Here is a 57671-nt window from a genome sequence, read left to right as displayed (position 1 = left end):
TCGCGAGCGACGACGAGTTTGAGCGCGCCCTCGCGGAGGCCCAGTCGATTCCCGACGAGTATGCATCCAAGAGGGAGTCCGCCACGGCGTCGGGCGAGGGGCTCCTGGCCTACCTGCGCTTTGACGACGACGCCACCCTGCGCCTCCAGAGGCTGTGGAACTACGCCGGCCGCCGCGCGGACGAGGACACCCGCGTGAGCCGCTGCCAGGACCTCAACGCCCAGGTGACCTCGCTCCTCTCGCGCGTGGGGGCTGCCGCGGCGTGGTTTGAGCCCGCCGTCTGCGCCCTCGATGCCCAGACCCTGGAGGGCTGGTACCGCTCGACTCCCGGTCTTGAGCTCTACCGTCGCGCGCTCGACCGCATCCGTGCCCTCGCCCCGCACGTGCTGGGCGAGTCCGAGGAGGCACTCCTGGCCCAGGCGGGCGAGATGGCGGCGCAGCCGGGACTCGCCTTCACCATGCTCAACGACGCCGACCTCCGCTTCCCCGACGCAGTGGACGCCGGGGGAGAGGCGCATCCCGTGACGCACGGCAGCTTCGTCCCGCTGGAGCAGTCCCGCGACCGCGTGCTGCGCGAGAGCGCCTACCACAGCGTCTATGGCACCTACGGCAAGGTCCGCAACACCAGTGCCGCCCTGCTCGCCGCCCAGATGCGGCAGCTCGCGTTCTTCTCCCGTGCGCGCGGGTACAGCTCGTCGCTCGAGGCGTCCCTGGTCCCCACCGAGGTCCCGGTCGCCGTGTACCAGAGCCTCATTCAGTCGGTCCGCCGCAACGCGCCCGCCATGCACTCCTATATGGCGCTCAGGAAGCGCGCGCTGGGGGTGGACCACCTGCGCTACTGGGACGCGTACGTGCCCATCGTCCAGTCGCCCGACCGCCGCTACACCTTTGAGGAGGCATGCGACCTCATGCTCCGGGCGCTCGCCCCGCTGGGCGACGACTACCTCGCCACCGTCAGGCACGGCATCGCGTCGCGCTGGATCGACGTGTACGAGACGCCGGGCAAGGTGAGCGGAGCCTACTCCGCGGACGGCCACGGCATGGAGCCCCTGGTGCTTCTCAACTTCCAGGGCACGCTCGACGACGTGTTCACGCTGTGTCACGAGATGGGCCACGCCATGCAGACCTGGCTCAGCAACCATTCCCAGCCGGCGCGCTACGCGGAGTACCCCATGTTCGTGGCCGAGGTGGCGTCCACGACCAACGAGTGCCTCCTCACCCGCCACCTGCTCTCGCAGGCGGACGACCCCGCCGAGCGCGCGTTTATCATCAACCACTTCTGCGAGCAGTTTCGCGGCACCCTGTACCGCCAGACCCTCTTCGCCGAGTTCGAGCGCGACGCAAACCAGGCGTGCTCCAGGGGAGAGGGGATGGGCGCCGATGCCCTGAGCGAGCGCTACCGGCAGCTCTGCGACGCCTACTACGGTCCCGCCATCGAGTCGGACGACGAGATCGCGCTGGAGTGGTCGCGCATCCCGCACTTCTACTACGACTACTACGTTTACGTGTATGCCACGAGCTTTGCGGCCGCGGTGGCGCTCTCGCAGCGCATCCTGGGCGAGGGCCAGCCCGCGGTGGACGACTACCTGGCCTTCCTCTCGGGCGGCTGCTCCAAGCCGCCCATCGAGCTCCTGCGTGGGGCGGGGGTGAACATGGAGTCCGGCCAGGCCGTCGATGCCGCGCTGGCGCAGTTCGCCGAGCTGGTGGACGAGCTCTCGTCGCTGCTGTAGGCGACGGCAGGCGAGAGGGACCACCCTCCGGGGCTTGCGGGACGGTTCCGCCGCCCCGCGTCCCTCCGCGCTGCTATCCTGTGGCTGTTTCTGTTGGTTTCTAGGCGAGAGGTGCCTGCTCATGGCGGTTGCTGACAAAAGCGCTTTGGGGGAGGACCTCCCCGCGACCGACGGCTCCAGACCTCGCCCGGCGGGCGAGGTGCTCCTCTCGCCCGTGTCGGGCATGGCGATGCGCATGAGCGACGTGGACGACCCGGTGTTCTCGAGCGGGATGCTGGGCAAGGGCGCGGCCGTGGAGCCCAGCTCAGGCGTGGTATGCTCGCCGGCGGACGGCACGGTCTCGGTCGTGGCCCGCGCAAAGCACGCCCTCTGCATGACCACCAAGACGGGCTTGGATGTGCTCGTCCACGTGGGCATCGACTCGGTGGGGCTCGGCGGTGCGCCGTTTGACCTGCTCTGCGACGAGGGCCAGGTGGTCCGTGGGGGCCAGCCGCTCATGCGTACCGACCTCGACGCCATCCGCGGTGCCGGCGTTCCCGCCACGGTCATGGTGGTGGTGATGTCGACGGACGACACCTCAAAGGTCGAGGGACACCTCGGCCCCGTTGCGCAGGGCGAGGAGCTGCTGCGCGTGATCTAGCCGCGCCGCCATCTTGGTGCGCGACCCCATACGCTGCCAGGGGAGGGGAGCATGGACATCAACGGCATAGCGCGTCTCGCGGGCGTGTCGCGGGCGACCGTCTCGCGCTACCTCAACGACGGCTACGTGTCCGAGGAGAAGCGCCGGCTCATCAAGCAGGTCATCGACGAGACGGGCTACGTTCCCTCGCAGCAGGCCAAGACGCTCCGCACGGGGAAGACCAACCTGGTGGGCGTGGTCATCCCCAAGATCAACTCGCAGTCCGTCTCGCGCATGGTAGCCGGCCTCACGTCGGTGCTCAACGAGAGCAAGTACCAGATGCTGCTGGCCAACACCGACAATAACACGGGGCTAGAGGTGGAGTACCTCAAGCTGTTCGCGGAGCGCAACCGCGTGGACGGCATCGTGCTCATCGCCACGGTCATCACCCCCGCCCACCGCAAGGTGCTGGGCGAGACGCGCGTGCCCGTGGTGGTGCTGGGGCAGGAGCTCTCTGGCTGCACGAGCGTGTTCAACGACGACTACCACGCGCTTCTCGACGTCACCAACATCGTGCTGGAGCACGGCACCCACCCCGCCTTCATCGGCGTGCTGGAGGACGACGTCTCGGCGGGCCAGATGCGCCACCGAGGCTTCCTGGACGCCTGCCGCGACCACGGCATCGAGGTGCCCGAGCGTGCGCAGTGCGTGAGCGACTTCACCGTGGACGCGGGCTATCTTGCCGCCGAGCGGCTGCTCGAGGCCTACCCGGAGGCAGACGCCATGGTCTGCGCCTCTGACAACATCGCCTTTGGCGCCATGACCTGTCTTCGCGAGTACGGGCGGCGCATCCCCCAGGACGTCCAGGTCACCGGCGTGGGCGACACCGATCTGGCCCGCGTCATCACACCCACGCTCACCACGGTGCACCACCACTACAAGACCGCCGGCATGGAGGCGGCCAAGGTGCTGGTGGGCGCCATGGGCGAGCGTGACGACGTCGACCGTGAGGTCCGCATGAGCTACGGGGTGCTTCGCCGCAACTCCACGCTGTAATCGTTGCGATGCGCTGGGGGAGAGGAGCGCGGCCCCTCCCCCCAACTGCCGCTCATGGCAGATAAGCGACCGTCTGCCGCCACCCTGGGGGCGAACCCTCACAAGCTCCACAACCTGGAGTATCACTGAATTGTGAGAACGATTTCATACGAAATGCCAAAGGACGTTCGTGGAAGTCGTGGGTTTGGGGCGAGGACGCGATTCCGCATGGTGTGGGAACGGTCCCAGTCGAAGGGGAGTGGGCATGGCTCTTGACTACAAGCAAGCCGCGAAGGAGGCCCTCGAGGCCGTTGGCGGGCCCGGCAACATCGTGTCGGCGGCGCACTGTGCGACGCGTCTGCGTCTTGTGATCGCGGACGACTCAAAGGTCGACAAGAAGAAGCTCGAGGACGCCGTGGGCGCCAAGGGTAACTTCCAGGCTTCTGGCCAGCTGCAGATCATCTACGGCACGGGGACCGTCGACAAGGTGTTCGACGAGTTCGTGGCGCAGGCGGGCATCACCGGCGGCTCCAAGGCAGACGTCAAGCAGGCCGCCGCCGCCAAGGGCAACGGCTTCCAGCGCGCCATCAAGGTCCTCTCCGACGTCTTCGTCCCCATCATCCCCGCCATCGTGGCCTCCGGCATGCTCATGGGCATCATGAGCGCCCTGCAGTACATGGGCACCCCCGTGGCAGACGGCGGCGCCGGGTTCTTCGCGCTCGACACCTCCAACGTGTGGTGGCGCATCGCCTCGCTGATCAACGCATGCGCGCTGGGCAACCTGCAGATCCTGCTGGGCTTCTCCGCTGCGACGGTCTTTGGCGGCAACCCATACCTGGGCGCCTCCCTGGGAGCCCTGCTCATCAGCTCCGACTTCATTAACGCCTACAGCGCGTCTGACGCCATCGCCAAGGGCACCATGATCACGCTCGACGTCATCCCCGGCGTCTATAGCATCGACTGGATCGGCTACCAGGGCCACGTCATTCCCATCCTGGTGGGAGTCTGGATCCTGTGCTTCTTCGAGAAGCGCCTGCACAAGGTCGTGCCCGAGATGTTCGACCTGTTCCTGACCCCGCTGCTCTCCGTGTCGCTTGCCGCATACATCACCATCCTGTTCGTGGGTCCCGTCTTCGTGTGGCTCGAGAACAACATCCTCGGCCTGCTCATGTTCCTGCTCTCCGTGCCCCTTGGCATTGGCTACGTGATCATCGGCCTCATCTACTCGCCGTCGGTCGTCACGGGCCTGCACCAGATGTACACCGCCATCGACGTCTCGATGCTCGCGCAGTACGGCGTGACCTACTGGCTGCCCATCGCCAGCGCCGCCAACATCTCCCAGGGTGGCGCCTGCCTGGCCGTCGCGCTCAAGACCCGCTCCGAGAAGACCAAGTCGCTCGCCGTCCCGTCTGGCATCTCGTGCCTGCTCGGCATCACCGAGCCCGCGATCTTCGGCGTCAACCTGCCCAAGGTCAAGCCCTTCGTCTGCGGCATGATCGGCTCCGCGTGCGGCGCCCTGTGCTGCTATGTCTTCCACCTCGCAGCCAGCGGCACCGGCGTCACCGGCATCTTTGGCATCCTGCTCTGCATCACCCAGCCCCTGCAGTACGTGATCATGTTCGCGGTCGCCTTTGGCGTGGCCTTTGGCCTCACCAGCACGATCTACCGTGACGCCGAGGCACAGGCCGAGCCCGCCGGCCAGGCGCTCGCCGAGGCCAAGGCTGCCGCCGACGAGGCCGTGGCCGAGGAGAGGTCCGTTGAGGAGAAGGGCGCCGGCAGCGTCCCCGCCCCCAAGGCAGAGGTCATCGCTTCTCCCGTCGCCGGCAAGGCAATCGCCATGGCCGACGTGAAGGACCCCGTGTTCGCGAGTGGCGCCATGGGCGGCGGCGCGGCGGTCGTGCCCTCCGAGGGCTCCGTGTACGCCCCCGTCAGCGGCACCATCACCGTGCTGGCCGAGACCGGCCATGCCATCGGGCTCCTGTCCGACAACGGTGCCGAGGTCCTCATCCACATCGGCATCGACACCGTGACCCTCAAGGGCGGCCCGTTCACGCCGCACACCCAGGTGGGGGCGCACGTGGGCAAGGGAGACCTGCTCATGGACGTCGACCTCGACGCCATCCGTGCCGCGGGGCTCGACACCACCACCATGGTCGTGGTCACCAACACCGACGACTACGGCTCGGTCACCGGGAAGACCGGTCAGGTCGGCCTTGGGGACGACCTGGTGAGCCTGTCCTAGTTTCGCCGGGAGTCACACCGACCGCCCGTGCGTCGCCCCCCGCCACGGGGACGGCGCACGGGCGTCTCGCCTAGGCACACATCGCACGACGTCCCGCCCGTGTCAGCTCCCGGGTGGGGGAGGGGAGACAATCGCCCATGGCAGGCAGCAACACGGAGCATCCCGCGCACGACTGGCGTCCCGCATATCACATCACGGTTCCCAACGGGTCGCTCAACGACCCAAATGGGCTCTGCCAGATCGACGGGACCTACCATGTGTTTCACCAGTACACCCCCAGCTGGCCGGCGCGCGGCGTGTGCTGGGCGCACTGGACCACGCGCGACTTCCGCACGTGGGAGTTCCACGGCTCCCCCATCCATCCCGACGGCGACCTCGACCGCAACGGGTCATATTCCGGTTCCGCCGTGGTTCGCGACGGCAGGATGTGGTGCTACCTCACGGGCAACGTCAAGGAGCCCGGAAACTACGACTACGACTTCGCCGGTCGCAAGGCCAACGAGCTCCTGTGCGTGAGCGACGACGGGGACCACTTTGACTGCAAGCGCCTGGTCCTCTCCAACGCGGACTACCCCGCGTACTGCTCCAACCACGTGCGCGACCCCTACGTGTGGGGGCAGGGCGGCGAGTACCACATGCTCCTGGGCGTGCGTACGGTTAAGAACCGCTCGGCGGTCATTCTCTACCACTCGCGGAATGGCATCGACTGGCAGATGGAGGGGTCGCTGAGCACCGTGGGCGAGAGGCCCCTTGGCTACATGTGGGAGTGCCCGGGGCGCATCGCGGTGGGGGGCAGGCAGTACCTGCTCGTGTGCCCGCAGGGCGTGCCCAAGCGCGACCTCGCCTTCCAGAGCATCTACAACTGCGGCGTCTTCCCCCTGCCGGGTGACCTGGTGGAGATGGCACGCGGCGACGTCGGTCGCATGGAGGCAGCCGGTCCCCAGCGCGTCCTGGACCCGGAATCGTTCGTTGAGCTGGACTATGGCTTTGACTTCTATGCTCCCCAGGCGTTCACGGACGAGTCCGGCAGGACCATGCTCATGGGTTGGATCGGGCTGCCCGACGTGGTGGGCGAGTACGACGACCCCACGCGGGCCTGGAAGTGCAGCATCACCGTGCCCCGCGAGCTGAGCACCAACGCGGCGGGGCGTCTCTGCCAGTGGCCGGTCGCCGAGGTCGACGCGCTCCGTGGCGAGCGGGTGGCCCTCACGCCAGAGGGGGCCCATGGCACCTCCGGGCTAATTGGCTCCTCTCCCTACGACATGGTGTGCATGGACGGCGCGGTGGGTGCGACCGTCCCTGGCTGCCAGCTGGACCTGATCGTGAGCGGCATCCGAGGCGGCGGCAGGATCTGCCTCAACGCCGACCTCGAGCTCTCCGTGGTCGGGCAGGCGGTGGAGCTCGCGTTCCTCCGCCGTGCGGGCAGGGGCAGGGGCGTTCGCAGGGTGCCCCTCTCGGCGCTGTCCGAGGGCGCGCTCAGGAGCGTCCGCGTGCTCGTGGACACCTCGGTGGTCGAGGTATTCCTCAACGGGGGAGAGGTGACGCTCACCACGCGCTGGTATCCGGACCGGGTGGACCGGCTGGGCGTCTCCAGCACCTTGCAGGGCGACCACTCCGCATGGCGCCTGGATGGCTGGACCTTTCTCGGGGTATAGGCAGCCGTAGCACGGATGGGCGGCGGGGTCGGGTGCCAAGTCCGGCCCCGCCGTCGTCTTGGATGCCCATCTAGCAGGGGTTTTCTCACCCGTGCCGCGATGCATCAAACGCGGCCAAAAGGGATGTTCGGGGACGAAACCGACCCTTGGCTTTGCGTTATTATGAATCGTGGCCAAAACTGGGATGGGGGATCCAAGTCGCGGTCCTGCACGCCGTCGAGAGACGGGGCGCCAAGCGCGTTCGTGTGTGGAACAGCCGCCTTTGGTGGCGGACCGTATCGCTTCGAAGGAGAGGATATGGCAAGGAAATACAAGTCTATGGACGGCAACGAGGCAGCGGCATACGTCTCGTACGCCTACACCGAGGTGGCGGGCATCTACCCGATTACGCCGTCCAGCCCCATGGCCGACCACGTCGACCAGTGGGCAGCCAAGGGCATGAAGAACATCTTCGGCACGCCCGTCAAGGTCGTAGAGATGGAGTCTGAGGCCGGAGCCTCCGGCACCGTTCATGGCTCCCTGGGCGCAGGTGCCCTCACCAGCACCTACACCGCCTCGCAGGGCCTGCTCCTCATGATTCCCAACATGTACAAGATCGCGGCAGAGCAGCTGCCCGCCGTCTTCCACGTGAGCGCCCGTACCGTCGCCACGCAGTCGCTGAACATCTTCGGCGACCACTCCGACGTCATGGCGTGCCGCCAGACCGGCTTCGCGATGCTCGCCGAGAGCAACGTCCAGCAGGTCATGGACCTCTCGCCCGTGGCACACCTGGCAGCCGTCAAGGGCAAGACGCCCTTCCTCAACTTCTTTGACGGCTTCCGCACCTCGCACGAGATCCAGAAGGTCGCCGTGTGGGACTACAAGGACCTTGGCGACATGCTCGACATGGCCAGCGTCCAGGCCTTCCGCGACCACGCGCTCAACCCCGAGCACCCGCATGCCCGCGGCAGCCACGAGAACGGCGACACGTTCTTCCAGAACCGCGAGGCCTGCAACACGCTCTACGACGAGCTCCCCGACGTCGTCGAGCACTACATGGACGAGATCAACAAGCGCATCGGCACCGATTACAAGCCGTTCAACTACTACGGCGCTCCCGACGCCGACCGCGTCGTGGTCTGCATGGGTTCCTTCTGCGACACGCTCAAGGAGGTCATCGACTACCTCAATGCCAACGGTGAGAAGGTCGGCCTGGTCGAGGTTCACCTCTATCGCCCGTTCTCCATCAAGCACCTGGTTGCCGTCCTGCCCGAGACGGTGAAGAAGATCGCCGTCCTCGACCGCACCAAGGAGCCCGGCTCCGTGGGCGAGCCGCTGTACGAGGACGTGGTCTCGGCCCTGTACGAGGCTGGCCTCTCCAACATCACCGTGGTGGGCGGCCGCTACGGCCTGGGCTCCAAGGACGAGCCCCCCGCGGTTGCGTTCTCGGTCTTCGAGGAGCTCAAGAAGGACGAGCCCAAGCGCGAGTTCACCCTGGGCATCGTGGACGACGTCACCAACCTGTCGCTCCCCATGGACCCCGATGCCCCCAACACCTCTGCGCCCGGCACCATCGAGTGCAAGTTCTGGGGCCTCGGCGGCGACGGCACCGTCGGTGCAAACAAGAACTCCATCAAGATCATCGGTGACCACACCGACAAGTACGTTCAGGCGTACTTCCAGTACGACTCCAAGAAGACGGGTGGCGTGACCATCTCGCACCTGCGCTTTGGCGACTCGCCCATCCGCTCCCCGTACTACATCACCAAGGCCGACTTCGTGGCGTGCCACAACCCCTCCTACATCGTCAAGGGCTTCAAGATGGTCCGCGACGTCAAGCCGGGCGGCACCTTCCTCGTCAACTCGCAGTGGAGCGACGAGGAGTTCGCGCGCCAGCTGCCGGCGGTCGCCAAGCGCTATATCGCCAACAACAACATCTCGGTCTACCTGATCGACGCCATCGACCTGGCCGCGAAGGTCGGCATGGGCAAGCGCACCAACACGGTGCTCCAGTCCGCCTTCTTCGCGCTGGCCAAGGTGCTTCCCGCCGAGGACGCCCTCAAGTACATGAAGGACGCCGCCGAGAAGTCCTACGCCAAGAAGGGCCAGGCCATCGTCGAGGCCAACTGGAAGGCCATCGACGCCGGCGCCACCGCGTTCCACAAGTTCGAGGTTCCCGCCGACTGGGCCAACGCCACCGATGAGCCCAAGGAGGTCAAGCTCGAGGGCCGCGAGGAGCTCGTCAAGCAGGTCAGGGAGCTCATGCAGCCCATCAACCAGATGGAGGGCGACAACCTGCCCGTCTCCGCGTTCGAGGAGCACGCAGACGGCCAGTGGGAGCTTGGCGCGTCCGCGTACGAGAAGCGTGGCGTCGCCGTCATGGTCCCGCGCTGGGATCCCTCGAAGTGCATCCAGTGCAACACCTGCTCGTTCGTGTGCCCGCACGCCACGATCCGCCCGGTCGTCATGACCGAGGAGGAGGCGGCCTCCGCACCCGAGGCCATGCGCACCACCGACCTCAAGGTCCCCAAGGGCACCGGCTACAAGTTCACCATCGCCGTTTCGCCGCTTGACTGCATGGGCTGCTACAACTGCGTCGCCATGTGCCCCAAGAGCGACGTCAAGGAGGGTGGCGCCCTCACGATGGTGCCCCAGGAGGAAGAGGCCGCTCAGGCCGAGGTCTGGGACTACGCCGTCAACAAGGTCACCCAGAAGGACGAGCTCGCGGGCGACTCCAACGTCAAGGCGTCCCAGTTCCACAAGCCGCTGCTCGAGTTCTCCGGGTCCTGCGCCGGCTGCGCCGAGACCAGCTACGCTCGCCTCGTGACCCAGCTCTTTGGTGACCGCATGTTCATCTCCAACGCCACCGGCTGCTCCTCCATCTGGGGCAACCCCGCGGCGACCTGCCCCTACACCACCGACGCCAACGGCCACGGCCCCGCTTGGAACAACTCGCTCTTCGAGGACAACGCCGAGCACGGCTTTGGTATGGAGGTCGGCTACGAGGCAGAGCGCGAGCGCGTCGTCGTGATGACGCAGGCGCTGCTCGAGTCCAACTGGGCGTCCGACGACCTCAAGGCCGCGGCGACCGCGTGGCTCGAGGCCAAGGGCGACGCCGAGGGCTCCAAGACCACCGCTGCCGAGTACGTGAAGCAGCTCGAGGGCGCCGGCACCCCCGAGGCAGAGAAGCTCCTCGCGGAGAAGTCCTTCCTCACCAAGAAGTCCTTCTGGATCTTCGGCGGCGACGGCTGGGCGTACGACATCGGCTTTGGTGGCCTGGACCACGTTCTGGCGCAGAACCGCGACGTCAACGTCTTCGTGTTCGACACCGAGGTGTACTCCAACACCGGCGGACAGGCCTCCAAGGCCTCTAACCTCGGCCAGGTCGCGCAGTTCGCTGCCGCGGGCAAGGACACGAAGAAGAAGTCCCTCGCCGAGATCGAGATGAGCTACGGCTACGTGTACGTCGCCCAGGTCGCCATGGGTGCCAACCCCATGCAGACCCTCAAGGCAATCCGCGAGGCCGAGGCCTACGACGGCCCGTCGCTGATCATCGGCTACAGCCCCTGCGAGATGCACAGCATCAAGAAGGGCGGCATGATGCACTGCCAGGAGGAGATGAAGCGCGCAGTCGACTGCGGCTACTGGAACCTCTTCCGCTACAACCCCGCCGCTGCCGAGGGCAAGAAGTTCACGCTCGACTCCAAGGAGCCGAAGGGCGGCTATCAGGACTTCCTGATGAACGAGGCCCGCTACGCGCGCCTGACGCGCGAGTTCCCCGGCCGCGCAGAGGAGCTCTTCGCCCAGAACGAGGAGGCGGCCATGGCCCGCTATGCGCACCTTCTCAAGCTCAAGGAGATGTACGCCAGCGAGTAGGCCAGCCGGGCTAAAAGCCTAGCGAACCGATGGGGCCGGACCGGGATTGATTCCCGGTCCGGCCCTTTTCGTGGTGCGCATGTGCTTGAATTGGGACGACCAGAAGGGGAGATGAGGCGCATGCCAACGCCGCTCAGGTACCAGGTGACACACTACGACTGCGGGCCCACGTCGCTGCTCAACGCGCTCGCGGTGCTCTTTGACCGCGACGAGCTCCCGCCCGACGTGTTGAAGGGCGTCTACGCACTCTCGCTCGACCGCTACTACGACGGGCTGGCCTATCACGGCGGCACGTCTGGCATGGCGATGGCGCACATTGCGTTCTGGCTCCAGGACTACGCCGACAGGACCGGCTTCCCCCTCAGGGCCATGAGGATCACCGGCCAGCAGGTGAGCCTGGCCGAGGGATCGCCCCTCAGGGAGAGCCTGGGGCAGGGTGGGGTCGCCGTGGCGGGCGTGCGCCTGGACGTCGATCACTACGTGGTCCTCACGGGGTTCCAGGACGGCTGCGTGCGCGTGTTCGACCCATTCTGGAGCGCCCCGGGCCAGAGGGAGTGGGGTCCTGGCGTGATGCAGGTCACCGATGCCCCGTTCTCTCACAACCGCCTGATTCGGCCCGAGGTCATGGACTCGGAGGATGACCACGAGTATTCCTTCGCCTGTGCGAGCGGGGCCGAGGCCGTCCTCATGTGGCGCACGTCACCACGTGGGGCAGAGGCGCGGAACTAGAGCGGCGGGCCCACCCCACCGGGATGAGCCCGCAGCATGTTTGCCTGTCGGCTTTTGGGGCCAGGTTGGCTAGTCCCTCTTGCCTTGGCGCGATGCGAGGTAGGGGGAGAGGAGCGGGGTCATCTGGCCCTGGCTCAGGATGGTGACCTCGTGCATGGCACGGCTTACGGCGGTGTAGAGGCGCCTGCGCGCGAGGGGTTCGTCGGGGTAGACCTCGGCCTGCGCGTCGGGGATGATGACCGAGTCAAACTCCAGGCCCTTGGCGAGCCTGAGGTCGAGCGTGACCACGCCCTCCTTGGGGAGCGTGTCTCCCTTGCCCACCAGCGGGGCCAGGTCACCCAGCTGCCTCGCTATCCAGTTGGCGCGTGCTCCGTCCTGGGCAACGATGGCGCAGAGCCCCTCCTTGGCATGCGCGTCCTCGGCGATCCTGCGCAGCACCTGCAGGTATCCCCCGGCATCGGAGGGACACTCGCGGATGACGGGGTCCACGCCGGGGCGCTGCACCGAACTCAGCGTCACGCGCTCCTCGGGGGGCAGCAGGCTGCAGAACAGCTCGGTGATCTCGGGAGACGAGCGGTAGCTCGTGAGCAGGCGGCACTCCTCCACGCTGCCGTGGGTCTGGGCGAACACCTGGCCAATCTGCCCAAAGCTGGCGCTTCCCTCCACGATGGCCTGGTGCTGGTCGCCCAGAAGCAGGAAGTGGGCACGCGGGAAGTAGCTGGCCAGGACCATGAGCTGGGTCTGCGTGTAGTCCTGTACCTCGTCGACCATCACGTAGCGCACGTCGTCGTCGCCCGTGCCGGTCACCAGGATCTTGAGGTACAGGTACTCGGCGGCGCTAAGGGGCCTCCCGCCCGTCAGGCGCATGCCCACGCGGTCAAACCTGAGCCAGCTCGCGTCGTCGATCTGCGTGCGGGCACCGCCATACAGGAACTCGGCGTAGCGCCTGGCCAGGGCGTCGGTCTCACGCTCGTCGGAGGGTGCGATCGTCTCGCCAAACACCTCCACCTGGCGCTCGACGTCCAGCCCCAGCATCTCCTCCTGCAGCTCGTCGTTCTTGGATATCTGGGTGATCCTGCGCTCGAGCTTGGAGCGCAGGTCCTCGCGCACCAGCGTCATGAGCTTGGGCCCAACGCCAAAGCGCTCGAACTTTCGAACCGACGCGGCGATGGAGGACGCCTTGAGCATCGAGAGCCCGCCCTCGCGCACGTCGCGAAAGTCCTGCTCCTCCAGCGTGAGTGAGGGGAGCCCCTCCTCCAGGGCGCGGAGCGACACCGCGTCGACATCCGCCCCGCTCGCCCTGTCCGCCAGCCCCAGCCTGGCGACCCACTCGCGCCAGGTCATGATCTGCGGGTTGGACTCGCCCAGCGAGGGGAGCACCGCGTCGATGTAGCGCGCGAACACGTCGTTGGGGGAGAGAAGGACCACCTGGTCTGCCCGCAGCGTGTCCCTCTGGCCGTAGAACAGGAAGGCGATGCGCTGGAGGAGGACCGAGGTCTTGCCCGAGCCGGCGATGCCGTTGACGAGGAGTACCGGGACGTCGGAGTGGCGCACGACCTCGTTCTGCTCGCGCTGGATGGTGGCCGTGATCGCCTGGAGCTTCTCGGTGTGGTGGCGGCGGAGGGCCCCAAGCAGCAGCGAGTCCTCGATCGCCACGGTGGTGTCAAAGTAGCCGTTAAGGTGGTCGCGGGTGATGTCGAACTGCCTGCGCAGCTCCAGGCTCACATTGCGGGTGCGCCCATCCACCTGGTAGGAGGTGGGGCCCATCTGCTGGTTGTAGTACGTCTCGGCGATGGGGCTGCGCCAGTCCACAATGAGGGGCCGGCGGTTCTCGTCCGTGACGCCCGCGAGGCCGATGTAGACGTCACGCGCCGGCCTGCCGGGGCGCATCTGAAGCCTGACCTTGGCAAAGTAGGGCTGGGCTAGAAGGGCGATGGTGCGCCTCAGCTTGTCCACGGTGAAGTCGTGGTTCTGGTTGTAGGCGTCGATGACCGAGTTGAGGGTCTCGATGGCGGCGAGCGTCTCCATGGTCTCGTCCGCGCTGCTGAAGTTGAGGCGGACCTCCTCGCTCATGTCCCTCAGGTCTTGGGCGGCCTCGCGGTGGGTGACCTCGATCTCTCTCGTGAGGCTGTCGCGAATGGCCTCGAGCTTTGCGTATACCTCGCTCAGGTGGGCCTGCTCCTCGTCAAACACCGGATCGGACATCGCAACCTCCCGTGCACTCAAGATTCCGAAGAGAAAATTCTAGTCCAAGGGGAGAGGGGCTGTCCCCTCGCATTTGGGGGAGACGTCATGCCGTCTGCGGCCAAAACCGACCGTTCGCCAGGTTGACCAGAGATTGGGATACATTTGCCTGGGCAGGGGTATTATTGCAGCAAGCAAGGAAGTCGCCCCTACGGGCGGCACGATTGGGGAGGTGGTGCCCATCAACAGCGAGGAACCGTATTTTTGGCGTCCCGTGGATGACACCGAGTGCCCCGTCTTAGCGTAGGAGTCCCGCATCGTCGGGAACATGTTAAGCGAACAGGCATCGCACAAGCCAGAAGGCAGACGGAAGAGCCGGTGTCGCCACGCAGGAGCTGGGCATCCAGTAATGGGTGCGGGCGTGGCCAGTATGACCGACAAGTGCATAGCAAACAGGTTTTGAGACATGGCGAAACGGGTGATACCAAAGTAATCGCCAAGGTTCCAAATCCAAGGGCGGGCGACCTGCGGGTCGCCCGCCTCGTCTTGTTTGGGATAGGATGAAATGGCCTGCCGTCTTGGCGGGCCAAGCTATCAAGCCATCAGAGGAATCGCGAGGGGCAGTCACCGCATGATCAAGCTAGCGCTCACAGACATGGACGACACGCTCAAGGCGATGTGCCACCCTCGCGTGACCGACTATGCCCTGGATGCCATCGACGCGATGCTCTCTGTCGGCCTGCACTTTGGCCCGGTGAGCGGGCGCGTGCCCAACGCGATGTCGTGGATGTTCGATGGCAGGGAGGAGTGCTACGCCACCGGCGCCTTTGTCAACGGCCAGATGGTCTACCTTGACGGCGAACTGGTGCACGAGGAGTGGCTCGACGCGGCGGAACTCTCGCGCGTTGCCCGCTGGGTGCTCGAGAACACCGTTGACGCGTCGCTCGTGCTGTACGGCAACGGGGACGGTGTCCCCAGCGAGAGCGGCCACTACGTCACGGCCGATCCCGCCCGCATCGAGCGTGATCCCCAGACATTTGGCCCACGCGACGTGTGGGCGAAGGTCCCTGCGCATGACCAGATCAAGGCCAACGTGTTCTGCGGTGGGGGCAGGGAGCACCTCGTTTGGGTGAGGGACGCACTCCGCAGCGAGTTCCCAGCGTTCGACTTCGTGCTCCCCAGCAACATCGCCCCAATCGTGGACATAATGCCCCGTGGCTGGGACAAGGGGTCTGGCGTGCGCGTCCTGGCGCAGGCCCTTGGCATCGGGCTCGACGAGGTGGTGACCTTCGGGGACTCCGAGAACGACCTGGGCATGATAGAGGGCTTTCCCAACTCTGTTGCCGTGGAAAATGCGAGCGAGGAGGTCCGCCAGGCCGCGACGTGGCACATCGGGGCGAGCAAGGACGACGCCGTGGCCGACGCCCTCCTCCAGATCGCCGAGGCGGCAGGGACCGGTGGCGTTCCCGCGTTCATGCAGGGATAGGAACGACTGGGGCCCAGTGCTCCGCGCGACGAGGGGAGGGGGAGCCGTGAGGCTTCTTGAGGAGAGGATCAGGCGTGATGGGGTCGTGAAGAGCGACCAGGTGCTCAAGGTCGACTCGTTTCTCAACCATCAGATGGACATCGGCCTCTTCAGGGCAATGGCCAGGCAGTGGCGTCAGGACTTTGCCGACGCCCCCATCAACAAGGTCCTGACCATCGAGGCGAGCGGCATCGGCATAGCGGCCGTCGTGGCGGAGGAGTTTGGCGTCCCTGCGGTCTTCGCCAAGAAGAGCGAGAGCATCAACATCGACGGGACCTACTATGCCACCAGCGTGCGCTCGTTCACCCACCAGAGGGTCTACAGCGTCATCGTCTCAACCCGCTTCCTGGGGCCGGACGACCACGTGCTCGTCATCGACGACTTCATGGCAAACGGCTGCGCCATGGACGGGCTGCTCCAGATCTGCGACGCGGCAGGAGCCACCGTCGAGGGGGTGGGGATTGCCATCGAGAAGGGCTTCCAGCCCGGTGGTGACCGTCTCCGCCAGCGCGGTATCCGCGTGGACTCGCTGGCGATCGTCGAATCGATGGACCCCCAGACCGGGGACATCACCTTTAGGGACTAGCCATGGGCAGCGGTAGGGCGAGGCGCGACGAGGGGTTGCACACCCGCCTGGAGGGCGAGGACGCGGGCGAGTTCAAGGCCTGCACCAGGAAGCGCCGCTACGCGAGCGAGGCCGAGGCCAAGAAGGCGGCCGAGAGGAGCTCGCGCAGAAAGGACGCACCCAAGATCTTCGTGTACCGCTGCGAGTACTGCGGCGGCTGGCACCTCACGCACCACCGCCCCCGCGGCGGGAGAAAGTAGGCGGGGGCATCGTGCACCACGGAGGCCCCCTCGCGGCCGGTGGGTCGGCGAGGGGGCCTCGTTGCGTCGTGTCTCTCCCCTGCGGCCTCAGTGGGTCGAGATGGAGTAGAACTTGTAGTTGCGCACGTGGCGCGAGACCCCATGCCCGATGTAGGCGAGAAGGACTGCCGTCGCCGCTAGTGCATCGCCTTGGAGAAGGACGGGGCCAGCCTGGTGCCCGCCTCCTCCTCGCGGAGCTCCCGGAGGATCGACCACGCCATGGGGATTGTCACACAGAAGGTGACGCAGTCGGTGACGGGCTGGGCGAGCTGGACGCCCGTGATGCCCATGAGGTGGGGGAGCACGAGGACGACCGGGGCCAGGACCAGGCCGAGCCTGCAGGCGCCCAGGATGGTCGCGCGCCACATGCGGCCGGTGGTCTGCAGGAGGAAGTTGGTGATCATGGCCGTGCCCGTGAGGGGCATGGTCAGGCTCTCGACCCTGAGGGCGAGCACGCCGACGGCAAGGACCTCGGGGTCGCTCGAGAAGAGGCGTATGAGGGGCTCGGCGAACGCGCAGGTGAGGATGCCGATGCCAAAGACCAGGGCGAGGGCCACGCGCACCGAGAAGAAGTAGCCCTCGCGGATGCGCTCATACCTGCGGGCGCCGTAGTTGTAGCCGATCAGTGGCTGGAAGCCCTGGCCGATGCCAATCTGAACGTAGTTGCCAAAGCCGGTGATGCGCTGGACGATGGCGAGGGCGGCGATGGCGGCGTCCCCGTAGGGCCTTGCCGCGCCGTTGAGGAGCGTGGTCGCCACGCCCAGCATGACCTGGCGCACGAATGAGGGAAGTCCGCCGTTTGCCACCTCCTGGGCAAAGGCCCCCGTGGGCCTGGTGACCCAGCGGGGCGAGAGGGGCGTGATGCCAACGCGCTGCATCTGACGCACCAGGAGCAGGAAGCTCAGCCCCTCGCACACCACCGTGGACGTGGCACTTCCCGCTATACCCATGCCCACCACATAGATGAGGACCGGGGTGAGGAACATGTTGAGGACGGCGCCCGACATGATGGCGACCATGGAGTACAGGGCCTCTCCCTCAAAGCGGAGCTGCATGTTGAGCATGAGGGAGCTGCACATGAAGGGTGCTCCCAGAAGGATGATTCCCACGAAGGTGCGAGCGTACGGGAGGATTGTGGCGGTGGACCCCGCGAGCATGCAGATGGGATTGATGAGGAGGTTGCCCACGAGGGCGATGACCGCCCCGGCGACCAGGGTGCAGGCCAGGCCCGTGCTGGCAATCTCGCATGCCCGCTCCCTACGCTTGGCTCCCAGGTAGCGGGCGATGGCTCCGCCCGTGCCCTGGCCCATGCAAAACCCCACTGCCTGGATGGCGGTCATCACTACGAACGAGATGCCGATGGCGCCCGCGGCAGAGGTCCCGAGCCCACTCACGAAGAACGTGTCGCTCAGGTTGTAGATGCTCGTGACCAGGTTGGAGAGGATGGACGGGGCCGCGAGGGATAGGATGAGGGGGCGGATGGGCTCCTGGGTCATCTGCCTGAACTTCTCGCGTGTCGTGTCCTCGCCTGCTGCCATGGTCCCCATGGTACGCCTGGGGAGCCAAGGCAGCAGGCGGCCATGGAAAAGAATGCCCAGAGAATGAGGCACCAGGCAGCATGGCGTCGTGTCTGGCGGCGGGCATCCATGCTATTGGGCTGCTGGAAGGCTTGGAAAAGGTAACGGTTCCCGTGCGGGTGCGGAGTGCCCGCTTAACCTTCTCCGGGCTCGTGTTGATTGCGGTGCACGGTGCTTAACCCCCTAGCCCTCATGCGTATTTTGGAGCCGCCTGTTTAGTATCGCTAGGCCTCATGCGGGTTTTTGAGTCGTCTGCTTAATCTTGCTAGCCCTCTTGTGGATTGGGCGACAATAATCCGCACGAGGCCGGCCCCTCTCGCCCCTCTTCGAGCACTTTGGTCGGGTGTGGTTTTGCTGCTCCCGCAGAACATCCCGCCGACGTCGGTAACCGCTGACGCGGGTAATGCCAGCACAGCTCCCTAGCCCCTCTTGGATGAGACTCCCTCCGCTGGCGCCTGGGGCGAGAGGATCAGCCCCAGCATGAGGGGGGTCGCGTACATCAGCGGGAGCGCGTAGCGGGTGATGGCGCCAGGGCACACGAGCATCGACAGGCTGGCAAGCGCGATGGGGACCATCACTGCCCCGGAGCGGTTGCGGCGATAGAGCGCGGCAAACAGGGCGAGAAGGGGCAGCAGCCCGCCGTAGGTGCCAATCTTGAGGGCCTGGGGGACCAGCTGGAGGAGCGTGTTGTAGTAATAGCCGCTTGCAGCGTCGTTGAGCTGCTTCAGGGCATAGGGTTGCGTGGTGTCGATCCCCGTGTCGCCCTCGTACCCGTCGAGCGCGGGGACGGCCTCCTCGCACGAGGTGACGGGAATCTGGATGGGCGTGGACGGGATGAACAGGCTCCCCGCCACCTTCACCGTTGACTGGATGTAGTGCCAGGGGTGCGTGAGCCCCAGGCGCACCCATGCCTTGAGGTAGGCACGCACGTCCTCGCTCGACGCGTCCCACTCGTACAGGTTCTTGGTGGGGTCGATAAAGGTGGGGTCGTAGACCTTGAGCACCTGGCCTATGGGCATGATGCGCTCGATCACCTCCTTGTCCTCCTGACTCACGGAGTCCCCGTCGTACTTGAGGACCGTGGCGACCTGCTGCATGGTGAAGCCCAGGCTCTCCTGCCTGCCGCCGGGCGCCAGGTCAAAGCAGGCGTAGCTCAGTGCGGGGAATGCGACGACCCCCAGCGCCACGGGGACGGCAAGCGCCACGAGGGCGCGCCCCCAGGCAGGGCGGCAGAGCGGCAGGAGCACCAGGAGGGAGGGAACCACGACGTAGATGCCGACCTTCTTGGTGAGGATGGAGAGGGTTGAGAACGCAATGGTCGCAACCAGGTTGCGCGGGCGCCGGAGGAACTCGCCGCGCGTGCGTGCGGCCTCGCAGTAGCACAGGAGGAATGCCAGGAAGAACGGCGCGAAGAGCGAGTCCTTGAGCATATCCGCGGCATAGCGAGCATAGGGGACGAAGACGCAGGTGAAGACCGCGACGGCGAGGCGCAGCACGCGCGGGACGCGCAGGCGCTCCAGGTAGCAGGTGGTGGTGGCGAGCACGGTCGCGGAGAGCACCGTCTGCAGCAGCACGAACGCACCGTAGCCGATGCGCTGGTCTCCCAGCGCCTGGCCAAGGTCGTGTGCGGCCCCGTAGACGAGCGTGGTGAGGAAGGGGTCGTGGTCGATGTACTTGTGGTCGATCACCACGCTGACGGCACGGGCGGCGTAGTAGGTTGGCGCCGACGTCGTGGTCTGCGCAATCTGGTGGAGCGTGTCCCAGTCGGTCATGCAGGGCAGGGCGGGGATGACCCAGATGGCCCAGGCGGCGAGAATCACGAGGGTGAGCCTGCGCACGTCTCGCCCGTTGAGGGAGAGCGGGGCGGCGTCGATTAGGCGGTCGTGACGCGAGCTCATGATGTGCCTCGCCGGCTCCCACAGGAAGACGACGGCGGCAAGGAGGCACCAGAACACCGCGAAGGTCCCCACCAGCGAGAGGAGCCCCTCCAGGTATGAGGACGGCTGAAAGTTGATGCCGTCTCCGCAGTTGGCCATGGTGGAGACGGCGGTGACAACCGCGATGACCGCGGCGAGGCAGGTGGCATAGCGCATGGCGCGCGGCTTCTTGGCGTGGAGCGAGCGCGCGAACTTGATGGGGTTGGGCATGGATGGTCTTTCGGGTTCGAAATTGGGGCGACCAGCACGGCCGGCACGACAGACATGCAGGTAATTCTAGCATCACGGGTCCCGGCATCCCCCTCGGCCTGTGCGACAATGGGGCCAGGGAGAGGGGAGCGGTCATGAGGAACGCACGGCTCGTGGTCATGAGGCATGGGGAGAGCGTCTGGACGGACAAGACCCAGAACCGCTTTGCCGGCTGGGTGGACGTCCCCCTCACCGAGCGGGGGAGGGAGCAGGCGCGCCACGCCGGCGAGCTCATGGCGGCGGAGGGCATCGCGCCCGACGCGCTCTTCACGTCGCTGCTGCGTCGCACGATCGTCTCGGCAGACATCGCCCTGGACGTGCTCGACCGCATGTGGATTCCCGTGATCCGCACCTGGAGGCTCAACGAGCGGCACTACGGGGCCTTCCAGGGCCAGACGCGTCCCGCCATGCGAGAGCGGTACGGCGACGAGCTGTTCCAGGCCTACCGCAGGAGCTTTGACGTGCGCCCGCCGCAGATCGACCCGTCGTCCCCGTACTTCACCGGAGGCGACCCGCGCTACTCCGCCGCCGCGGGTGACGCGCTGGGCGGCCCCGACCCCAGCGCCATCCGGAGCGAGTGCCTGAAGGACGTGATCGCCCGTCTGGAGCCCTTCTGGCAGGCATACGTGGTGCCCGTGCTCCTGCAGGGGAGCACGGTGCTGGTGGTCACGCACGGCTCGGTGGTGCGGTCGCTCATCAAGGTCATCGAGGGCGTCTCGGACGACCAGATCGTCCACGTCAACGTCCCCACGGGCATCCCGCGCGTGTACGACTTTAGGGTGGACGCCTTTGGTGGCCTGCAGGTGAGGGGAGAGGGCCGCTACCTTGACCCGGAGGCGGCGGAGGCGGGAATGGCCGAGGTCCGCTCGCTGGCATAGCGGGGGAGAGGGGCGACCCTCCCGACCCCAGGCCCCACCCTACGGATGCAGCAGGTCCTCCACAAAGCCCACGCGGTAGTTGGAGAAGACCACGGAGCCCTCGTCCTGCGTGGCGTCCAGGTCCACGTCTGCCGCGATGCCAAAGTCGTCGTCGCCGTCCGAGTCGTGGAACATCTGCCGCACGTGCCACACGTGGTCCTTGCGCTCGTCGGTCTCGTCCACCACCAGGTAGCGCGAGCTGTGAGCGTCCCCGTCGAGGAGAATCTCCTCGTGCTCGTCGTACAGGCCGTCCAGCGCGTCGCGCCAGCGGGCCTCGCGCCAACCCCAGTCGCCGTCCAGCTCGCCCAGTCCCGCCTCGTCCCGCACGGCGGCGAGCCTCACACGGCGCCAGAGGGCGTTGCGAACCAGCAACGTCACGGCGCGGCGGTCGCGCACCACCACGTCCGCATCCGGCGCGGCGAGCTCGGCGCCCGCGCCCTCGTCCGTCTCGGCCTGCGACCACTCGTCCACCAGCGAGGAGTCCACGGTGCGCACCACAAGGCCCAGCCAGTGCACGATGTCCTGAAGGCGCTCGTCCAGTTTGTCCGCCGGGACCGTGCGGTCGAGCACGCGGTAGGCGTCGCTCAGGTAGCGCAGCAGCGTGCCCTCGCTCCGGGCGATGCCGTAGCGTGCCACGTAGCCCTTGAAGTCGCTGGCGGTCTCGACCATGTCGCGCAGGACGCTCTTGGGCGAGAGCTCGAAGTCGCTTGCCCAGGGCACCTTCTCGCAGTACTGGGCAAAGGCCGCCTGGAGAAGCTCCTCCAGCGGCTTGGGGTAGGTGACCTCCTGGATGCGGTCGATCCTCTCGTCGTAGTCCACCCCGTCGGCCTTCATCTGGGCCATGGCGCGGTCCCTCGCCTGGCGCTCCTGCACGCGCAGGATCTGGCGCGGGTCCTCGAGCGTGGCCTCGACCATGCTGATCACGTCCAGCGCGTAGGTGTCGCTCTCGCGGTCCAGCAGTTCCAGTGCCGCGAGGAGGAAGGGCGAGAGGGGCTGGTCCAGGGCAAAGTCCTCCGGAAGGTCGACGGTCAGGCCGTACTCCACGGTCGTCTCGCCGTTCTCTCCCTCCGCCTCGCGCCTCTCGACCACGCCGGCGTCAATGAGGGTGGCGAAGATCTCGTCCGCGCGGGTCACCAGGCGGAGCTTCTGCTCGTCGGTCTGGTTGGAGTCGTCGATCAGCCGCATGACGCGCGCGTGGGCGTCGCCGCCCTGCTCCACCTCGGAGAGGACCATGGAGTGCGTGACCTTCATGTGGGGGTGCAGGGTCTCGGGCGCAGCCTCGATGAGGTGCTGGAAGGTCTGCTCGTTCCAGCCCACAAAGCCCGCGGGCGGCTTCTTGGTCTTGATGCTCCGGGCCTTCTTGGGGTCGCCGCCCGCCTTTGCGAGGGCGCGTGCCTTCTCGATGTCGTAGATGGTCGCCTGGGCGATGACCAGGCCCTCGGTGTCAAAGCCAGAGCGACCCGCGCGGCCGGCGATCTGGTGGAACTCGCGCGCGTTGAGACGGCGCTGCCTCCTGCCGTCGAACTTGGTGAGCGAGGTAAGCAAGACGGTGTGGATGGGCACGTTGATGCCCACGCCAAGCGTGTCGGTGCCGCAGATCACGGGGAGCAGCCCCTGCTGTGCGAGCTTCTCCACCAGCAGGCGGTAGCGGGGGAGCATGCCTGCGTGGTGGACGCCCACGCCCTGAAGCAGCAGCCTCCGCAATGTCTTGCCAAAGGTGGTGGTGAAGCGGGTCCCGGCGACCGCCGCCTTGATGGCGTCGCGCTGTTCGCGGGTGCTCACGCCGTAGCTCGCGAGCGACTGGGCGCTGGCGAGGGCGCTGTCCTGGGCAAAGTGGACGATGTAGACGGGCGCGTCGCCGTCGTTGAGGGCGCGCTCGACCGTGGCCTCCAGGCCCGTCTCCACAAACTCGTACGAGAGGGGCACGGGGCGCGGAGCGTCGAGGATGCGGTCCACGGGGCGGCCGGTGTGGAGCTCTAGCGACTCGGCAATCTGCGTGACGTCTCCCAGCGTGGCGCTCATGAGCAGGAACTGCACGTGGGGGAGGGTGAGGAGGGGCACCTGCCAGGCCCAGCCGCGGTCGCGGTCGCCGTAGAAGTGGAACTCGTCCATTGCGACGCAGCCCACGTCCGCGCGCTCCCCCTCGGCGAGGGCGAGGTTGGCCAGGATCTCGGCGGTGCAGCACACGACCGGTGCCTGCGGGTTTATCGTCACATCGCCCGTGATCATGCCCACGTTGTCGCGCCCGAGCACGTCCACCATCTCGAAGAACTTCTCGCTCACCAGCGCCTTGATGGGGGCCGTGTAGTAGCTGCGGCGGTCGGTGCACATGGCGATGAAGCACATGCCCAGGGCCACGAGCGACTTGCCCGAGCCCGTGGGGGTCCCCAGGATCACGTTGTCCCCGGCGGCCAGGTCGAGGAGCGCCTCCTCCTGGTGGTCCCAGGGGGTGATCCCGTGGCTCTCGACCCAGCCCAGGAAGAGCTCCAGGGCGTCCTCGGGCGGGATGTTGGGAAAGTGCTCGTCGTCGGGCCAGGGGACCAGCTGCCCCAGTGAGACGTCCCCCTCCCCGCGTGCCTCGTCCGTCTCGCCTGCCGCGTCGCGCGCGTCGATGTCTGCCATGGCCCTCCCGCCTGCCTCGCTTTCAGGGACTGAGTATAGCCGTTGGGCATCCCCCGCCCCACGCGTGGGGCGGGTTGCGCTGGCGTGTCATGGCGTGCGTTCCGGCTAACGGGAGAGGCCCTGCCGCCTGAGCTCGCGGGCCAGCCACTTGGGGTTGTTCGCGATGGCGCGCCCCACGCCCACCAGGTCGCATGCGCCTCCGCGGACGAGGTCCTGCGCCTGGGCCAGGGTGCGCACGCCTCCCGCAAGCATCACGGGGACGCCGACCGCCGCACGCACCGCACGGGAGGCGTCGGCAAACCAGCCTGGCTCGTCATGCCCCACGCGGGAGTAGTAGCACATGCCGCCGGAGACGCTCAGCAGGTCGGCACCGCGGGCCTCGCACCAGCGGGCAACCTGCACGCCGTCGTCGATGGTGAGACCTCCCGGCAGGTAGTCGCACGCGCCGAGGCGGACCGAGAGTGCCATCCCCGTCCCAAGCGCCTGGCGCACGGCCCCCACTACGCGGAGCAGCAGGCGGGCCCTTCCCTCCAGACTGCCGCCCCAGTGGTCGGTGCGGTGGTTGGTGAGAGGGGAGAGAAACTGGTCGAGCAGGTAGCCGTGGGCGGTGTGAACCTCCACGCCATCAAATCCCGCCAGCCGCGCGCGAGCGGCGGCGCGGGCGAAATCGGCCACGACCCTCTCCGCCTCCTGCTCGGTCATGGCGCGGGGGAGCTCGTGGCCGTGCTTGGCGCCCGGGCAGGCGACGGCGCTTGCCGCGAGCGTGGGCTGGCCCGTCAGGCGCGAGGACGCCGCCGACCCGGCATGGCTCAGCTGCAGAAATGCCCTGGCCCCGCTGGCGTGGACCACGTCTGCCTCGCGGGAGAGGCCATTCACGTCACGGTCGCGGCTTGCGGACGGCTGGCCCGGCGTGGCCCTGCCCTCGGGGCTCACGTAGTGGTGCTCGAGCGTTACGAGCGAGAGCACGCCCGGGGCGCCGCCCTGCAGAAGACGCCGGTCGCGGGCGAGCAGCGCCTCGGTGACCTCGCCGCTTCGCGACGCCCTCCCGCACGCCATGGGCGGTATCGCCAGCCTGCCGTGGAGGGTGACGGGGCCAACCGCCACGTCGTCCGCGAGCGAGGGGGTCCGGCTGCCCTCGGTGGGGGCGGCTAACGCGGGGGAGTCGTCTCTCCCAGACGAACACACCTCGGCAGTCGTGGCGGTCACCTCTCGCCCGGGTGTGTGCGACGACCCGTCCTCAGCGGCAATGGACTCTGACCATGGATCCCCTATCCCTCGTCTGGGCACGTGTCGCCGCCCCTGAGCTCGTCGCGAACCACGTCGTGGAGGATCCTCTCAGCCTCGGCCATCGCCTCGCGGTCACCCGAGTTCCGCGCCGCCCGATACGCGTTCATTGCCTGGAAGAACGGGCTCTGCAGGTCCTCAGTGTCGGGGACGTCCCCCTGGGCGCCGGAACCCTGGCCCGCAATGTGGCCAAAGGTTTGGGGAGAGACCTGCGCGTCCCCCTCCGCAGGGCGTTCGTCCGGGCCGTCCGGAAAAGCCGTCCTCCTCCCGCTGGCCTCGAGGTCCCTCCTCAGGCGCTCGGCAAGCTCCTCGTCGCTCTCGTCCATCGTGTCTCCTCTCGGCGCATGCATCTGCCAACCACGTCAAATTGCCGACTCCACGAGACTACTCCTGTTCTCATGCACCCGCGTGCCCAGCGAAGGCGTCCAGCTGTCGTTCCCATCCCCAGGACCGCTGCATGGGACGCCCGCCTTGGGGGACAATGAACTTGTCAGGAAGGTTGCAGGTTCGCGCGGAGGCATCCGTCAGGGCAGGGGGGAGAGGCTCATGGTTGCAGGCTCGCGGGTGAAGGCACTGGCAGGCACGATTGCCGCGACGGCCACGGTGGCGGCGCTCCTCTCCGGGTGCTCGGTGGGCACCGGCAGCACGGACGCGGCGACCGACTCCGGCGTGGTCGTCACCGACCCGTCGGTGTCGGACTCGAAGGTGACCAAGGAGGACTCGGTCCCGTCGTCCACCCCTGCGAAGGCGGACTCCAAGGCTGACTCCGCCGCCGGCTCTGGCTCGTCGCAGGCGAACGCCGCACACGACGTCGAACTCGACTCGTACTCGTTCGACCTCCCCTCCTACTGGAAGGGCAAGGTAGATGTGGAGGTCAACGGCGACGAGGCGACGATCTACTCCAAGGACGTGCATGACCAGGGCCGGCTCATGACCCTCAGCTACGTCGACGAGACGGAGCCGCAGGTCGCTGGTGACATCGCCAACCATCTGGTTGCCTACTTCCGCTGCGGCAGCGGTACCGTGGAGGTGTGGACCACTAACTTCCCGTACCTCATCAAGTCCGACTCCCTCCCCGGCCTGAGCGACGAGTCCGCCGCGACCCTCGTGGACCTCTCCACCGGAGGCCAGCTAAGCTACGATGACGTGAAGGCCGCTGTGAGCGCTGACGACGTCTCGATGGCGGAGTACAACTACACCAAGACCGCCATCACGGGCGTGTTCCCCAAGTAGCGGGCGAGACGGACTGCGGCAACCGGCAGTGCGTGGCACGCGTCGGGCGAGAGGGGAGGTGAAGGCGCAGGTGAGGGTCCTCATGGTGATGGACCAGTTCCTCGGCGCCAACAACGGCACCACCATCACGTCGGAGCGCTTTGCCAGGGAGCTCGCCCACAACGGCCACGAGGTCCGCGTGGTCTGCAGGGCGGACCCTGACTCCGCCGCCCGCGCCCCTCTCGGCGTCTATCCCCAGGGGGAGCTGCGCTACCCTTTGATCCAGCACCTCATCGACGAGCAGGGCATGGCCTTCGCGCGCCCGGACGACGTCTCGCTGCGCGAGGCGCTTGCCTGGTGCGACGTGGTCCACCTGCTCATGCCGTCGGACCTCGCGTACCATGCCGCGCGGATCGCGCGCGAGATGGGCGTTCCCGCCACCGCGGCGTTCCACGTCCAGCCCCAAAACCTCTCCAGCTCCATCCACCTTGGGAAGTTCGCCCCTCTCAACGACCTCATCTTTCGCCTGTTCTGGAGGTATCTATACCAGTACGTGGACCACGTCCAGTGCCCGAGCATGATGATCGCCCGCCAGCTGGTCGACCACGGCTACACCAACGCGCTGCACGTAATCAGCAACGGCATCGACGACTCGTACGCGTACCGGCGCATCTCCAAGGAACCCTCGCTCCAGGGCCGGCTCGTGGTGACCATGGTGGGCCGCTACTCGGTGGAGAAGCGGCAGGACGTCGTGATCCGTGCCATCGCTCGCTCCCGCCATCGCGCCACGATCGTGCTGGTCCTTGCCGGGCAGGGTCCCACCGAGCGTCGCCTGCGCCGGCTTGCCGACTCGCTGGGGGTCGACGTCCGCTTTGGGTTCCTCTCGCAGGCCCAACTCCACGACCTGCTCTCGATGACCGATCTGTACGTGCACGCGTCTGACATGGAGACAGAGGCCATGAGCTGCATGGAGGCATTTGCCACCGGGTTGGTTCCCGTGATTGCTAATTCGCCCCTCTCCGCCACGTCCCAGTTTGCGCTGTGCGACCGGTCCCTGTTCAGGGCGGGCGATCCCGCGAGCCTGGCGAGCCAGGTGGACTGGTGGCTCGAGCACCCGGACGAGCGCGAGCGCATGGGCCAGGAGTACGCAAGGCTCGCGGAACGCTATCGGGTGGGCGCGTGCGTCAGCCGGTTCGAACGCATGCTCTGCAAGGCGGTCGACGACGCGCACGCCGGCAGGACTCCCGCGCCCGGGATCGTCGACGAGATGGCTATCCCTCCGTCGTCGTCTCTTCCCGAGGCAGAGGGCGACGGCGATGCATGACCAGGTAGGGGAGAGGGGCGCGGCATCCGGCATCAACCCCTCCCGTCGCGTTCGGGTGAACCCCCTCCACGTGAGCGAGGTCAAGCCCGAGCACGTGGTCGAGATGCCGCATTGGGGGACCTTCTCGACCCCGTTGGGATACGACTACCTGCGTCGCAGCAGGTCGCAGGTCGTGGGATACCACGTGTTCCGCGCCATCCTCGACGCGGCCGCCTGTGTGGTGACGCGCCTGTTCCTGGGGTTCAAGCTGCGTGGGCGCGAGAACGTGCGTGCCCTGCAAGGCGGCTTCGTGAGCGTGTGCAACCACGTCCAGACGCTCGACTGCGGCATGGTCCTCCAGGCACTGCGGGGGCACCGCGTCTATCTCCTCAGCATCGAGAGCAACTTCTCCATCGCGCTCTCCGGGCAGTTCGTGCGCTGGGGCGGAGCGGTTCCGCTCTCGCCCAACCATCGGCAGCTCCACGAGCTCGTTGTGGCGATGGGCGACGCCCTCGGGCACGGCGACGTGGTCCACGTGTATCCCGAGACGGCGCTGCTGCCGTACCATCGGGACCTGCGTGCCTTCGCCACCGGCGCCTTCAACCTCGCCGTGAGGAACCACGTGCCCGTGCTCCCCATGGTGATTACTCAGCGCGAGCGAAGGGGGCTCTGGCGCGTCCTCAAGCGCAAGCCGTGCCTCACGCTCACGTGTTTGCCCGCCATCTACCCGGATGAGTCGCTGGGGAGGGTCGATGCTACCTACGACCTCGCCGAGCGTTGCTGGCAGGCCATGGATGCCGCCCTGCGAGCGGGTGCCGTGGGGGACTGAGCAGGGGAGGGCGTGGCGTCCCGCGGATGTGGTTCCCCGCCAACGAGTCTCGTAAGGATTAACGCGGTTAGACCGACCCTAACCGCGTCAAATCTTTACGATTCGCTGTTAAACCAGCCCTGGCATAAGTGTCCGGGCTCCCGCCAGCCTTCGACTCGACCAGGAGGCCGAGGGCCAGGGAACCGGATGTGCAACGCCATGCCGCGGGAGGCGCCCGATTCGTAGCGTGACCCTCCTCGGCGGGGGGGGGAAGGATCTAAGACGTGGGGCCATGGCCGACCGTCGCACGCGGAGGGGCGCGGTTTGCACGAAAGCCGGCCCCCCATTCTTAGCCCATTGATTCCCCATCGTGATCGTCGCGGGGCAGTTGGGCCTGCCTCAGCTCCAAATCCTAAGGGCTCAACGGCCGCCGCGCCTTCGTGGAGAGAACGGGCTGGCGCCGCTCGATGTCCCCATCGCCTCTGGAGCCCCAGCCAGCGAACGCTCCATACGCAAAGACCAGACGCCCCTCCCGTGGACCGTCCGGTCGGGGGAGAGGCGCCTGTCATCGCGTCGTTTTGTCAGCCGTGCCTAGAGCTTGATCTGCGCGTACACGGTCTGGTAGTCGACCTTGGGCTTGACGTCGGTCTGGCCGTCGTCGGTGTTCTCGGTCTTGGGCTCGAGGATGTTGTCCGTGTAGTACTGCGGGTAGTTGTACCAGAGGTCGCGCTTCCACAACTCGGTCACGATGGACATGCGGTCCGAGAGGTCCTGGTAGCACTGCAGCACCTGCTGGTAGGTTGCGTAGTACTTTGAGCTGGAGTCCACGGTGGTGGACTGCGCCGTCTGCAGGGCCTGGTCAACGGTGTCGGCCAGGGTGGAGGCAGCATCGGAGTTGGACTGGCGCTCGTCCTTGTCGTTGAGGTAGGTGCTGTCAAAGGTCGACTCGGCTGCGCTCACCTGCTTGTCGAGGTCCGCGAGCTTGTCGTACAGGTCCTTCACGGTCTGCTTTGCCTGCTTGTCCGCATCGCTCTCGGTGCTCGCCGAGTCGGCGGAGTCGGACGACGCGGAGTCCACCACAGCCGTGCTGTCGCTGTCTGCCCCGATCTTGGTCAGGTCTGGCTTTGCCACCTTGTCGCTTGCGGAGAAGCACCCGTGCATGATGAGGGCGAGAAGGACCACGACCACAATCGCGGCGATTCCCAGGATCTTCATGAGCTTGCGGTTGTCGGACGTCTCCCAGTCGTCGCCCGAGTGGCGCGAGACGTACGCGTGCCCCTGCGGGACCACGGGGTGGATGGGGTTCTCGCTGATGTAGCCCTCGCCCGTCACCAGGTGCTCGGGCTGCTCGGGCTCCGTGGCATGGGTGGGGGAGACGTGCTGCGCGTGGCTGGGATACCCCTCGATGGGCGCCTCGTCGCCCACGTGCTCCTCGCTCATCGCCTCGGCTGCCTCGCGTGCCCTCTCGCCCGCCTCGTGCACGGCCTTCGCGTCGATGATGCGGGTGGGCTCGCTCGAGAGCTCGTCTCCCGCGGCCTGCCCCGCCTCGAGCCTCTCGCCCTCGGCACGGATGGCCTCCACCTCGTCTTCGCTCAGCCAGTGCTCGAGCCTCTCGCCGCAGCTCATGCAGAACAGCTGGCCGGGCTTGAGGGGCGCACCGCAGTGGGGACAAAACTTCTTTGAGGTCATGGCGACTCCGGTTCTTACGAAAGTGCGACTCGGTCGCATATGTACCCCCACTATACGTGACGCTGAATGTGGCCGCAAAGCGCGTTTTCCTCCCACACAACCGGCACGGCCGCCGATTTGCCCCGTCAGTCGGGTTCCCGTCGGGCCACCCGCCGAATGCCCCCGGGGACGGTGCACCTGCCCCGTATACTCTTGCCAAGGTTACGTTCAGGAACTTTTGGAAGAAGGAGGCACCAACAATGCACAAGGGTACGGGTTGGCTTGCCGCGGTCGTCGCCCTGGTGACCGCGATGGCGGCTCCGGCAACGGCGCTCGCCGCGCAGGACATGTACCGGCTCTACAACCCCAACTCGGGGGAGCACTTCTACACCGCGAACGTGGCGGAGAGGGACTCGCTCAGGCGGGTGGGTTGGCGCTACGAGCAGGTTGGCTGGGTCGCGCCCGACCACTCGGCGACTCCCGTCTACCGCCTGTATAAACCCAACGCGGGCGACCACCACTACACCATGAACTCCAACGAGAAGGACATGCTGGTCAACGCCGGCTGGAGATTCGAGGGCATTGGCTGGTACTCGGACGACGCTCACTCCGTGACGATGTTCCGCCAGTACAACCCCAACGCGCGCTCGGGGTCGCACAACTACACCACCAACGGATCGGAGAGGGACTGGCTCGTCTCGCTTGGCTGGCGTGACGAGGGCCTCGCCTGGTACGCGCTTGGTCCGGGAAGGGCTGACCCCAACGCGGACAAGCCCGCTCCGAGCAACCCCGGAACCGACGGCGGATCCTCATCGCAGGGTGGCGGCAGCACGGTCACGAATGTGGTGTACTACACCCCGAACGGAGGCTGTTATCACAAGACAGCGAGCTGTAGGACGCTTAGGCGTTCGAAGACAATTCTCCCTGCCAGCCTGACGGATGCCCAGCAAATGGGCCTCAAGCCTTGCAAGGAATGCTGGCACTAGGATTCATCTTAGAAAACATAAATACAAGAGAGGGCGGGGGACGCGCGATGGCACGTCCCCCGCCCTCTCTGTGACCACCTGGCGAGGCCACCGCCCATCTTCTCACGCCCGTCTCACCTTGCGCGATTTCCTCGGCGAGTGGATAGACGCCCCGTGCGCCCCTACTCGCAAATCTTGCAGGGAGTGAGGCCGCGTGCCTCGGCGTCGCCCAGCGTGGTCTCGGTGACCGTCTTGGCGTTCCTGAGCCCGCGGCAGTTTGGCGTGGAGTGGTAGCGCTTGCCTGACTTGGTCACGTATACGACCTGGCCCTTGTCCTCGCTCGCCGAGGGTGCCGCGGTGGGCGCCGCCGACTGCCCGCTTGTGCCAGAGGATGCCGATCCAGACCCGGACGTCGTGCCTCCCGTCTCAACCTGGGCACCCTCGCCGACCGCGGTCACGCTTCCCGTGGTGTAGTTGATCTGGAACCCCTTGGCGGCGTTGTAGACCTCGACCTCCTCGTTGATGATCCCGTCGCTCGAGAGCACGTCCACAAAGACGGACCGGGGGATCAGCTCGCTCCCCTCGTACACGGGCGTCGCCACGTACATGACGGTGGTGTCGGGATGCTGGCGGAGCAGGGCTCGCACGGCGGCCTCGGTCATCTCCATGCCGCCCTGGTCGTTGTTTGCGCCCACGTTCTGCATGCGCGTGCCGGTCACCAGGTTGTGGAGCTCCGCGTCGCCCCCGAGCGACTTGGCCAGCAGGTGCGAGCGGTTCCAGAACCAGCCGTGGTACAGGCGGCCGTTGGGGAGCTCAATCTGCACCCTCTCGTTGTTGCCCCATCCCGCGGGGTCGGGGAGGTCGCCCCTCTCGCTTGCCGTGCCCTCGTCCATCATCTGCTTGGTGACGCATGCGGCGACCTGGCCGGCGCGGCCCAGGGAGTCGAGCTGCGAGTACCTGACCTCGCCGGGGCTCAGCTGCTGGGAAATGCGCGCGTCGCCAACGTGGCGGACGTAGTTTGGGCTCTCTGCCTCGTTCCAGGCGGTGTAGGCGTAGGTGACGGGCTTCTGGGACGCCGTCTCCTGCGCCTTGGGCTGCGAGGCCGCCGGCTGGTCTTCCGTCGCCTGGGAGTCCGCCGCGGGCTTGGAGTCCGCGGAGTCCGTGCTGGGCTCGGACTGCGAGGCATAGGTTGGGGTGGAATCCGCCTGGGCGTCTCCGCCGCTTTCGTCACACGCCGAGAGGAGCAGGCCACTCGTTGCCAGGCAGCAGGACAGGAGAATCGCCCAGACCAGGCTCGTCACCCCTCCGTGCTGGTGGAAGCGCGTGCGTTTGCATTGTCGCGGCTCTCGTGTGTCCCTCATGGCCGCCCCCGTTTCCGAAGAGATTCCGAGGTTTTTGCAAGCTAGCTGCAAGCTAGACGAACGATAGCAGAGCCGTGGCGTCACGTCGCCCAGATGATGCGACGGGGCGGTGACGGGGAACTATCATGGTTGAATGGCGCAATCGAGGGGGCTGCCTGCCCCGGCGCGCGTTGAGGGGGGAAGATGAGGGAGTCTCTCAAGCGGTATTCTGCGGAGTTTGTTGGGACGTTTGTGCTCGTGCTCTGCAGCTGTGGGGCGTGGCTCGAGCTGAAGGCGGTGGGATACGTTGGGGTCGCCCTTGCCGTTGGGCTTGCCACCGCTGCCATGGGCTATGCGCTGGGGCAGGTCTCGGGCGCCCATCTCAACCCCGCGGTGTCGCTGGGGATGTACCTCGACCGTCGCATTGACGCCCGCGACCTGTTTGGCTACTGGGCGGGCCAGTTCCTGGGCGCGCTTGCGGGGGCGGCTATGGTGTTCCTCCTCGTGGCCCTGTCCAACGTGGGCGTCGCGACGGCGGCGGACCTGGGCTGCAACGGGTTTGGCTCCCGCTCCCCGGTGGGCGTGTGGCTCTTTGGCGCCATCCTGGTCGAGGTCGCCATCAGCTGCATCCTGACCCTCGTCGCGCTGGGTTCGACTGGCGGGCGCGGGAGAGAGCAGTCCTCCGGAGTGGCGCGCGGCGTCGCTCTGGCGGGTGTCACCATGTTCGCCGCTCCGCTTACCCGTGCCTCCGCAAACCCCGCACGGAGCTTTGGCCCGGCGCTCATGATGGCCTTTGCGGGCGACCCCGTCCCCTTGGGCCAGCTCTGGGTTTTCATCGTCGCACCGTTCGTCGGCGCATCCCTCGCGGCCGCAATCCACGGCTTCCTCAAGCCGGGAGCCAAGCCCATCAAAAAATAGGATCGCGCCCCACCAGGGGAGAGAAGAGGCCCCTGGAGTCGTGGCATCCGCCCATGGCTCCGGGGGCCTCGCGCTCCGCGCCCGACCCTACTCGTACAGGTGCTCGCTAAAGTAGCGGTCGCCTCGGTCGGGGAAGAGGGTCACGACCGTGCCATGGTCGATCCTCTCCGCAACCTGCAGCGCGGCGAACAGCGCCGCGCCGGAGGAGGAGCCGGCGAACACGCCCTCCTTTCGCGCAAGCTCGCGCGAGGCGCCGTACGCCTGGTCGTCGTTCACCTTGATGACCTCGTCGACCAGACCCATGTCCATGGTGTCAGCCACAAAGTCGTTGCCAATGCCCTCGATCGCGTAGGCTGCATGCTCGCCGCCACCCATCGTGGAGCCAACGGGATCGGCGAGCACGCCCCGTATTGCCGGGTCCCTCTCCTTGAGGTAGCGCATGATGCCGGTGAACGTGCCGCCAGAGCCGGCGCCCGCCACAAAGTAGTCGATATGCCCGCCCAGGTCGCGCCAGATCTCCGGCGCGGTGCTCTCGTAGTGCGCCTGGGGGTTTGCCTGGTTCTTGAACTGGCGCAGCGCGACGGAGCCGGGAATCTGGCCCAGCAGCTCCTCCATCTTTGCCTGCGCGCCCAGCATCCCGTCCTCCTCGGGCGTGTGGATGATGCTCGCCCCCAGTGCGCGCATCAGGGTCTGCTTCTCCTCGCTGAACTTACCGGGTACCACGAACACGACCTTGTAGCCCTTGCCCAGGGCAGCAAAGGCGATGCCCAGCCCCATGTTGCCGGCGGTTGCCTCCACGATCGTGGAGCCGGGCTTCAGGAGCCCGCGCTCCTCGGCGTCGCGCACCATCCACACGCCCGTGCGGTCCTTCACGGACCCCGCCGGGTTCATGAGCTCCAGTTTGGCGAACAGCTCGACCTCGGGCTTGACGCCCATCTCGTTGATCTTGAGCATGGGGGTGTTCCCCACCAGCTCGCCCATCGAGTTATAGTGGTGGCGCATCCCTAGTCCTCCCTTGCCGCCGCGATTGCCTGCTCAATGTCCGCGAGGATGTCGCTTGCGTCCTCGATTCCCACCGACAGTCGGATGAGCCCGTCGGTGATCCCCACGCGGTCTCGCTCCTCCTTGGGGATTGCCGCGTGCGTCATGGTAGCGGGGTGGCACACCAGCGACTCCACACCGCCCAGGCTCTCGGCCAGCGCGACGAGGCGCGTGGACGCGAGGAACCTGTGCGCGTCGTATCCGTCCGCGAGCTCAAAGCTCACCATGGCGCCCGCGCCCGAAGCCTGGCGACGGTTGACCTCGTAGCCGGGGAAGTCGGGCAGGCCGGGGTAGTACACGCGCGCCACAGCGTCGTTCTCCTCAAGAGCCCGGGCGATGACTCCCGCGTTGTGCAGGTGACGGTCCATGCGCACCCCCAGCGTCTTGATCCCGCGGATGAGAAGGAACGAGTCAAACGGGCCAAGCACCCCTCCCGTGGCGTTCTGGACGAAGGCCAGGCGGTCGGCGAGCTCCTTCGTCGCCACCACGGCGAGACCGGCGACAACGTCGGAGTGCCCACCCAGGTACTTGGTGGCGCTGTGGACCACCACGTCTGCCCCAAGCTCCAGCGGCCTTTGCAGATAGGGCGTCATGAAGGTGTTGTCCACGATGGAGAGGAGCCCGTGCTCGTGTGCGATGCGCGACACCTCCCTGAGGTCGGTGATGGTCATCAGGGGGTTTGCGGGGCTCTCCACCAACGTTGCGCGGGTGTTGGGGCCGATGGCCGCCTCCAGGTTTGCCGGGTCGCTGGTGTCCACCACGCGGAACGTGAGGCCAAAGTGGTCAAACACCTGGTTCAGTACGCGATAGGTGCCTCCGTACACGTTGGTGGGAATGATGACCTCGTCGCCCGCAGAGAGAAGGCTCAGCACCGCGGTGATTGCCGCCATGCCGTTTGCGAACGCAAAGCCGGCGTAGCCTCCCTCCAGGTCGGCGATCAGGCGCTCGAGGGCCGCTCGCGTTGGGTTACCCGTGCGCGAGTACTCCCAGCCCCGGTTCTTGCCCACGCCGTCCTGCTGGTACGTCGAGGTCTGGTAGATGGGGATATTGACCGCGCCCGTGACGGGGTCGGTAGTCGCTCCGGCGTGGATCAGGCGCGTGGCAAACGACTGGGTTGGCTGCTGGCTCTGCTGTGGCATGCTGTTCCCTTCTCCCGCCTCATTGTGGCGCATGGGTTTCACGCTCCCACGGCGGGGAGGCATGACTCATGGCACCCCTCACGGGGAGGCGGACTCTTCTCTCAACTTGTCTTGTTTGGAATTGCCCCTTCGGGTGGGGCGACCCATGTGGTAGGGGAGACGAACGTGGCCCTATGCTCCGACGGCTCTACTCGCCGTGAAGGCAAGGCGGCACCCATCCCTCATCCCCGGGGTGTCAGGCACAACAGGCACGCACCCAGTGAACCAACAGCGCCTTTGCATGCGAGCTCGTGCGTGCTGCCGTCGCCCTCACCTCCCGGTAATCCTCATTGAAAAACCTAGTGAATAACTAGGATATATGCTTTATACGGCGGACGAGAGGGGCTGTCAACGCGGATTTCCACCGAGTCATCCGTTGGAAACAAAGGGGGCTGAGACAGGAAGGCAATCGGGGGTGCCTTGGCAGGTCAGGTTATCCAAAGCAGAGAGTCGCAGCCAATGGGTAGGGATGTTCAAAGGGGCAATGAAGGGGCGGGGAGCCGGGAAGCCGTGCTCCGCATGTGCACGTCTCGGTTGCCCACCCCTGGTCGGTCTTGGTCGTGGCCATCCCTCTCATGGTCGGTAGCCTGTGCCCAAAGGGACGACGATGGACAAAGAAGGGGATAGTGGAGCCAAGTGTCCCAGGTTCCTGCTTTGCTTGCCTCGTCCTCTCTCCCCTGGCCTCTAGCTCATGCATGTTGACATCGTCGTATCCCACACGGGCTTCGGAGTCTTTAATCACGGCCCCTCCTGCGCCTGTGCGGGCCCCGGAGGTTTTAAGCACCCGTTCCTATCGCCCACGTGGGGTCGGGATGTGCTTAATGAACCTAGCCCCCATGTCCATTGGTCGCCCTAATGCTTAGCAAACCTAGCCCTCGTGTGAGTTTTCGGCGCTTTGCTCGCACGAGGCCTAGCACCTCTAAGCTTCCGGGACGGAAATCCGCACGAGGCCTAGTGACGCTAAGCACCGTGCTTTGGAATTTGCATGGGGGCTAGGATTGCTAAGCATCCGACATGGGTGATATTCGCGAGGCCTGGCTTTGTTAAGCACGATGCCTTCCAATACGTGCAAGCCAGGGAATCCCTAAGCACGTCGCTCCTTCCGTCGCTGCTGATTTAGGTGTGACAGAGTGGCTCGTCCGCCGATGGGCTTGGAAGCCGGCGTGGCGTCGGGCTTCAGCCTCCGCCGTGGGGTACGGCAGGCCGGCCCTTCCTCTCTTTGGCATCCAAAGCGGCACCCAGTGCTGTGGGGTGTCGGAGGGGAGGGTGACTGCCAATCGGTACGCTCCTCCCTTCCTTGACCGCGATGCGTTGCCTCTGGCGAGAGCGTGAGGACCAGCGTGCCAACGACCGGTGTGCTGCAAGCGGCTAGCCTTGCTGGCTCCTATGCCTCGTCCGTCTCGCTTGTCTTTGCCTTTGAGCTGTGACGGGTCGTGCTGCGGGACGGCACCAGTACCGTGCTGTCGCCAAACTGCGAGATGAGGTCCTCGAGCTGTTCGATGTAGTCCTGGGCCAGCTCGGAGAGCTTGCGCTGGGAGTGGACCACGTACCCTACGTTCATGACCTCGTCGGTCTCGAGGGGAATCGAGACGATCCCCGCGAACATCTCGTCGGACCGCACGCCCGTGGACACCAGGAAGCCGTCGTAGTCGCGCAGCAGGCCGGTCATGGTCGCGCGGTCGCTCACGATGATCTGCCGGCTGTTGGGTAGCGAGCTCAGGGGCTCCTCCGAGAAGTAGAGCGAGCTGTCCGGCCCCTGCTCAAATGTGTACCGCGGCCAGTTGGCGAGGTCCTGCGTCCTCACGCTCTTCTTGGACGCAAGCGGATGGCCCTCGTGCACGAACACGTGGGGCCGCGCCTTGAACAGGGGGACAAAGCGGAGGCTGCACTCCTCCAGGCGGCGACGCAGTGGGCGCTCGTTGCTCGTTCCCAGGTAGAGGATGCCGAGGTCGCTCTTGAAGCTGCGCACGTCCTCGATCACGTCGGCCGTGCGCGTCTCCCTCAGGGTGAACTCCTCGGGGTTGCCGTTGTCGTGCTCGGAAACAAAACGGATGAATGCGTTAACGGCAAAGGCATAGTGCTGCGACGATACCGAGAGCCTCTGGTGGGTCCTGGTCCTGCCGCGCTGGTACCTGTCCGAGAGGAGGTCCGCCTGCTCCACCACCTGGCGTGCATACGAGAGGAACTCGACGCCGTCACTCGTGAGCGAGATGCCCCGGCTCGAGCGGTTGAAGATGGTGATGCCCATCTCCTGTTCGAGCTCCTTCACCGACACGGAGAGCGATGACTGCGACACGAACATGCTGTGCGCGACGGCGTTGATCGAGCCGCTCTCGGCGATGGCGATGACGTAGCGCAACTGCTGTAGGCGCATGGGAGTCTCCTCTGACAGGTGTCAAACTCCAATCGATTTAAGCGATAGGAGAGGGACGTGTCAAAGGGAGACAAGAGGGGTGGGATGGGTGTGCCAACTCAATAAACTGCAGGTAGACATACCAAAAAGCAACATATCCAATACAGAGATAGCCACCTATGGGAAGCAGGTATATGCAGATGCACGTTCGCGCGACGCCAGAAAGTGGCGTGAAAGGTCACAGGCGTGCCTACGGCGCCAGGACGAGGTTGACTCCCAGCGAGCCAATGGCCCCTGCCGTCTGGTCGTCCACCGAGTCGTCCATTACCACGTTGTCCATCTGTCCCAGGTCGGCAAAGCGCTCCAGGGCCACGACCCCCAGCTTTGAGGCGTCCGCGAGGAGCGTGTGCTCCCCGGCCATGGAGAGGAGCCTGCGATCCAGCTGGGCGGCGCGGACGTCCGGGGCGGTGAGTCCCGCTTCCAGGCTCACGCCCATCGTGGACATGAAGCACTTCTGCGCGTGAAACGCGTCCGCCATGAGTTCGGCCTGGTCGCCATAGGAGTACTGCTGCCTGTGGCTCAGCTCGCCGCCCAGGACGATTACCGTGAAGTCGTCCCGCGCGTCCAGTGCGAGGGCGACGTTGAGGTCGGGGGTGATGATCCGCAGGTCGTGCACGTTGGAGCGCGCGAGCGCGCGGGCGAAGGCGAGGACGGTCGTCCCCGTCGCCAGCACGACGGTCTCCTCGGAGCCAACCAGGGGCAGCGCGGCGTGGGCTATGCGGCGCTTCTCGGCTGCGTACCCGCGGAGCTCGGGGGAGGCCTCCCGCGGCATGCCGCTTGCCGGGACGGCACCGCCGTAGGTGCGCACGACCTTGCCCTCGGCCTCCAGCGCGGCGAGGTCCGTGCGGATGGTTGCCGTGGTGACGTCGAACTGCCGGGCAAGGTCGTTGACCGTGCAGCGTGACTGCTCTCGCACCAGCGAGGCGATCTTGCGCCTGCGCGTCAGCGCGCTGTCTGCATCCCGAGCCATCGTGCACCTCCCTCGCCATGCCGTGCAGCCAGAAGGGGCCGACGGGACGTCTGGTCACCGTACTTCTCCCCCTCGGGCGTGGGGTGTATCAGAAAACTCCTGATGGGATAAAAACGATGACCGAACGACCGGGGGAGGGGAGAGGTGCGGATGGCTTAACGGTACCTCGCCGGATGGTGCAATGGTCCACCGTGGGCATGCCACGGCGGACAACCTCCATCATCGTGAAAGCCGGCTGCACGATTGGCGGGTCGGGCCTATGCCAGCCTCTGCACGTAGCGCACGAAGGCGTCGCGCTCGCGTGCCGTTTGAAAGGTCGCGGTGTACGAGTAGTCGCACATCTCGTCCGCGATGGCGCTGGGGACGGGTCCGCTCATGCGGATGGCGTCGCCAAACCTCGCGCGTATCTCCCCGTCGGAGTGGGCGTAGCGATGCCCCTTTCGCCTCCCGGCGTACACGCAGTAGCTCGCGCGTGCGGAGCGGGGGACAAGGCGCCTGTCGTGGCACACCATGTCCGCCCAGATCTGGTACACGTCGGTTGAGTGGGCAAAGTCCATCATGTCTGGGGTGTGGCCCCCCGGCGGCCGGACGTTGACCTCAAGCCCAACGTAGTCGCCCGTCTCGCCCAACCCGGGCCGCGACTGCGACAGCCTAAAGAACTCCATGTGCACGAACCTGCTCCTGAGGCCAAAGCTCACCGCGGCGGCACGCCCGAGCGAGCGCAGCCGCGGGTCGACCTTCGGGCGGCACCAGTAGGCCAGGTCCAGGCTCCTCTCGGCCACGTCTGCCATCGAGGGAGGGAACTCCTCCATGTTCTCGAACAGCGGGTTGGAGTGCGAGTCCAGGATCGCGTCGTACGACACGATGTCCCCTGGCACAAACTCCTCGATCACGTAGGGGCGCTGCGGGGCGGGGGAGAGGAACGCGGCCAGCTCCGCCTCGTCGCATATCTTCCTGGCGCCGTCGGCACCCATGCCCACCTCGGGCTTGGCGAACAGGGGAAATCCCACCTCCAGCGAGAAGCGCCGTGCCGCCGCGAGGGTCGTCACCCGCTCCTGCCGGGCGGATGGGATGCCCGCGGCGGCGTAGAGGGGCTTCATGCACGCCTTGGACCTCAGGCGCGCCACCTCCTCCACGCCCGGGCCGGTCGTCACGTTGAAGTCCGTGCGCAGGCGCGCGTCGAGCTCGAGCCAGTACTCGTTGTTCGACTCGATCCAGTCGACCTTGCCGTACTTGTAGCTAAAGAACGCGACCGCCCTGAACACGGCGTCGTAGTTCTCGAGCGACGGGGTGTAGTAGTACTCGGCGAGAGAGTCGCGCAACCGCTGATCAAGCTGGTCGTAGGGGGTGTCGCCAATCCCCAGCACCCGCACACCCTGCCGCCCCAGCCGGTCGCAGAACTGCCAGTAGCCGCTGGGAAACTGCGGGGAGACGAAGACGAAGTTCACCCCTGCCTCCAACCCTCGTGGACGTTTCAGGGAGAAATCGTAGCAGTGGGAGGTCAGGGCGTGGTGGGACGTTTTCCCCTTGGACGCGAACGACTGCGAATGAGTAGCCAGCCTTGCGTCTCAACTGTACTAAGTGTATTAACTGTACTAGTATTACCGGGTCAATAACGGAGGGAGACGGGCCGCCGCCTCCCCGGGGAAGAGGGGCGTCTGGGTTGGAGTTGCTCTCGCTGCAGTTCGCCATCTTCCTGGTGGCGCTTCTTGCCGCCTACTACGCGGTCGGCCGCCTGGTGGGGCGGGGCCAGTGGGTCGTGCTCCTGCTGGGGAGCCTTGCCTTCTACGGCATGGCCGGGACCTGGAAGACCCTGGCGTTCGTCTTGGTTGCCGGCGTCTCAACGTGGGCTGCGGCGCTTGGGTTCTCGCGTCTCGACGCCGGGCTCAAGGCAAGGTTGGGCGAGACGCGCGACCGCTCAGCCCGCAAGGCTGCCAAGGCGGCGGTCCATCGGCGCAAGAGGCTCGTCCTTCTCGCCTGCCTCGCCCTCTGCCTGGGGACCCTCGCGTACCTCAAGTACTGGAACGTGGTGCTGTTCGAGCTGGGGCTCGCGTCGTCACCCCACGGGATGGGGCTGCTTCTGCCGCTCGGCATCTCGTTCTACACGTTCCAGGCGCTCTCGTACCTGATCGACGCCTATCGCGGCAGCCTCCAGGCGGAGCGCAGCCTCCCCAGGCACCTCACCTTCCTCCTCTACTTTCCGCAGCTGATCCAAGGGCCCATCAACCGCTATGGTGACCTGGCGCCGCAGCTCTTCTCAACCCATGCGCCCCGCGAGGTCGACCTCTCGCGCTCGCTCCAGCTCCTGCTGTTTGGCATGCTCAAGAAGTACGCGATGGCGGACCTCCTGGTGGGCCTCATCACGCGTCTGCTCGCGGGTGCGGGCGACGGTGCTCCGGGCTCGCTCGCGATCCTGGCGATCCTGCTCTACTCCGCCCAGCAGTACGGGGACTTCTCCGGCGGCATAGACATGGTCGAGGCCGTCTCGGAGCTCCTGGGCATCCGCATGGCACCCAACTTCCGGCGCCCGTACCTCTCCACCTCGCTCGCAGACTTCTGGCGGCGGTGGCACATCACCCTGGGCACCTGGATGCGCGACTACGTGTTCTACCCGCTCGCGCTCACGCGCCCCATGCGTGCGCTCGGGAAGGTGGCGGGCGGGAGGCTTGGCAGCCACGTGGGCAGGACGCTCCCCGCGTGCGTGGCCAACGTCGCGGTGTTCCTCCTCGTTGGCCTGTGGCATGGCGCCGAGACGCACTACCTGGTCTGGGGCCTATACAACGGGCTAGTCATCGCGTTGGCCGACCTGCTGCGGCCCGCCTTCGACCGCGCGAGCTCCCTGCTGCGGGTCGACCGTTCCACCCGGGGCTGGCACGCCTTCAGGGTCGTGCGCACCTTTGTGGTGGTCAACGTGGGCTGGTACTTCGACCGCATCTACGACTTTGGCGCCAGCCTCGCCTGCCTGCGCCAGTCCGTGCTCCACCCAGACTTCGCCGGGCTCCCCCAGGCGCTCGCGGCCTTGGACATGGGGAAGTCGGAGCTTCTCCAGGTGCTCGTGGCAGGGGCCGTTGCGCTTCTGGTGGCCTGCGTCAGCCTGTACGAGGAGCGCGGCGGCGACGCAAGCGGGTGGCTCTCGCGCCGCCCCGTCGCGGTCAGGGCGGCCGCCTGCGCCGTAATGTGCCTGGTGGTCGTGCTCTCGCTCTCGTTCGGTGTGGGAGGGGGGTTCATGTATGCCAACTACTGATGGTTCCCGTCCCACCCAGCGGCGTCCGGCTGCGCGCCGCGTCGCCACGCTCGTCTCGCTTGCCATCTTCGCGGGCACCTACCTGCTCGCCCTGTGGGGCCTGGGCGCCTACGGTTCCACGACGGCGGTCGCCTGGCACGACTTCCATGCGGCGGAGAGGCTCGACACCCTGGTGGTGGGGTCGTCCTTTGGGCAGCAGGGGATCGACCCCGTCACCCTCGACGCGCGTCTGGGCACCACGACCGTCAACCTCGCGACGCCCGGCCAGACGCCGGACGACTCCCTCGACGCCATCAAGTGCGGGGTGGGCGAGAAGGGCGTGTGCCACGTGATTCTCGCCGTTGGGCTTGACTCGCTCGGCACGCGCCTTGACACCAACTCGCACGTTGCCTTTGTGCTCGGCCGCAACGAGGGAGACCCGCTGGGTGCCGCCTCGTCGCTCGTTGCGTTTGCCCTCCGCCCCGACGTGGTTGGCACGCGAGACTCCGTTCGTGCCCTCTTTCCCTGGACCTGCCTCCCCACCTACGCGCCCCGTTCGGTCGCGCTCAACCTCCGCAACCGCATCCAGGGCGGGGACGTGGCTCACGCCACCGAGGAGCTCGTGCGCGGGTGGCACTACGTGGGTCGGGGCTATGGCAACTACGACAGAACGATCGCACCAGGTGACGGCCGCACCTCGCTCCAGGTGTTTGGCAGCCCCCATGTGGATCGGGTGGTGTGGGACGAGTACGCGGCAATCTGCGACTGGTGCCGCGAGCACAACGTCTCGCTCACGGTCGTCGCCACGCCCCACCCCGCATACGACGTGGCGGCGTTTGGAGACGACTACCCGCGGATCATGGCAGACTTCCAGCGGATGGTCCAGGCAAGGGGTGCGACATACCTCGATCTCAACCTCGCCCACCGCAGCTACTACGACCCGCCACTCTCGGACTTCGACGACTTCGAGCACCTCAACGCAACGGGTGCGGAGAGGCTCACGGACGTCCTCGCCCGGCTGATTGGCCCTGACGGGGCAGGCGAGAGGGACGCGGCCCTTGGGAGCTACGACGACTGGGACGGCTGGCGGCGGGAGCACCTGCCGGATGCCGCAGATGCTGGGAGGCAGTCATGACCAACGTACTCGAGTGGCTCGAGGCGACCGCAGGCAGGGTGCCGGACAAGGTCGCCGCGGCGGACCCCGATGCGTCGATGACCTTTGACGAGCTGCTCCGTGCAAGCAGGGCGGCGGGAAGCTGGCTTGCCTGCGAGGCGGGCGTGCAGCCGCGCACGGCGGTCGCCCTCTACCTGGAGAAGAGCGTGCCGGCGCTCGCCTGCATGCTGGGTGCGGTGTATGCGGGTGGGTTCTACTCGGTGCTCGACCCCAGGCAGCCCGCGGCCCGTGTCCATGCCATCTGCGCCTCGCTCCGCCCCATGGTCGTCCTGTGCGACGACGCGACGGAAGAGGGCGCTCGCGAGGTCTTCGCGGGTACAGGCGTCCGAGTGGCAAGGCTCGACGAACCCCTCTCGCGTCCCGTGGACGAGGGGACCCTCCGCCGCATTCGGTGGCAGGCGACCGACGTCGACCCCCTCTACGTCAACTTCACCAGCGGTAGCACGGGGGTTCCTAAGGGCGTGGTGGTCGCGCACCGCTCGGTGATCGACTTCATCCCCACCTTCGCGTCCACGTTTGGCATGGGCGAGCGCGACGTCTTCGCCAACCAGGCGCCCTTCGACTTCGACGTGTCGGTCAAGGACATCTACACCTGCCTGCTCACGGGCGCGCGCCTGCAGCTAGTCCCGCGCGAGTACTTCAGCGTCCCCACCCGTCTGATGGACTACCTGGCCAACGGCCACGCCACGACCCTGGTGTGGGCGGTGAGCGCCCTGTGCTTCGTCACGATCATGAACGCCCTGGAATACCGCGTGCCGCGCGAGGTGGACAAGGTCCTGTTCTCGGGTGAGGTCATGCCTCCCAAGCAGCTTGCCAAGTGGCGTCGCCACCTTCCGGACGCGCTCTACGCCAACCTATACGGGCCCACGGAGGTCACCTGCAACTGCACCTACTTCGTGGTGGACCGCGAGTACGGGCCAGGCGAGACCATACCCATGGGCAGGCCGTTCCCCAACGAGCGAGTGTTTCTCCTCCGCGACGATGGGGGAGAGGTCACTGCGCCAGGCGAGACGGGCGAGGTCTGCGTGGCTGGCACGGCGCTCGCCCTTGGCTACCTGGGCGATCGCGAGCGCACCGACGCAGCGTTTGTGCAGAACCCCCTCAACGACCGCTGGGACGATCGCGCCTACCTCACGGGTGACCTCGCGCGCTACGACGCCGGCGGCAACCTGGTGTACGTCTCGCGCAGGGACAACCAGGTCAAGCTGCTGGGGCACAGGATCGAGCTGGGCGAGGTCGAGGCGGCGGCGACGCGGATCGAGGGGGTCGAGCAGGCGGTCTGCCTGCTCGACCAGAGGAGGAAGCGCCTGCGTCTGCTCTATGTGGGCGAGGCCGAGCATCGGGACGTGACGGAGGGGCTCCGTGCGTTGCTCCCGCCGCACATGGTCCCGGGAACCACGAGGCGGCTCGAGTCAATGCCGCTCACCAAGAACGGAAAGGTCGACCGCGCGGCGCTGCGTGAGGGAGAGGGGCTGTGATGACCAAGGAGGAGCTTCTGGGGGTGGCGGAGCGGTTTGGCACGCCCACCTTCGCGTTTGACGAGACTGCCTTCGAGCGGCGGATCGCCCAGGTGAGTCAAACGTTTGGGCCTGGGGTGGGCCTGTGCTACTCCATCAAGGCCAACCCCTTCCTCGTCCCCGCTTCCCGCGACGCGGGGATGCGGCTGGAAGTTTGTAGCCCGGGCGAGCTCGCCATCTGCGAGGCACTTGGCGTGCCGGGCGAGACGATCGTGTACTCGGGCGTCTGCAAGGGCGAGGACGACGTCCGCGAGGCCATCTCGTATGGCGCCGGGACCTTCACCGCCGAGTCGCTGGGGCAGCTCGCGCTGGTGGATCGCGCGGCGAGGTCGTGCAGTGCGCGCATTCCCGTGCTCCTCAGGCTTAACGCCGGGAGCCAGTTTGGGATGTCGCGGGCGGACCTCGTCCGCGCCGTGGACGGGCGCGACTCGCTTTCCGGCGTCGAGCTAGTGGGCATCCACCACTTCGCCGGCACGCAGCGCAGGAGGCTCGACCACCAGCGGCGCGACCTCGCCATGCTCCAGGGCCTTGCCGACGAGCTGGAGCAAGAGCACGGTTGGCGCCCCTCTCGCCTGGAATATGGCCCCGGACTCGCCGTGCCGTACTTTGAGGGGGACGACTTCTCCAACACGCTCGCGCCCGCCCGGGAGCTCGCGGACGACCTGTGGCACGTTGCCTCCCGCCTTGACCTCACCGTGGAGATGGGCCGCTTCCTCGCCAGCGAGTGCGGCAGCTACGTCACGCAGGTCGTCGACCTCAAGGATGCGGACGACGAGACGAGCTACGCCCTCGTGGGCGGCGGCATCAACCACGTGGTCTACCTGGGCCAGTTGATGGGGCTCAAGGTCCCGGTGGTGAGGAACCTCTCGCTTGGAGACGGAAGGGCGCGACGGGAGCGGGAGTGGACCGTCTGTGGGAGCCTGTGCACCACTGGTGACGTCCTGGTGCGCAAGCTTCGCATCCCGCTCGCGGAGGGGGACCTGCTCGCGTTTGACAACCTGGGCGCCTACTCGGTCACCGAGGGCATCGCCCTGTTCCTCAGCCGCGCGCTCCCGCTCGTTGCGATCCGCGGGAAGGACGGTTGGCACGTTGCGCGCAAAAGGGTCGAGACGAGCGTGCTCAACCAGCCGCTAGCCGTACCGGGCATGGGGATATAGCAAGTTGTGGGGCCAACGCCCCATGTGGTGTCCCCGGCATGGGGGCGAGAAGGGAACACAGACATGGACGACATCACGCTTGAGCAGGTCATCGACATGCTGGACCAGATCAAGGACGGCGTGGACTTCTCCACGGCGGTGAACCTGGTGGACGACCGCATCCTGGACTCGTTCGATATCCTCTCGATCATCGGGGCGATTGACGACGAGTTCGACGTGTCGGTGCCCGCCAAGGACATCGTGCCGCAGAACTTCAACACTGCCCAGGGCATCTACCAGATGGTGCTGGACCTGGCTCAGGGAGAGTAGCGAGGCGGCGCGCCCGACAACGGCTTCCGCCGGCATAACGGGGGAGTCATTCGCCTGGCGTCGCCTCAGTCGGGGGTGCTTAGCTCCACTAGCTCCCGTGTGGGTTTTGGGGCACGCTGCTTAGCATCGCTAGCCCTCATGCGGATTTCGGAGGCAGATGCTTAATGTCGCTAGCCCTCGTGTGGGTAGCGCGACGGAAAACCCCATGAGGCCGGGGGGGGGAGCTTAGCAGCGCGAGGACAAATCAACACGAGGTCGGGGAAGACTAAGCATGACCGGCAAGGAGGGGCCTCGGGCTATGGCAATACGCCCGCTCTCTAGGTCTGGAGAACCGTCCCGGGGCACGGACTCCGGGCGAGAAGACTCCCCGGGCGATAAGACTCAGCAAGCCGAGGCTCAGCTCGAACGAACCCGGGGTGCGGTGCGCGCTCAACGGGCTCAATGCGTCCGCCGCTCCCCGGGGCGTATGGGCGAGCCAGAAAAACGGGGACGGTCCCTGCGCGGAACCGTCCCCGTATCGTCAGGACCTTGTTGCGTCCCTACTTCTTCTTCCTGCTGGACCTCACGGTCTTCGTGCGGGTGGTGCCACCCTTTGCGGATGCCTTGCCCGCGGCGCTCTTCGCGGCGGTCGACTTGGTCGCCGCCGGCTTTGCCGCGACGGTCTTGGTAGCGGCAGGCTTGGTTGCGCTAGTCTCGGACGCCTTGGGCTCAGGCTTAGCTGCCGTCGTGGTCTTCGAAGCGGGCTTGGGCGAGACTGCCTTGGCCTCCGTCTTCGCAGCCTTTGCCGCGGGCTTGGGCGAGAAGACGGGCTTCGCCGCGGCAGCCGCCGTTGCCTTGGCGGGTGCGGCCTTTGCACTCACGGTCGCCTTCGCAGCGGTCTTGGGCTCCGGCTTTGCGGCTGCCTTCGCGGCGGTCTTGGGTGTGGTCTTAGTGGTCGCCTTTGCAGCGGCCTTTGCCGCCGGCTCTGCCTTTGCCGCGGGCTTGGCTGCCGCCTTCGCGACCGTTGCCTTGGGGGCCGTCTTGGCATCCGACTTTGCGGAAGCGGCCTTGGTTGCCTCGGGCTTCTCTGCAGCCTTGGTCGCGGGCGCGGCCTTCGCAGGGGCCTTCATCGCGGCGGCGGACTTGGCAGCGCCCTGCGCCGCCGGCTTAGCCTTGGGCTCTGCCTTTGCCGCGGGCTTCTCGCTTGCCTTCGCGGAAGCCTTCGCCTGGGGCTTGGCAACGGCCTTGGGAGCCGCCTTCTTGGCGGCTGCCGGCTTCGCGGTGGCCTTTGCAGCGGGCTTTGCCTCCGCCTTGGCAACCGGCTTGGTCTTAGCCGCAACGTCCACGCCCTCGGACGCAAGCTCCTTCTGAATGTCCTCAAGCATGAGGGGCATGAAGTAGCGGAGCTGCTTCTTCCACCAGTAGGGGTCGTGGTTCACGTCGTAGCCCCAGAAGTCGCACCAGTGGGGCACGCCCAGGCGGTCGAGCTCGTGATCAATGGCGCGGACGTCGTCCTGGCCGTCCTCAAACGCGCCCTGCCCAACGCAGAACAGCAGGCTGCGATGGCGGTACAGCTCCACGTAGGGGTGGTCGAGGGGCATGTTGGGGAGGAACGAGACGATGTCGTTGTCGTAGAGCGTGGGGTTGGACCAGTCGCCAAAGAAGTAGCTCGCGCGATAGACGCCCGAGAGGGAGAGGCAACCCTGGAACAGGTCCGGACGCCGGAGCGCCGCGAGTGCTGCGTGCGTGGCACCCATGGAGCAGCCCATTGCCAGCGGGCGCAGGTCGGAGCCGTTGAGCTTGTGTACCTGGGGCAGCAGCTCGTCGGTCACAAAGCGGAAGTAGTCCTCCTGGCGCTGTGCCCTCTCTGCCTTGTCCCCGGCGAGGTCGCTCCAGCTCCCCTGGTCTGCGTTGTCAACGGAGAACAGCTGGATTCGCCCGCCCTCGACATACTCGGCGAGGGGCTCGAGAAGGCCATCCTGCTCAAACGACTCGCAGGTGTGGTCCTGGGTCTGGAAGGCAACGATGGGGTAGCCCTTCTCTCCGTAGACGATCATGGACATGTCCTGGCCCAGGGCGTCGCTGTGGATGGTGTGGAGTTCGCGCTTCATGGTCATCGCCCGCCTTTGTTGCAGATTCGGTTATACATTTACGCGAAGAACCGCTTGTCAAGCATTCGGACAAAAACTTACGGTCAACGGTACATTTTAGCAGGCGGGCGCTATCGTGTGCAAAACTGGGCACCTCGGGGAAATCTAGCGCGGACCGAGCGTGTCCTGATGTCCCCAAATGGGGTCAGAATCGTAGTGATGCCTGTCGGAGTGTTTCGCGCGACCAAATCGAGGGGGTGTGACATGGGGGAGAGGAACGATGCGCCGCGGGATGTTGCGTGGCCCTACCGGGTGTACGTGCTTCGATGCGAGGACGGCTCCCTCTACTCCGGCATCACCACCGACGTGGCCCGGCGCGTGGCCGAGCACCTGTCGCGGAAGGCTCCCGGCGCACGCTACACCCAGCGTCACCCCGCCGTGGCACTCGTGGGCCTGTGGCGCGCCTCGGACCGCTCGTCCGCCTGCAGGCTCGAGTGGCGTCTCCACCACATGACGCGAGCCAAAAAGCTGCTGCTCGTCGAGTCGCCGGGACTCGCCGGCGAGGAGTGGGAGCCGGTCCCCGCCCGCGAGCGGGAGCGCCTGTGGGAGGAGGGGCTGCGGCGCCATGGGGGCGAGTAGGCTCGCGGGCGTCATCGCCTCTCGTCCGGGGTCACGGGTATGCTCTGTGAGACGGTCGACTAGGAGCAGGGAGGACGCATGATCGAGATCGAGTGCCCCAAGTGCCACACGGTGTTCGAGGAGGACGAGTCCAAGTTTGCGGACATCGTCCGCCAGGTGCGCGACGCCGAGTTCAACCGCGAGCTCTCGGCACAAACCAAGGCGCTCGAGCGCGAGAGGGAGTCGGCGGTCGCCGAGGCGGCGGCGAGGGCCAGAGAGGCGTCGCAGGGGGAGGTCGCCAAGAGGGACCAGCAGATCGCCCAGCTCAAGGCACAGATCGAGGCTGCCAAGTCGCAGCAGGAGCTTGCCCTCGAGGGCGCCCGCGCGCAGTCGCGGGAGGAGGTCGCGTCCCTCAAGGCGCAGCTTGAGGCGCAGGAGGCCGCTGCAAGGCTCCGCGAGGAGAAGCAGCGGGGCGAGGCAGACCGCACGCTTGCCGAGAGGGACCGGCAGATTGGCGAGTTGCGGCAGCAGATCAAGGCGCAGGGAGAGGCATTCGAGGACCGTAAGGCGCTCGCCGTGAGCCAGGCGACCGCAGCGGTGGAGCGGGAGCGGGACGACTTCCGCCATAGGGCGGAGCTCGCGCAGAGCGAGACCAAGCGCCTCTCCCAGCAGCTCGAGGACGAGCGCGCCTCGTCGCTCCGCCGGCAGGAGGAGATCATCCGCCAGAAGGACAAGGAGCTCGAGGACTACAAGTCCATGCAGTCTCGCCTTACGGTCAAGATGGTGGGGGAGAGCCTGGAGCAGCACTGCGAAACCGAGTTCAACAAGTGGAGGAGCGCCTTCCCCCTCGCCACCTTTGGCAAGGACAACGAGGTCGTGGCAGGGAGCAAGGGAGACTTCGTCTTTAGGGACTACGACGAGGCGGGCACCGAGTACCTGTCGGTCATGTTCGAGATGAAGAACGAGGAGGGTGAGTCCACCAACCGGCACAAGAACGCCGACTTCCTGGACAAGCTCGATCGCGACCGCCGCAACAAGAACTGCGAGTATGCCGTCCTCGTCACCACGCTCGAGAAGGACAACGAGTTCTACAACCAGGGGATCGTCGACGTGAGCGGCATGTGCTCCCATCCCAAGACGTACGTGATCCGCCCCCAGTTCTTCATCCCGCTGCTCACCTTCCTCCAGTCGGTGGCGCAGGGCACGCTCGACTACCGTCGCCAGATCGAGCGACTCAAGGGCGAGAGCATCGACATCGAGTACTTCAACCAGGCCCTCGGGGACTTCAAGGCAGGCTTTGGGCGCGACTACGAGCACGCCTCGAAGAAGCTCTCCGACGCCATCGACGGCATCGACCGCGCCATCTCGCAGCTCGAGAGAATCCGCGAGTCGTTCCGCCTGACCGAGACCCACCTGAGCAGGGCAAACCGCAAGGCGGAGGACCTCACCATCAAGCGGCTGACCAAGAACAGCCCGCTGCTCGCCGAGCGATTCTCGCAGCTTGAGGAGGCGCCCGCGCAGGGGGAGGGAATCGAGCCGGACCAGGTGGAGACCCCCAGCGCGGACAGGCAGGGGAGCTAGGGGACAGAGGCCATCCGGACCGACGCGATTGCGGCGGGGGAGAGGAGCGTGGCATCTCGGCTGCGGAACGTCCCGCCGCCGGGTGGCTCGGGCCGGGAGCTACGAGTTCGTGGGAGTCGCCACCTGAACCACAACGGTGGAGCCGACCCTCACAGTCTGGTCGGTCCCCGGCGTGGTGTTGGCTATCGAGCCGGCGGTGACGTCGTCGGTCCTCACGTCGGTTCCGCGCTCCACAATCAGGCCCATTCCGCTCAGGAGCTGGGACGCTCCCGTATACGACATGCCAGAGAGGTCGGGGATCGAGACGCTCTCGCGCGTGTCCTCCTCGGAGACGAGGCCGCCTGCCTTGGAGTCGGGACTTGGACCATCAGAGATCACAAGGTCAATCTTGGTGCCCATTTTCTCCGGAACTCCTGCGGCGGGGCCCTGGCTGATGACCTTGCCCGCCGCGACGGTGCTCGAGTATGCGTGCATCACGTCGTCCTTCACGAAGAAGCCGGTCTGGGCGATCTTGCCCAGGGCCTCATCCTCGGTGAGCCCCACGAGGTTGGGGACGTCCTTGGTCGGGGAGGCGGACTTCCCCACCTTCACCGTTACGGTTGATCCAACCGCCACGGAGGTCCCCTGGCAGGGGGAGGTGGCAATGACCTTGCCGTAGTCCGCGGCGTTGTCGGTGTCCTGCTCCTCCACGGTCACCTGCAGACCGTCCTGCTCAAGGTACTGGGAGGCGTCCGAGCTGGTCTGCCCCACCACGTCGGGCACGTCCACATGCGCCACCAGGCCAAAGCAGTTGGTGAGGATGAGGGACGAGCCCAGGATGCCCGTCACCACCACAAAGGCGAGGGCGCGCGCCCAGCGGGGGGATGGCGCGCAGACGATGCCGCCGGGCGGCTCCACGGCTCCCCCTGGGGAGGATGCCCGTGACGTCCACCGACGCGGCGGTCACGGCTCCCGTGGACGACGGGTTTGACTCCTCGTCCTGGGTGGTCGTGACGTCGGGCAGCGTGGTCTCACGGGGCGCAGGCACGCCTTGGCCTGTGCTGGGCTTTGGGGAATCGTCGTGCGAGGCAGGTGCGGGGGAAGCAGATGACCTGCCGTCGTCCTTGGAGAGGTCCTGCTCGTCCGGCTTTGCGAAGTGCCTGCCCCTTCGCGGCGTCTCATCCGCCTCCGCGGACACGGGCCGTTCGTCGTCCTGCTGGTCTCGCACGCAAACCTCCCCCCGATGAAAGATGCGTCACTTCTCGCATCAGTCATCTTAGGGCATGCATGCACAAAAGGTAACTATGAGGGATGCGTGCATGAATGCTCAAGAATGAGCTGGGGGAGAGATGCCCTGCTTAGGAAGGTAGTAGCGCCATTACCTCGGAAGATGCGCAACCGTGGCTGTTTTTCTCACCTAGAAAAACCTGCCGCCCACCGAATATTCCGATGCAAGAGAATCACTCTTACAGAGCGTCCGAGGCCTGGAGCATGAGGGAGAGGACCAGGGCGAGCCCGTCCTCCAGACTCGCGAGGTCGACCCACTCGTCGCGCGTGTGGAGGAGCGAGCCCCTCACGGCGCCCACGCAGATGGAGGGGATGCCAAGGGAGAGGGGGATGTTGGCGTCAGTGGAGGCGGGGGAGGCGTCTACATCGCGCCCCGTGACAGAGCGGATGGTGTCAGCGCTCCGCTTTGCGAGTGCGGCGAGCCTGCGCGCGTCGACCGGGCCGTTGCCGGGGCGGACGCCGATGGTCTCGACCTCGATGTCGACGCCGTCACGCCGGCACGAGTCGAGGGCAGCCCTGAACAGGCCCTCCATGCGCTTGAGGTTTGCCGCGGACTCGCTCCTGAACTCGAAGAGGGCACCCGCCTGGGAGGCGATGGAGTTGACGGTGCCACCACCCTCCATGTGACCCACGTTGATGGTGGTCTTGGCACCCGTGTCGGGGTCCACGGGGAGCTCGATGGCATAGAGCGCCTCGATGACCTGGCACAGGACCTCGACCGCGTTGGGTCGGCCGAAGTTCTGGTACGAGTGGCCGCCCTGGGTCTTGACGCGGATCCTGAAGCGCTCGGACCCCACGGCATGGCTGATGCACTGCGAGAGGTAGAGGTCAAACGAGCAGAACGAGCGTACGTGCCTTCCCTTGTCGCGGAGCCCCTCGAAGAGGGCGCGCGTTCCGGCGAGGTTGCCCAGCCCCTCCTCGCAGGTGTCGGCGACCACCAGGATGTCCACGTCGCGCGTGGCGCGGTCATAGGCGCCCTCGTCGTGGAGCAGGTGCCTGGTTGCCGCCATGAGCGCCACCAGGTTTGCGGTGTCGTCGCCCACCCCCGGCGCCATCATGCGACCGTGCTCGATGCGCACAGGAAGCGGGTCGGTGTCGGGGAACACGATGTCGGTGTGGGCGGAGAACACGGCGACGTCGCGCGGCTTCCCGTCCTTGCGGGGATGCCTGCCGCGAAGGAGGCAGAGCACGTTACCCTGCTCGTCGATGCGTACGTCCTTTGCGCCCTGGCGACGGAGCCAATCGGCGATAAACGCCTCGCGCCTGCCCTCGTGATGCGTGGGGGAGGGGATCGCCGCCAGCTTGGAGAGGAGACGGACCTCCTCCTCGTGGTAGTTCCTTGCGTAGCTTCGGGCGTGTCTAAGCAGCGTGGCGTCCATCCGTGCTCCCCTGTCTCGCGTGGATGGTTAAATCATAACCACTGGTGGACGGGCCTAAAGCGTCGGTGGACGGCAAGTTAACCGAGTTTAAAAAATTTCCAAAAGTCACATTGCGCGCTGCACGGCCCGTGCCCACCCCTCAAGAAGCCGCTCTGCGTTGCCCTCGGGCATGGTGGGCACGAACACGTCCCCTCCCTTCCGCAGCGAGCGCACCTCGTCGGTGTCATCCCAGAACCCCGTGGTGAGGCCGGCGAGATAGGCGGCGCCCATCGAGGTCGTCTCTATGTTGCTCGGGCGGTGTATGCGCGCCCTCAGGACGTCTGCCTGGAACTGCATGAGGAAGCCGTTCCTGGAAGCTCCGCCGTCCACGTCGAGCGTGACGATCCTGCGCTCTGCGTCGGCCTCCATGGCACGGACGAGGTCACAGGTCTGGTAGGCGAGTGCCTCGAGTGCCGCCCTCGCGATGTGCGCGGGCGTTGTGCCGCGGGTGAGCCCGCAGATCAGACCGCGGGCATCGGGGTTCCAGTACGGGGCGCCGAGTCCCGTGAAGGCGGGGACAATGTAGACGCCGCCGGTGTCTGGCACGCTGCGGGCGAGGTACTCGGTGTCCTCCGCGGAGCGCACGATGCCCAGCTCGTCTCGCAGCCACTGGATGAGCGCACCGGCGACGAAGACGCTCCCCTCGAGCGCATACTGGGTCTTCGCCGCCTCGGGCGGAGCGGCGGCGATGGTCGTCACCAGGTTGTTCTTTGACGCCACGGGCTGGTCTCCGGTGTTCATCAGGAGGAAGCAGCCGGTGCCGTAGGTGTTCTTGGCCTCTCCTGGCTCAAAGCAGCACTGGCCAAAGAGGGCGCTCTGCTGGTCCCCGGCGATGCCCGCGATGGGGATTCCCGAGGGGATGCCCGGGTAGGACGTCTCGCCAAACACGTGGGCGGATGGCAGGACCTCGGGCATCATGCAGGCGGGGATGCCAAAGAGGTCGAGAAGGTCCTGGTCCCAGCGACACTCGTGGATGTTGTAGAGCATCGTGCGGCTGGCGTTCGTCATGTCCGTCGCGTGCACCATGCCGCCCGAGAGGACCCACAGCAGCCAGGTGTCGACCGTCCCAAAGAGGAGTTCCCCCGCCTCGGCCCGTTCGCGGGCGCCGGGGACGTTGTCAAGGAGCCACTTGATCTTGCTCGCGGAGAAGTACGCGTCGGGGAGAAGGCCGGTCTTGTCCCTGATCGCCTGCGCCACCTTGGGGTCGCCGCAGAGCTCCTCCACCATGGAGGCTGTCCTGCGGCACTGCCACACGATGGCGTTGGCGATGGGCTCTCCGGTCGACGGGTCCCACACGATCGTGGTCTCGCGCTGGTTGTCGATGCCGATTGCGGTCACGTTAGACTCGCTGAGGTGGTGGCGGCTCACGAGCTCGGTGAGCGAGCCCAGCTGGGAGTAGAGGATCTCCTGCGGGTTGTGCTCCACCCAGCCCGGCTTGGGGTAGATCTGGTGATAGGTTCGCTGGACGCTGTCCACGACCGTGCCGTCGTGGTCCACCAGCACCGCTCGCGACGAGGTGGTTCCCTGGTCGAGTGCAATCACGAAGCGCTTCATGCCCGTTCCTCCCCGCATCGCCGCGACATCCAGGCGACGACGTCCGCCATGACCCTCTCGGCGTCCGCCTCCTGCAGTATCTCGTGCCGCATGCCTTCGTAGACCGTGCAGGTGACGTCCCTCACCCCGCTGCTGCGAGCGAGGTCTGCGGCGGCGCGCACCCCCTTGCCAAAGTCGCCCACCGGGTCGCCTGCGCCCCCTATGTACAGGAGCGGGAGGCCAGATGGGATGCTGCGTGCGCATGCGGGGTCGCAGGCGCGCTCCGTCAGCTTTGTGAGCGTTGCGTATCCGCCGGCCGAGAACGGAAATCCACAGGCGGGGTCGGCGATGTAGTCGTCCACGTTCCGCCGGTCAAACGACAGCCAGTCAAACTCGGTGCGAGCTCCGGGGATCGCCTTTGAGTAGGCGCCGTCCGCCATGGAGTGGAGCAGGGGGCTCTTGTGGTTGTCTCCCCTCGTGGCGCAAATCAGGTGTGCGACCCTGTTGCCCATGCGGGCCTTGGAGACGCCGACCGTCCCCGTTCCACAGATCACCGCGCCGGCAAGGCCTTCGCCGTGGCGCTGGACGTAGTTGAGCGTCACGAAGCTGCCCATGGAGTGGCCAAACACAAAGAGCGGAACCCCCGCGCCCCAGCGGTCCTCGGCCAGTCGGCGCATGCGGCCGACGTCCTCCACCAGGAAGTCCGCGCCACCCCGGGAGGGGATGTCCCCCCAGCGGCTCTCGTCCGCGCTCGCCCCGTGGCCAATCTGGTCGTACCCGCAGACCGCGAACCCGGCACGTGCCAGCGTCCGCGCAAAGCCCTCGTACCTCTCGATGTGCTCACACATGCCGTGGACTAGCACGACGATGCCTCGTGGGGCGGGCTTGCTGGCGGCTTTGGCCTCCCAGAGGTACCCCCTCAGGGTCGTGGTGCCGTCGGACGAGGCGAGGCTCACGCGTTCCCCCGAGGCCACCTGCCAAGCACCCTCCGAAGACATGTGCTCCCCCCGTTCCTCGTGGTCCAACGTTTACGCAGGTCATGGTGGCAGGAGGCGCCACCCCTGCATGAGAGGGGAGTATAGGGGTGCTCCCGTGGCCGCTTGAGGTTCCCTCCGCGAGAAGTGATAAAACGTCGGTGGAGACTCGCCTTCCCATCACCTCGTCCCGTCTGCGGGGCATGGCGGTCCGCTTGGCGGAGCCCCCGACTCCCGCCTCCCGGATTGGGGAAGAACCATTCGCCGGGGACCATACTCGACCGTCGACTTCAGGTGGAGGGCGCGCATGAGCGGATATCACTGCAGCGACTGCATCTTTGCGAGCTTCACGCAGAACGAGCATACGGGGCTGTACCAGGGTGCCTGCGCGCGTGGCTACACCCTTGCCGACCCGCACGTGTCCAAGCGGCCCGACATGTTCTTCTGCGACCGCAAGGAAGGCCTGGTCCCCGTCATCGACCCCTATGGCAAGGAGTACCTGAGGACCAAGAACGTATGCGAGCGCTTTCAGCCGGACGAGCAGGATATCCCGCAGCGTAAGGGTCGCCGCGACCTGCTCTTTGGCCAGGGCAGGTAGCCATGGTCCTCATGGTGCACGGCTCCGTCCTGGACCAGCGGGTCGACGCGATCGTGAATGCCGCCAACTCCACGCTCATGGGCGGGGGAGGTGTCGACGGTGCGATTCATCGCGCGGCGGGTCCGCGGCTCCTCGAGGAGTGCAAGCGGCTCGGCGGCTGCCCAACGGGAGAGGCGCGCGTGACCGGGGCGTACGACATCGCGGGCGTCAGGCACGTGGTCCACACCGTGGGCCCCGTGTACGACGAGCGACGTGACGGAAGGTGTGCGTCTCTCCTCGCATCATGCTATCGAGAGAGCTGCGAGGCGGCTCTGGGCGTGGGCGACCGCTCAATCGCGTTCCCCGCGATCTCGTGCGGGGTCTACGGATATCCGCTGGAGGATGCCGTGGAGGTGTCGGTGGACGCACTGCGTCCCTATGCGGAGAGGTTCGACCGCATCGTGCTCGCCATGTTCGGCCTGGGGGAGTACCGGCGGGCAACGAAGGTGGCGAGGGAGCTCGTTCCCTGCCGCGAGCAGCCCGACGGGCTGGAGTTGGAGCTGCCCTGACCCGGACGGCGCTGGGTTGTCACGCATCGAAAGGGGAGGATGGCAGGTGGGCGCGCCGTCGTGCCATTTGCACGTGGGGGAAGGCGTCTGCACGGGAGAGGAGTCATGCATCGCGTGGTGCGCCCATCTGCCCTGTTCCCGAAATAACCTAGCGTGTGACTAGGAATTGAGGGAATTATGCACCTATCGACAAGGTGTGTCAACGAGATACTCGGGGAAATGTAGAGCGTGCGGTTATCTTGGCGGGGTGTTGGAGGCTAGCCCTCGCGCTCGTCGCGAGCATCACCCAATCCGCCCTCGGCATCGCCAGGGAGGTGAGGGAGACGGCAGGGGAGCATAAGCACAGCAACGGATAGCGCAAGGAAATGAAGAAAGCCCGGCGGCAACCGGGCTTTCCAAATCGAAACACCTAGCGCCGCCCGCATCATCCTCTAACCCAGGACGGGCACCGCTGGTGCACTTACGTCATACCCAAGAGGAATGTCCTCAGTCCAGCCCACTCTTCCCGGCTCTCTGAAAACCTGCGACTTGCTCACGCGAATGGCAGGAAATGGGGCGGCACCGCCTGCAGACGGTGCCGCCCCATCGAGGCCTTGCGAAGCCCTACGCTACGTGTGCACCGCCGGGAATCTCGCCACCACAGTGCGGGCAGCGGGTCGCCCCCTCCTTGACCTCCTCCAGGCAGTGCGGGCAGGTGGGGCTGGCCTTCTCCTCCTCGACCTTCTCCTTCTTGAGAAGGCGCTCCTCCGCCTCCTGGAACTTGTTCATGGCCTTGACGATGCAGAACACGATGAGGGCGACAATGAGGAAGTTGATCACCGAGCTGATGAACTTGCCAAAGTCGAT

The 57671-nt window shown here is 66.5% G+C and carries 43 protein-coding genes and 1 pseudogene (2 of these 44 running past the window's edge); 25 read left to right on the top strand and 19 right to left on the bottom strand.

Annotation, left to right across the window (positions count from 1 at the left end):
* From pepF to FYJ68_RS06460, 7 genes are all read left to right on the top strand, one after another.
* Positions 1-1730: the 3' portion of an oligoendopeptidase F gene (gene pepF / locus FYJ68_RS06490; RefSeq protein WP_154435203.1), read on the top strand. The gene continues 82 nt to the left of window position 1, outside the view; only the last 1730 of its 1812 coding nucleotides appear in the window; the start codon falls outside the window, past its left edge; the stop codon is at positions 1728-1730.
* A gap of 121 nt (positions 1731-1851) precedes the next feature.
* Complete coding sequence (locus FYJ68_RS06485; RefSeq protein ID WP_195837742.1) at positions 1852-2370, top strand: PTS sugar transporter subunit IIA; 519 nt, start codon at positions 1852-1854, stop codon at positions 2368-2370.
* Positions 2371-2421: 51 nt separating this feature from the next.
* Positions 2422-3405: a LacI family DNA-binding transcriptional regulator gene (locus tag FYJ68_RS06480; RefSeq protein ID WP_154435199.1), complete on the top strand. Its 984-nt coding sequence runs from the start codon at positions 2422-2424 to the stop codon at positions 3403-3405.
* Between the two features lie 244 nt (positions 3406-3649).
* Entirely contained in the window at positions 3650-5626 is a 1977-nt protein-coding gene (locus tag FYJ68_RS06475) for a PTS beta-glucoside transporter subunit IIBCA (protein WP_154435197.1), read from the top strand.
* Positions 5627-5763: 137 nt separating this feature from the next.
* Complete coding sequence (locus FYJ68_RS06470) at positions 5764-7281, top strand: glycoside hydrolase family 32 protein (RefSeq protein WP_154435195.1); 1518 nt, start codon at positions 5764-5766, stop codon at positions 7279-7281.
* Between the two features lie 297 nt (positions 7282-7578).
* Positions 7579-11136, top strand: a complete 3558-nt coding sequence (nifJ, locus tag FYJ68_RS06465) for a pyruvate:ferredoxin (flavodoxin) oxidoreductase (RefSeq protein WP_154435193.1) — start codon at positions 7579-7581, stop codon at positions 11134-11136.
* Positions 11137-11256: 120 nt separating this feature from the next.
* Positions 11257-11865, top strand: coding sequence for a cysteine peptidase family C39 domain-containing protein (locus FYJ68_RS06460; protein ID WP_154435191.1), 609 nt, complete (start codon positions 11257-11259; stop codon positions 11863-11865).
* A 69-nt stretch (positions 11866-11934) separates the two neighbouring features.
* On the opposite strand, the gene FYJ68_RS06455 is transcribed toward FYJ68_RS06460, so the two are convergent.
* Positions 11935-14070 carry a HelD family protein gene (locus FYJ68_RS06455; RefSeq protein WP_154435189.1) on the bottom strand — a complete coding sequence of 712 codons (2136 nt, stop codon included), beginning with the start codon at positions 14068-14070 and terminating at the stop codon, positions 11935-11937.
* Positions 14071-14680: 610 nt separating this feature from the next.
* Between FYJ68_RS06455 and FYJ68_RS10215 the strand changes: the two genes are divergently transcribed.
* From FYJ68_RS10215 to FYJ68_RS06440, 3 genes are read left to right on the top strand one after another with little or no spacing between them, the layout of a single operon-like run.
* Positions 14681-15535, top strand: a complete 855-nt coding sequence (locus FYJ68_RS10215; RefSeq protein WP_229772081.1) for an HAD hydrolase family protein — start codon at positions 14681-14683, stop codon at positions 15533-15535.
* Positions 15536-15581: 46 nt separating this feature from the next.
* On the top strand, positions 15582-16160 hold the full coding sequence (locus tag FYJ68_RS06445; RefSeq protein WP_326832250.1) for a xanthine phosphoribosyltransferase: 579 nt from the start codon (positions 15582-15584) through the stop codon (positions 16158-16160).
* A gap of 2 nt (positions 16161-16162) precedes the next feature.
* Positions 16163-16399, top strand: coding sequence for a hypothetical protein (locus tag FYJ68_RS06440; protein WP_154435183.1), 237 nt, complete (start codon positions 16163-16165; stop codon positions 16397-16399).
* Positions 16400-16575: 176 nt separating this feature from the next.
* Here the strand turns inward: FYJ68_RS06440 and FYJ68_RS06435 are convergent, their stop codons facing one another.
* Together FYJ68_RS06435 and FYJ68_RS06430 are read right to left on the bottom strand one after the other, a co-directional pair.
* Positions 16576-17976 carry an MATE family efflux transporter gene (locus FYJ68_RS06435; protein ID WP_229772080.1) on the bottom strand — a complete coding sequence of 467 codons (1401 nt, stop codon included), beginning with the start codon at positions 17974-17976 and terminating at the stop codon, positions 16576-16578.
* A gap of 458 nt (positions 17977-18434) precedes the next feature.
* Positions 18435-20162, bottom strand: a complete 1728-nt coding sequence (locus FYJ68_RS06430) for a DUF6020 family protein (RefSeq protein ID WP_154435179.1) — start codon at positions 20160-20162, stop codon at positions 18435-18437.
* A gap of 134 nt (positions 20163-20296) precedes the next feature.
* On the opposite strand from FYJ68_RS06430, the gene FYJ68_RS06425 reads away from it, so the two are divergent.
* Positions 20297-21079: a 2,3-bisphosphoglycerate-dependent phosphoglycerate mutase gene (locus FYJ68_RS06425; RefSeq protein ID WP_154435177.1), complete on the top strand. Its 783-nt coding sequence runs from the start codon at positions 20297-20299 to the stop codon at positions 21077-21079.
* A gap of 39 nt (positions 21080-21118) precedes the next feature.
* On the opposite strand, the gene FYJ68_RS06420 is transcribed toward FYJ68_RS06425, so the two are convergent.
* The 3 genes from FYJ68_RS06420 to FYJ68_RS06410 form a co-directional block, all read right to left on the bottom strand.
* On the bottom strand, positions 21119-23740 hold the full coding sequence (locus FYJ68_RS06420; protein WP_154435175.1) for a DEAD/DEAH box helicase: 2622 nt from the start codon (positions 23738-23740) through the stop codon (positions 21119-21121).
* 105 nt (positions 23741-23845) lie between these two features.
* Positions 23846-24946, bottom strand: coding sequence for an NADH:flavin oxidoreductase (locus tag FYJ68_RS06415; protein ID WP_154435173.1), 1101 nt, complete (start codon positions 24944-24946; stop codon positions 23846-23848).
* Positions 24947-25008: 62 nt separating this feature from the next.
* Positions 25009-25350 (bottom strand): hypothetical protein, encoded by a 342-nt coding sequence (locus tag FYJ68_RS06410; RefSeq protein ID WP_154435171.1) that lies wholly within the window; start codon positions 25348-25350, stop codon positions 25009-25011.
* A gap of 220 nt (positions 25351-25570) precedes the next feature.
* Here FYJ68_RS06410 and FYJ68_RS06405 point away from each other — a divergent pair, with 220 nt between their 5' ends.
* From FYJ68_RS06405 to FYJ68_RS06395, 3 genes are read left to right on the top strand one after another with little or no spacing between them, the layout of a single operon-like run.
* Positions 25571-26257, top strand: coding sequence for a hypothetical protein (locus FYJ68_RS06405; protein ID WP_154435169.1), 687 nt, complete (start codon positions 25571-25573; stop codon positions 26255-26257).
* A gap of 58 nt (positions 26258-26315) precedes the next feature.
* On the top strand, positions 26316-27560 hold the full coding sequence (locus FYJ68_RS06400) for a glycosyltransferase (RefSeq protein ID WP_154435167.1): 1245 nt from the start codon (positions 26316-26318) through the stop codon (positions 27558-27560).
* Positions 27553-28368, top strand: coding sequence for a lysophospholipid acyltransferase family protein (locus tag FYJ68_RS06395; RefSeq protein ID WP_154435165.1), 816 nt, complete (start codon positions 27553-27555; stop codon positions 28366-28368). Before FYJ68_RS06400 ends, FYJ68_RS06395 begins: the two co-directional genes overlap by 8 nt.
* A gap of 570 nt (positions 28369-28938) precedes the next feature.
* Here FYJ68_RS06395 and FYJ68_RS06390 read toward each other — a convergent pair.
* Entirely contained in the window at positions 28939-30036 is a 1098-nt protein-coding gene (locus FYJ68_RS06390) for a zinc-ribbon domain-containing protein (protein WP_195837740.1), read from the bottom strand.
* 239 nt (positions 30037-30275) lie between these two features.
* Here FYJ68_RS06390 and FYJ68_RS10210 point away from each other — a divergent pair, with 239 nt between their 5' ends.
* Positions 30276-31001 (top strand): hypothetical protein, encoded by a 726-nt coding sequence (locus FYJ68_RS10210; RefSeq protein ID WP_229772079.1) that lies wholly within the window; start codon positions 30276-30278, stop codon positions 30999-31001.
* A gap of 161 nt (positions 31002-31162) precedes the next feature.
* Here the strand turns inward: FYJ68_RS10210 and FYJ68_RS06380 are convergent, their stop codons facing one another.
* Positions 31163-32281, bottom strand: coding sequence for a DNA/RNA non-specific endonuclease (locus FYJ68_RS06380; RefSeq protein WP_326832249.1), 1119 nt, complete (start codon positions 32279-32281; stop codon positions 31163-31165).
* A gap of 243 nt (positions 32282-32524) precedes the next feature.
* Here FYJ68_RS06380 and FYJ68_RS06375 point away from each other — a divergent pair, with 243 nt between their 5' ends.
* Positions 32525-33238: an MIP/aquaporin family protein gene (locus FYJ68_RS06375; protein WP_154435158.1), complete on the top strand. Its 714-nt coding sequence runs from the start codon at positions 32525-32527 to the stop codon at positions 33236-33238.
* Between the two features lie 87 nt (positions 33239-33325).
* Here FYJ68_RS06375 and FYJ68_RS06370 read toward each other — a convergent pair whose 3' ends face one another.
* From FYJ68_RS06370 to FYJ68_RS06350, 5 genes are all read right to left on the bottom strand, one after another.
* On the bottom strand, positions 33326-34240 hold the full coding sequence (locus FYJ68_RS06370) for a PLP-dependent cysteine synthase family protein (RefSeq protein ID WP_154435156.1): 915 nt from the start codon (positions 34238-34240) through the stop codon (positions 33326-33328).
* 2 nt (positions 34241-34242) lie between these two features.
* Positions 34243-35418: a trans-sulfuration enzyme family protein gene (locus FYJ68_RS06365; protein WP_154435154.1), complete on the bottom strand. Its 1176-nt coding sequence runs from the start codon at positions 35416-35418 to the stop codon at positions 34243-34245.
* 1423 nt (positions 35419-36841) lie between these two features.
* Positions 36842-37831, bottom strand: a complete 990-nt coding sequence (locus tag FYJ68_RS06360) for a LysR family transcriptional regulator (protein WP_154435152.1) — start codon at positions 37829-37831, stop codon at positions 36842-36844.
* Positions 37832-38060: 229 nt separating this feature from the next.
* The gene (locus FYJ68_RS06355; RefSeq protein ID WP_154435150.1) at positions 38061-38840 is read right to left on the bottom strand and encodes a DeoR/GlpR family DNA-binding transcription regulator; all 780 of its coding nucleotides are present in this window, start codon (positions 38838-38840) and stop codon (positions 38061-38063) included.
* A 257-nt stretch (positions 38841-39097) separates the two neighbouring features.
* Complete coding sequence (locus FYJ68_RS06350; RefSeq protein ID WP_229772078.1) at positions 39098-40288, bottom strand: ATP-grasp domain-containing protein; 1191 nt, start codon at positions 40286-40288, stop codon at positions 39098-39100.
* A gap of 215 nt (positions 40289-40503) precedes the next feature.
* Here FYJ68_RS06350 and FYJ68_RS06345 point away from each other — a divergent pair, with 215 nt between their 5' ends.
* The 5 genes from FYJ68_RS06345 (at position 40504) to FYJ68_RS06325 (ending at position 46220) form a co-directional block, all read left to right on the top strand.
* Positions 40504-42084 carry an MBOAT family O-acyltransferase gene (locus tag FYJ68_RS06345; RefSeq protein WP_154435145.1) on the top strand — a complete coding sequence of 527 codons (1581 nt, stop codon included), beginning with the start codon at positions 40504-40506 and terminating at the stop codon, positions 42082-42084.
* Positions 42071-43198: a hypothetical protein gene (locus tag FYJ68_RS06340; protein WP_154435143.1), complete on the top strand. Its 1128-nt coding sequence runs from the start codon at positions 42071-42073 to the stop codon at positions 43196-43198. Before FYJ68_RS06345 ends, FYJ68_RS06340 begins: the two co-directional genes overlap by 14 nt.
* Entirely contained in the window at positions 43195-44715 is a 1521-nt protein-coding gene (locus FYJ68_RS06335) for an amino acid adenylation domain-containing protein (RefSeq protein WP_154435141.1), read from the top strand. Before FYJ68_RS06340 ends, FYJ68_RS06335 begins: the two co-directional genes overlap by 4 nt.
* Positions 44715-45911: a diaminopimelate decarboxylase family protein gene (locus FYJ68_RS06330; RefSeq protein ID WP_154435139.1), complete on the top strand. Its 1197-nt coding sequence runs from the start codon at positions 44715-44717 to the stop codon at positions 45909-45911. Before FYJ68_RS06335 ends, FYJ68_RS06330 begins: the two co-directional genes overlap by 1 nt.
* Before the next feature lie 63 nt (positions 45912-45974).
* A complete protein-coding gene (locus tag FYJ68_RS06325; protein ID WP_154435137.1) occupies positions 45975-46220 on the top strand; it encodes an acyl carrier protein in 246 nt (81 codons plus the stop codon).
* A gap of 1529 nt (positions 46221-47749) precedes the next feature.
* Here the strand turns inward: FYJ68_RS06325 and FYJ68_RS10580 are convergent.
* Positions 47750-48310: pseudogene (locus FYJ68_RS10580) on the bottom strand (alpha/beta hydrolase-fold protein); the annotation flags it as partial.
* 243 nt (positions 48311-48553) lie between these two features.
* Between FYJ68_RS10580 and FYJ68_RS06315 the strand changes: the two are divergent.
* On the top strand, positions 48554-48928 hold the full coding sequence (locus tag FYJ68_RS06315; RefSeq protein WP_154435135.1) for a GIY-YIG nuclease family protein: 375 nt from the start codon (positions 48554-48556) through the stop codon (positions 48926-48928).
* A gap of 78 nt (positions 48929-49006) precedes the next feature.
* The gene (locus FYJ68_RS06310) at positions 49007-50488 is read left to right on the top strand and encodes a DUF2130 domain-containing protein (RefSeq protein WP_154435133.1); all 1482 of its coding nucleotides are present in this window, start codon (positions 49007-49009) and stop codon (positions 50486-50488) included.
* 99 nt (positions 50489-50587) lie between these two features.
* On the opposite strand, the gene FYJ68_RS06305 is transcribed toward FYJ68_RS06310, so the two are convergent.
* The 4 genes from FYJ68_RS06305 to FYJ68_RS06290 all read right to left on the bottom strand — a co-directional run bounded on the left by FYJ68_RS06305 (position 50588) and on the right by FYJ68_RS06290 (position 55703).
* Positions 50588-51385 carry a PASTA domain-containing protein gene (locus tag FYJ68_RS06305; RefSeq protein ID WP_154435131.1) on the bottom strand — a complete coding sequence of 266 codons (798 nt, stop codon included), beginning with the start codon at positions 51383-51385 and terminating at the stop codon, positions 50588-50590.
* A 548-nt stretch (positions 51386-51933) separates the two neighbouring features.
* Entirely contained in the window at positions 51934-53133 is a 1200-nt protein-coding gene (locus FYJ68_RS06300) for a M20/M25/M40 family metallo-hydrolase (protein WP_154435129.1), read from the bottom strand.
* A 105-nt stretch (positions 53134-53238) separates the two neighbouring features.
* On the bottom strand, positions 53239-54726 hold the full coding sequence (gene glpK / locus FYJ68_RS06295; protein ID WP_154435127.1) for a glycerol kinase GlpK: 1488 nt from the start codon (positions 54724-54726) through the stop codon (positions 53239-53241).
* Positions 54723-55703, bottom strand: a complete 981-nt coding sequence (locus FYJ68_RS06290; protein WP_154435125.1) for an alpha/beta fold hydrolase — start codon at positions 55701-55703, stop codon at positions 54723-54725. Before FYJ68_RS06290 ends, glpK begins: the two co-directional genes overlap by 4 nt.
* A gap of 283 nt (positions 55704-55986) precedes the next feature.
* Here FYJ68_RS06290 and FYJ68_RS06285 point away from each other — a divergent pair, with 283 nt between their 5' ends.
* Positions 55987-56277, top strand: coding sequence for a hypothetical protein (locus FYJ68_RS06285; RefSeq protein ID WP_154435123.1), 291 nt, complete (start codon positions 55987-55989; stop codon positions 56275-56277).
* 2 nt (positions 56278-56279) lie between these two features.
* Positions 56280-56825, top strand: coding sequence for a macro domain-containing protein (locus FYJ68_RS06280; protein WP_154435121.1), 546 nt, complete (start codon positions 56280-56282; stop codon positions 56823-56825).
* A 603-nt stretch (positions 56826-57428) separates the two neighbouring features.
* On the opposite strand, the gene mscL is transcribed toward FYJ68_RS06280, so the two are convergent.
* A protein-coding gene (mscL, locus tag FYJ68_RS06275) for a large conductance mechanosensitive channel protein MscL (protein WP_154435119.1) crosses the window boundary here: on the bottom strand, positions 57429-57671 show its 3' portion. The gene runs 195 nt beyond the window's last position; only the last 243 of its 438 coding nucleotides appear in the window; its start codon lies beyond the right edge, outside the window — the gene reads right to left on this strand; it ends in the stop codon at positions 57429-57431.

The organism is Olsenella porci (assembly GCF_009695875.1).
Taxonomy (GTDB): domain Bacteria; phylum Actinomycetota; class Coriobacteriia; order Coriobacteriales; family Atopobiaceae; genus Olsenella_H; species Olsenella_H porci.
This window is presented reverse-complemented; position numbering and strand designations above follow the sequence as displayed.

What these genes read in the sequence shown, in the direction of transcription:
- FYJ68_RS06485 (WP_195837742.1), top strand. Translation starts at nt 1,852, where the DNA reads ATGGCGGTTGCTGACAAAAGCGCTTTGGGGGAGGACCTCCCCGCGACC.
- FYJ68_RS06480 (WP_154435199.1), top strand. Translation starts at nt 2,422, where the DNA reads ATGGACATCAACGGCATAGCGCGTCTCGCGGGCGTGTCGCGGGCGACC.
- FYJ68_RS06475 (WP_154435197.1), top strand. Translation starts at nt 3,650, where the DNA reads ATGGCTCTTGACTACAAGCAAGCCGCGAAGGAGGCCCTCGAGGCCGTT.
- FYJ68_RS06470 (WP_154435195.1), top strand. Translation starts at nt 5,764, where the DNA reads ATGGCAGGCAGCAACACGGAGCATCCCGCGCACGACTGGCGTCCCGCA.
- nifJ (WP_154435193.1), top strand. Translation starts at nt 7,579, where the DNA reads ATGGCAAGGAAATACAAGTCTATGGACGGCAACGAGGCAGCGGCATAC.
- FYJ68_RS06460 (WP_154435191.1), top strand. Translation starts at nt 11,257, where the DNA reads ATGCCAACGCCGCTCAGGTACCAGGTGACACACTACGACTGCGGGCCC.
- FYJ68_RS06455 (WP_154435189.1), bottom strand. Translation starts at nt 14,070, where the DNA reads ATGTCCGATCCGGTGTTTGACGAGGAGCAGGCCCACCTGAGCGAGGTA.
- FYJ68_RS10215 (WP_229772081.1), top strand. Translation starts at nt 14,681, where the DNA reads ATGATCAAGCTAGCGCTCACAGACATGGACGACACGCTCAAGGCGATG.
- FYJ68_RS06440 (WP_154435183.1), top strand. Translation starts at nt 16,163, where the DNA reads ATGGGCAGCGGTAGGGCGAGGCGCGACGAGGGGTTGCACACCCGCCTG.
- FYJ68_RS06435 (WP_229772080.1), bottom strand. Translation starts at nt 17,976, where the DNA reads ATGGCAGCAGGCGAGGACACGACACGCGAGAAGTTCAGGCAGATGACC.
- FYJ68_RS06430 (WP_154435179.1), bottom strand. Translation starts at nt 20,162, where the DNA reads ATGCCCAACCCCATCAAGTTCGCGCGCTCGCTCCACGCCAAGAAGCCG.
- FYJ68_RS06425 (WP_154435177.1), top strand. Translation starts at nt 20,297, where the DNA reads ATGAGGAACGCACGGCTCGTGGTCATGAGGCATGGGGAGAGCGTCTGG.
- FYJ68_RS06420 (WP_154435175.1), bottom strand. Translation starts at nt 23,740, where the DNA reads ATGGCAGACATCGACGCGCGCGACGCGGCAGGCGAGACGGACGAGGCA.
- FYJ68_RS06410 (WP_154435171.1), bottom strand. Translation starts at nt 25,350, where the DNA reads ATGGACGAGAGCGACGAGGAGCTTGCCGAGCGCCTGAGGAGGGACCTC.
- FYJ68_RS06405 (WP_154435169.1), top strand. Translation starts at nt 25,571, where the DNA reads ATGGTTGCAGGCTCGCGGGTGAAGGCACTGGCAGGCACGATTGCCGCG.
- FYJ68_RS06395 (WP_154435165.1), top strand. Translation starts at nt 27,553, where the DNA reads ATGCATGACCAGGTAGGGGAGAGGGGCGCGGCATCCGGCATCAACCCC.
- FYJ68_RS06390 (WP_195837740.1), bottom strand. Translation starts at nt 30,036, where the DNA reads ATGACCTCAAAGAAGTTTTGTCCCCACTGCGGTGCGCCCCTCAAGCCC.
- FYJ68_RS10210 (WP_229772079.1), top strand. Translation starts at nt 30,276, where the DNA reads ATGCACAAGGGTACGGGTTGGCTTGCCGCGGTCGTCGCCCTGGTGACC.
- FYJ68_RS06375 (WP_154435158.1), top strand. Translation starts at nt 32,525, where the DNA reads ATGAGGGAGTCTCTCAAGCGGTATTCTGCGGAGTTTGTTGGGACGTTT.
- FYJ68_RS06370 (WP_154435156.1), bottom strand. Translation starts at nt 34,240, where the DNA reads ATGCGCCACCACTATAACTCGATGGGCGAGCTGGTGGGGAACACCCCC.
- FYJ68_RS06365 (WP_154435154.1), bottom strand. Translation starts at nt 35,418, where the DNA reads ATGCCACAGCAGAGCCAGCAGCCAACCCAGTCGTTTGCCACGCGCCTG.
- FYJ68_RS06360 (WP_154435152.1), bottom strand. Translation starts at nt 37,831, where the DNA reads ATGCGCCTACAGCAGTTGCGCTACGTCATCGCCATCGCCGAGAGCGGC.
- FYJ68_RS06355 (WP_154435150.1), bottom strand. Translation starts at nt 38,840, where the DNA reads ATGGCTCGGGATGCAGACAGCGCGCTGACGCGCAGGCGCAAGATCGCC.
- FYJ68_RS06340 (WP_154435143.1), top strand. Translation starts at nt 42,071, where the DNA reads ATGCCAACTACTGATGGTTCCCGTCCCACCCAGCGGCGTCCGGCTGCG.
- FYJ68_RS06335 (WP_154435141.1), top strand. Translation starts at nt 43,195, where the DNA reads ATGACCAACGTACTCGAGTGGCTCGAGGCGACCGCAGGCAGGGTGCCG.
- FYJ68_RS06330 (WP_154435139.1), top strand. Translation starts at nt 44,715, where the DNA reads ATGACCAAGGAGGAGCTTCTGGGGGTGGCGGAGCGGTTTGGCACGCCC.
- FYJ68_RS06325 (WP_154435137.1), top strand. Translation starts at nt 45,975, where the DNA reads ATGGACGACATCACGCTTGAGCAGGTCATCGACATGCTGGACCAGATC.
- FYJ68_RS06315 (WP_154435135.1), top strand. Translation starts at nt 48,554, where the DNA reads ATGGGGGAGAGGAACGATGCGCCGCGGGATGTTGCGTGGCCCTACCGG.
- FYJ68_RS06310 (WP_154435133.1), top strand. Translation starts at nt 49,007, where the DNA reads ATGATCGAGATCGAGTGCCCCAAGTGCCACACGGTGTTCGAGGAGGAC.
- FYJ68_RS06300 (WP_154435129.1), bottom strand. Translation starts at nt 53,133, where the DNA reads ATGGACGCCACGCTGCTTAGACACGCCCGAAGCTACGCAAGGAACTAC.
- glpK (WP_154435127.1), bottom strand. Translation starts at nt 54,726, where the DNA reads ATGAAGCGCTTCGTGATTGCACTCGACCAGGGAACCACCTCGTCGCGA.
- FYJ68_RS06290 (WP_154435125.1), bottom strand. Translation starts at nt 55,703, where the DNA reads ATGTCTTCGGAGGGTGCTTGGCAGGTGGCCTCGGGGGAACGCGTGAGC.
- FYJ68_RS06285 (WP_154435123.1), top strand. Translation starts at nt 55,987, where the DNA reads ATGAGCGGATATCACTGCAGCGACTGCATCTTTGCGAGCTTCACGCAG.
- FYJ68_RS06280 (WP_154435121.1), top strand. Translation starts at nt 56,280, where the DNA reads ATGGTCCTCATGGTGCACGGCTCCGTCCTGGACCAGCGGGTCGACGCG.